This is a genomic window from uncultured Adlercreutzia sp. (genome assembly GCF_958431955.1).
Taxonomy (GTDB): Bacteria; Actinomycetota; Coriobacteriia; order Coriobacteriales; family Eggerthellaceae; genus Adlercreutzia.
This window is the reverse complement of the sequence record NZ_CAUASN010000001.1, coordinates 57,672-115,342: the sequence shown is the minus strand read 5'-3', so window position 1 is coordinate 115,342 and position 57,671 is coordinate 57,672. Positions and strand designations below refer to the sequence as shown.

Annotated in this window: 39 protein-coding genes and 2 tRNA genes (2 of these 41 cut by a window edge); 12 read left to right on the top strand and 29 right to left on the bottom strand. The window is 65.5% G+C overall.

What is annotated here, in order from left to right:
* The 3 genes from Q5064_RS00435 to Q5064_RS00425 form a co-directional block, all read left to right on the top strand.
* A protein-coding gene (locus tag Q5064_RS00435) for a methionine ABC transporter permease (RefSeq protein ID WP_302961306.1) crosses the window boundary here: on the top strand, window positions 1-162 show its end. Its footprint begins 498 nt before the window's first position; 162 of the gene's 660 nt are visible here — the last part of the coding sequence; its start codon lies beyond the left edge, outside the window; it ends in the stop codon at window positions 160-162.
* Between the two features lie 112 nt (window positions 163-274).
* On the top strand, window positions 275-1,150 hold the full coding sequence (locus tag Q5064_RS00430) for a MetQ/NlpA family ABC transporter substrate-binding protein (protein ID WP_302961304.1): 876 nt from the start codon (window positions 275-277) through the stop codon (window positions 1,148-1,150).
* 198 nt (window positions 1,151-1,348) lie between these two features.
* Window positions 1,349-2,935: a LuxR C-terminal-related transcriptional regulator gene (locus Q5064_RS00425; protein ID WP_302961302.1), complete on the top strand. Its 1,587-nt coding sequence runs from the start codon at window positions 1,349-1,351 to the stop codon at window positions 2,933-2,935.
* Here the strand turns inward: Q5064_RS00425 and Q5064_RS00420 are convergent.
* Window positions 2,898-4,208 carry a hypothetical protein gene (locus Q5064_RS00420; protein WP_302961300.1) on the bottom strand — a complete coding sequence of 437 codons (1,311 nt, stop codon included), beginning with the start codon at window positions 4,206-4,208 and terminating at the stop codon, window positions 2,898-2,900. The genes Q5064_RS00425 and Q5064_RS00420 overlap by 38 nt on opposite strands.
* A gap of 307 nt (window positions 4,209-4,515) precedes the next feature.
* Here Q5064_RS00420 and Q5064_RS00415 point away from each other — a divergent pair, with 307 nt between their 5' ends.
* On the top strand, window positions 4,516-4,923 hold the full coding sequence (locus tag Q5064_RS00415) for a helix-turn-helix domain-containing protein (RefSeq protein WP_302961299.1): 408 nt from the start codon (window positions 4,516-4,518) through the stop codon (window positions 4,921-4,923).
* Here Q5064_RS00415 and Q5064_RS00410 read toward each other — a convergent pair.
* From Q5064_RS00410 to Q5064_RS00385, 6 genes are all read right to left on the bottom strand, one after another.
* Entirely contained in the window at window positions 4,920-5,447 is a 528-nt protein-coding gene (locus Q5064_RS00410) for a phosphatase PAP2 family protein (RefSeq protein WP_302961297.1), read from the bottom strand. The two genes, Q5064_RS00415 and Q5064_RS00410, sit on opposite strands and share 4 nt — an antisense overlap.
* 12 nt (window positions 5,448-5,459) lie before the next feature.
* Complete coding sequence (locus Q5064_RS00405; RefSeq protein WP_302961296.1) at window positions 5,460-6,686, bottom strand: hypothetical protein; 1,227 nt, start codon at window positions 6,684-6,686, stop codon at window positions 5,460-5,462.
* 39 nt (window positions 6,687-6,725) lie between these two features.
* A complete protein-coding gene (locus tag Q5064_RS00400; RefSeq protein WP_302961295.1) occupies window positions 6,726-8,330 on the bottom strand; it encodes an MBOAT family protein in 1,605 nt (534 codons plus the stop codon).
* Window positions 8,331-8,360: 30 nt separating this feature from the next.
* Window positions 8,361-8,606: an acyl carrier protein gene (locus Q5064_RS00395; RefSeq protein ID WP_302961293.1), complete on the bottom strand. Its 246-nt coding sequence runs from the start codon at window positions 8,604-8,606 to the stop codon at window positions 8,361-8,363.
* 85 nt (window positions 8,607-8,691) lie between these two features.
* Complete coding sequence (locus Q5064_RS00390) at window positions 8,692-9,870, bottom strand: alanine racemase (protein ID WP_302961291.1); 1,179 nt, start codon at window positions 9,868-9,870, stop codon at window positions 8,692-8,694.
* Window positions 9,867-11,483: an amino acid adenylation domain-containing protein gene (locus Q5064_RS00385; protein WP_302961290.1), complete on the bottom strand. Its 1,617-nt coding sequence runs from the start codon at window positions 11,481-11,483 to the stop codon at window positions 9,867-9,869. Before Q5064_RS00385 ends, Q5064_RS00390 begins: the two co-directional genes overlap by 4 nt.
* A gap of 294 nt (window positions 11,484-11,777) precedes the next feature.
* On the opposite strand from Q5064_RS00385, the gene Q5064_RS00380 reads away from it, so the two are divergent.
* From Q5064_RS00380 to Q5064_RS00365, 4 genes are all read left to right on the top strand, one after another.
* Window positions 11,778-12,683: an acetamidase/formamidase family protein gene (locus tag Q5064_RS00380; RefSeq protein WP_302961288.1), complete on the top strand. Its 906-nt coding sequence runs from the start codon at window positions 11,778-11,780 to the stop codon at window positions 12,681-12,683.
* Between the two features lie 268 nt (window positions 12,684-12,951).
* Window positions 12,952-14,355: an APC family permease gene (locus Q5064_RS00375; RefSeq protein ID WP_302961286.1), complete on the top strand. Its 1,404-nt coding sequence runs from the start codon at window positions 12,952-12,954 to the stop codon at window positions 14,353-14,355.
* 356 nt (window positions 14,356-14,711) lie between these two features.
* The gene (gene proC, locus Q5064_RS00370; protein ID WP_302961285.1) at window positions 14,712-15,536 is read left to right on the top strand and encodes a pyrroline-5-carboxylate reductase; all 825 of its coding nucleotides are present in this window, start codon (window positions 14,712-14,714) and stop codon (window positions 15,534-15,536) included.
* A 174-nt stretch (window positions 15,537-15,710) separates the two neighbouring features.
* A complete protein-coding gene (locus Q5064_RS00365; RefSeq protein WP_302961283.1) occupies window positions 15,711-16,628 on the top strand; it encodes a hypothetical protein in 918 nt (305 codons plus the stop codon).
* Between the two features lie 134 nt (window positions 16,629-16,762).
* On the opposite strand, the gene Q5064_RS00360 is transcribed toward Q5064_RS00365, so the two are convergent.
* Together Q5064_RS00360 and Q5064_RS00355 are read right to left on the bottom strand one after the other, a co-directional pair.
* Window positions 16,763-18,196 (bottom strand): aldehyde dehydrogenase, encoded by a 1,434-nt coding sequence (locus Q5064_RS00360; RefSeq protein ID WP_302961281.1) that lies wholly within the window; start codon window positions 18,194-18,196, stop codon window positions 16,763-16,765.
* A 182-nt stretch (window positions 18,197-18,378) separates the two neighbouring features.
* Entirely contained in the window at window positions 18,379-19,554 is a 1,176-nt protein-coding gene (locus tag Q5064_RS00355) for an FIST signal transduction protein (protein ID WP_302961279.1), read from the bottom strand.
* 366 nt (window positions 19,555-19,920) lie between these two features.
* Between Q5064_RS00355 and yfcE the strand changes: the two genes are divergently transcribed.
* Window positions 19,921-20,463, top strand: coding sequence for a phosphodiesterase (yfcE, locus tag Q5064_RS00350; protein ID WP_302961278.1), 543 nt, complete (start codon window positions 19,921-19,923; stop codon window positions 20,461-20,463).
* 85 nt (window positions 20,464-20,548) lie between these two features.
* Here the strand turns inward: yfcE and Q5064_RS00345 are convergent.
* A tRNA-Phe gene (locus Q5064_RS00345) sits at window positions 20,549-20,624 on the bottom strand.
* A gap of 213 nt (window positions 20,625-20,837) precedes the next feature.
* Between Q5064_RS00345 and Q5064_RS00340 the strand changes: the two genes are divergently transcribed.
* Window positions 20,838-23,945 (top strand): YDG domain-containing protein, encoded by a 3,108-nt coding sequence (locus Q5064_RS00340; protein ID WP_302961277.1) that lies wholly within the window; start codon window positions 20,838-20,840, stop codon window positions 23,943-23,945.
* Window positions 23,946-24,113: 168 nt separating this feature from the next.
* Here the strand turns inward: Q5064_RS00340 and Q5064_RS00335 are convergent, their stop codons facing one another.
* The 17 genes from Q5064_RS00335 to Q5064_RS00255 all read right to left on the bottom strand — a co-directional run bounded on the left by Q5064_RS00335 (window position 24,114) and on the right by Q5064_RS00255 (window position 54,319).
* On the bottom strand, window positions 24,114-24,695 hold the full coding sequence (locus Q5064_RS00335; RefSeq protein ID WP_302961276.1) for an A24 family peptidase: 582 nt from the start codon (window positions 24,693-24,695) through the stop codon (window positions 24,114-24,116).
* 9 nt (window positions 24,696-24,704) lie between these two features.
* The gene (locus Q5064_RS00330; RefSeq protein WP_302961274.1) at window positions 24,705-26,036 is read right to left on the bottom strand and encodes a coproporphyrinogen III oxidase family protein; all 1,332 of its coding nucleotides are present in this window, start codon (window positions 26,034-26,036) and stop codon (window positions 24,705-24,707) included.
* 3 nt (window positions 26,037-26,039) lie between these two features.
* Window positions 26,040-27,329: a phosphoribosylamine--glycine ligase gene (gene purD, locus Q5064_RS00325; RefSeq protein ID WP_302961273.1), complete on the bottom strand. Its 1,290-nt coding sequence runs from the start codon at window positions 27,327-27,329 to the stop codon at window positions 26,040-26,042.
* A 12-nt stretch (window positions 27,330-27,341) separates the two neighbouring features.
* Window positions 27,342-28,652, bottom strand: coding sequence for an adenylosuccinate synthase (locus tag Q5064_RS00320; protein ID WP_302961271.1), 1,311 nt, complete (start codon window positions 28,650-28,652; stop codon window positions 27,342-27,344).
* 150 nt (window positions 28,653-28,802) lie between these two features.
* The gene (locus tag Q5064_RS00315; RefSeq protein WP_302961270.1) at window positions 28,803-33,305 is read right to left on the bottom strand and encodes a C-type lectin domain-containing protein; all 4,503 of its coding nucleotides are present in this window, start codon (window positions 33,303-33,305) and stop codon (window positions 28,803-28,805) included.
* A gap of 493 nt (window positions 33,306-33,798) precedes the next feature.
* Window positions 33,799-39,246 (bottom strand): isopeptide-forming domain-containing fimbrial protein, encoded by a 5,448-nt coding sequence (locus tag Q5064_RS00310; protein WP_302961518.1) that lies wholly within the window; start codon window positions 39,244-39,246, stop codon window positions 33,799-33,801.
* Window positions 39,247-39,599: 353 nt separating this feature from the next.
* The gene (locus tag Q5064_RS00305) at window positions 39,600-41,780 is read right to left on the bottom strand and encodes an ATP-binding protein (protein WP_302961268.1); all 2,181 of its coding nucleotides are present in this window, start codon (window positions 41,778-41,780) and stop codon (window positions 39,600-39,602) included.
* Window positions 41,777-43,054 (bottom strand): DNA repair exonuclease, encoded by a 1,278-nt coding sequence (locus Q5064_RS00300; protein ID WP_302961265.1) that lies wholly within the window; start codon window positions 43,052-43,054, stop codon window positions 41,777-41,779. The genes Q5064_RS00305 and Q5064_RS00300 overlap by 4 nt, the downstream gene beginning before the upstream one ends.
* 3 nt (window positions 43,055-43,057) lie before the next feature.
* The gene (dnaB, locus tag Q5064_RS00295; protein WP_302961263.1) at window positions 43,058-44,470 is read right to left on the bottom strand and encodes a replicative DNA helicase; all 1,413 of its coding nucleotides are present in this window, start codon (window positions 44,468-44,470) and stop codon (window positions 43,058-43,060) included.
* Window positions 44,471-44,658: 188 nt separating this feature from the next.
* Window positions 44,659-45,252, bottom strand: a complete 594-nt coding sequence (gene rplI / locus Q5064_RS00290) for a 50S ribosomal protein L9 (RefSeq protein WP_302961261.1) — start codon at window positions 45,250-45,252, stop codon at window positions 44,659-44,661.
* A 15-nt stretch (window positions 45,253-45,267) separates the two neighbouring features.
* Entirely contained in the window at window positions 45,268-45,528 is a 261-nt protein-coding gene (gene rpsR, locus Q5064_RS00285; RefSeq protein WP_016310128.1) for a 30S ribosomal protein S18, read from the bottom strand.
* A gap of 20 nt (window positions 45,529-45,548) precedes the next feature.
* Window positions 45,549-46,046, bottom strand: a complete 498-nt coding sequence (locus tag Q5064_RS00280; protein ID WP_302961259.1) for a single-stranded DNA-binding protein — start codon at window positions 46,044-46,046, stop codon at window positions 45,549-45,551.
* Window positions 46,047-46,094: 48 nt separating this feature from the next.
* Window positions 46,095-46,388 (bottom strand): 30S ribosomal protein S6, encoded by a 294-nt coding sequence (rpsF, locus tag Q5064_RS00275; RefSeq protein WP_302961257.1) that lies wholly within the window; start codon window positions 46,386-46,388, stop codon window positions 46,095-46,097.
* A 357-nt stretch (window positions 46,389-46,745) separates the two neighbouring features.
* A tRNA-Arg gene (locus tag Q5064_RS00270) sits at window positions 46,746-46,821 on the bottom strand.
* 37 nt (window positions 46,822-46,858) lie between these two features.
* On the bottom strand, window positions 46,859-50,035 hold the full coding sequence (locus Q5064_RS00265; protein WP_302961255.1) for an aminopeptidase: 3,177 nt from the start codon (window positions 50,033-50,035) through the stop codon (window positions 46,859-46,861).
* 57 nt (window positions 50,036-50,092) lie between these two features.
* Window positions 50,093-51,346 carry a hypothetical protein gene (locus Q5064_RS00260; RefSeq protein ID WP_302961253.1) on the bottom strand — a complete coding sequence of 418 codons (1,254 nt, stop codon included), beginning with the start codon at window positions 51,344-51,346 and terminating at the stop codon, window positions 50,093-50,095.
* Window positions 51,347-51,361: 15 nt separating this feature from the next.
* A complete protein-coding gene (locus Q5064_RS00255) occupies window positions 51,362-54,319 on the bottom strand; it encodes a helicase C-terminal domain-containing protein (protein ID WP_302961517.1) in 2,958 nt (985 codons plus the stop codon).
* A 141-nt stretch (window positions 54,320-54,460) separates the two neighbouring features.
* Here Q5064_RS00255 and Q5064_RS00250 point away from each other — a divergent pair, with 141 nt between their 5' ends.
* Window positions 54,461-55,099: a hypothetical protein gene (locus tag Q5064_RS00250; RefSeq protein WP_302961251.1), complete on the top strand. Its 639-nt coding sequence runs from the start codon at window positions 54,461-54,463 to the stop codon at window positions 55,097-55,099.
* 68 nt (window positions 55,100-55,167) lie between these two features.
* Here Q5064_RS00250 and Q5064_RS00245 read toward each other — a convergent pair whose 3' ends face one another.
* Window positions 55,168-56,115: a D-alanine--D-alanine ligase gene (locus Q5064_RS00245; RefSeq protein WP_302961250.1), complete on the bottom strand. Its 948-nt coding sequence runs from the start codon at window positions 56,113-56,115 to the stop codon at window positions 55,168-55,170.
* 71 nt (window positions 56,116-56,186) lie between these two features.
* Between Q5064_RS00245 and rlmN the strand changes: the two genes are divergently transcribed.
* Window positions 56,187-57,242: a 23S rRNA (adenine(2503)-C(2))-methyltransferase RlmN gene (gene rlmN / locus Q5064_RS00240; protein ID WP_302961247.1), complete on the top strand. Its 1,056-nt coding sequence runs from the start codon at window positions 56,187-56,189 to the stop codon at window positions 57,240-57,242.
* A 120-nt stretch (window positions 57,243-57,362) separates the two neighbouring features.
* Here rlmN and Q5064_RS00235 read toward each other — a convergent pair whose 3' ends face one another.
* On the bottom strand, window positions 57,363-57,671 hold the end of the coding sequence (locus Q5064_RS00235) for a ParB/RepB/Spo0J family partition protein (RefSeq protein WP_302961245.1). It continues 594 nt past the right edge of the window; only the last 309 of its 903 coding nucleotides appear in the window; the start codon falls outside the window, past its right edge; it ends in the stop codon at window positions 57,363-57,365.

The following is a 57,671-nucleotide window of genomic DNA, read 5'->3' as shown; positions in this document are numbered from 1 at the left end:
GTGGGCGGCGGAGGGCTGGGCGCCATCGCCATCAACTACGGCTACTACCGCTACCAGTTCGATGTCATGCTCGTCACGGTCATTCTGCTCGTCATCATCGTGCAGATCTTCCAGGAAGGCGGCCTGGCCCTCGTCCGCAAGCTGGACAAGCGCCTGCGCTAGCCCGCGCCGCTGCACGGCAACCTATACCCTACTCAGGCAATATCGCGGCCCGACCGCCGCGTGCGCATACCCTCATGATGCTTATCAGTGATTTGGAAAGGGAGGAAACATCATGAAGAAGGCAATCACCCGTAAGGCGTTTCTGAAGAAGGCGGCCGCCGTCGTGGCCTGCGGCGCGCTGTCGAGCTGCCTCATCGCCGGCTGCTCGTCGGGCTCCGACAACGCCAGCGCCGATGCCGGTGCGACCGGCACCGAGGGCGACACCGTCATCACCGTAGGTGCGAGCCCCACGCCCCACGCCGAGATCCTGAACGCCGTGAAGGACGAGCTCGCCCAGGCCGGCTACACCCTGGAGATCAAGGAGTACAACGACTACATCCTGCCCAACACCGCCCTTCAGGACGGCGAACTGGACGCCAACTACTTCCAGCACATCACCTACCTGAACGACTTCAACGAGGAGAACGGCACCGATCTGGTGGCCGTGGCTGACATCCACTTCGAGCCCTTCGGCCTGTACTCCGAGAAGGTGACTAACGTGGCCGACCTGCCCGACGGCGCCACGGTAGCCGTGCCCAACGACACCACCAACGAGGCCCGTGCGCTGCTGCTGCTCGAGCAGGAGGGCCTCATCAAGCTGAAGGACGGCGCGGGCATCTCTGCGACGACGCTCGACATCGAGGAGAACCCGAAGAACCTGCAGATCCAGGAAGTGGAGGCCGCCCAGGTGCCGCGCACCCTGGCCGAGGTTGACCTGGCCGCCATCAACGGCAACTACGCCCTGAACGCCGGGCTGGACGTGGCCGACGCCATCGCCACCGAGTCCTCCGCAGGCGAGGCCGCCCAGGCCTACGCCAACGTGCTCGCCGTGAAGGCCGGCAACGAGAACTCCCCGAAGACCGAGGCCCTGAAGGACGCCCTGCTCTCCCCCACCGTGGCCCAGTTCATCGCCGACAACTACGGCGGCGCGGTGGTGGCCGTGTTCTAGGCTCCCGCTAAAACGGCCCCAAGCACCAAGCGACCCGGCGCCAGAGGCATTGGCGCCGGGTTCCGCAGTGCTCCTTTATCATGACGAAAACGCCTGGTAACGACCACACCCATCAAGGGTGTTTTTGTCGGGAAATCCCCTATACTTGACCCGCAAGCTTCACTATTACCAGTTCAGGAAGGCCGGGAAGGGGTGCCCATGGATCGAATCGCATCGCCGCGCCCGAGCACTCCGGCTCTCTCCGGCGGCTGCCTGCTCCTCATGTTCGCCGGCGTGTGGTCCTGCGACGGGGCCACCCTCCAGCTCGTCTCGCTTCCGGGCGGCTACCTCTCCATCCGCTTCTTCTCGCTTCTCACCTACAGCCTCGCGCTCGCCTTCGCCTGGCGCTGGGGTCGCGGCCCTCACGGGCTCACCCTCGGCACGCCGCGCCGCCGACGCCTGCTCAACCGCTTCATCATCGTCGGGTGCCTGCTGTTCGCCCTCGGTCTGGCCGGTATGGCAGTCGGCGCGGGGCACACCGAGGCCGGGGCCGTCGTCTGCGCCTTCCTCATGAAGTGCATCGGACCCCTTCTCAGTGTGGCGCTCCTCCTGCTGTTCGCCCGGCTCGACGGCGCCACTTCCCTACGGGCCGGTACCATCGGCATGGCCGGGGCCTTCGCCCTGAACGCAGTGCTCGACGGGCTCGCCGAGGCCAGCGGCGCAGGTGCGGCCCTCCTGCTCGGCGGCGGCAGCCTGTGCCTTGCCTGCGCCAGCGCGGGCATCGCCGAGCTCATCCGCCGTCGTCCCAACTTTCCCGAGGCCTCTGAGTCCGGCACCGCATTGGCAGCGGCGCCCTTGCCCCGCAAGGCGCTGGGGCGCATTGCCATCGGCATTACCGTTACCGCGCTGCTGCTCGGTTTTCTGCGCGGAGGCGGGGCGCCCGACGACTCGGTGAGCCTCGGTGCGGCCCTCATCGTCCTCGTTGCGGTCGGTGTAGTGGTGGGCATGCGGCTCCCCCTCGCCGTCGGCGACCTGTACCGCGGCGCCATTGTCTGCGTGGCAGCGGGCTTCCTTCTTCGCCCCCTGCTCTGGCTTGCCTCCCCCGTCCTCGCGCCGGCGCTCGCCGGCATCGGGTGTGCCCTGTTCGAGGCCCTCATCTGGGTCATGTCGGCCGAAGCGGTACGCGAGCAGCCGCGCCCCCTGCGCGTCGCCGCCCTCATGAGGCTCCTCGCCGTCATCGGCCATCTCGCGGGGGCTGTCCTCGTGGCCGTCACCGCGGGAGGCGCGGAGGCAAACCCCCACGCAATGCAGGCCGCCTCTCTCGCCATGGTGTTCGTCTACCTGGTCATGGTACTCTTCTTCTCCCAGGACACGCCTCCCTTCGCCGCAGGCCGCGCGGATGCGGCGGCTCAAGCGGGCCCCCTCGCATCGGAGGCGACCACGGCCCTCATCGCGCCCGGGGACGCCTCACCTCTCGCGCAGACTGCCGCGCAGGCATCGGCAGCCCCCGCAGAAACCCCCGAGGGGGCACCTGACGATTCCCCAGCAGAGCCGCCGAGCCTCGAGGGTGAGCGGTACTGGACGGTCCCCTGCTCCGTGCTCGCCGACACCTGGAAGCTCACGCCCCGCGAGAGCGAGGTGCTCGAGCAGCTCGCCCAAGGCCGCGATCTGGCCTTCATGGAAGAGAAGTTCGTCCTCTCACGCAACACCGTGAAGATGCACGTGCGCAACGTGTACGCGAAGCTCGGCGTCCACGGCAAGCAGGAGGTTATCGACCTCGTCGAGGCAACGCGCCGCGGGCTGTGAGGGCAAGGGCACCCGCCCCGGCAGCCGCCGCGAGCAGCCCCGCGAAGGCGCCGGCCCCGTCGCCGGTCTGGGGAAGGGCGGCCGCTTTCTCGCGGGCCGGGGCGAGCGGAGACAGCTCGTCCTCGATGACGACCGTCGGGGTGTCGTCCCCGCCCGCGTCGGGCCGGGCCGCCTCCTCATTGCCGGCGGACGGCCCCTCGTCGGCTCCGCCCGCAGCCGGGCCCCCAGAAGCGCCTCCTTCCTGGGATGCGTCGCCGGAGGGGGAACCCGCCCCCTCCTCTGCACCAGAGCCGGAGCCGGAGCCAGTGCCGCCCTCAACGCCCGAATCGCCGGCATCGCCCGCGCCGGCATCGCCCGCGCCGCCCTCGGCGCCGACATCGCCCTCTGTGCCCGCACCGGGCTGGTCGGCCCCAGGCGCGTCTTCCACCGGCGCATCGTCGGGAAGGGTCGTAGCCGTATCCACCGTATAGAAGAGGTTGATCTCGTTGGCAGCCGCCAGAGGCTCCACCGCGATGGAATCCTTGTCCGCATCAAGGTACACCAGCCCGTCCAAATCCACCGCGCACTGCTCGCTCGCGATCTGGGCTCCCAGCGGCAGGCTCTGCACCTGGTACGAGCCCATCTTCCAGAAGGAGACCGGCACCCCGGCCACGTCGCCGATAATCGGAACGTCCTTCGCCAGCGGCGCGGCGCTCGCCTCTCCCACGAGGTAGTAGTTGACAACACTCGGGCTCTTCGAGCGCATATAGTGCAGCTGGGCGTGGTTCTCCTCGGGGTTCTCGCTCAACGTGATGTAGCGCGGCCAGCCGTCGAAGAAAAAGAAGTCGTCGCGCATCTCCACGTAGTTCCACAGATCGACGGTCTCGCCCGCCTTCAGCCCGTCGACCACCTTCGTCTCCATCAGGCGCAGGCCGCCCGGCTCATCGAAGGACGGGTCGTCGTAGAAGACGATCTCGTACACGGAAAGCGTCAGCGAGGTGGCCTCGCCGGCCTTCGCGCCCTCAGGCGCCGGCCCTTCCTCGACGGAGACCGGCGGCACCTCCCCGGCGGCCGGGCCCGGCGACGCAGGAGCCGCCGGCTCGTCCCCTGCGGAAGTCGCCGGCTCGTCCCCTGCGGAAGTCGCCGGCTGCTCGAGGGCCGTCCGTTCGTCTTCCACGACCGAGGCCCAGGCCAGGGAAGTGGGCATGCCCCCGCTGAGAGCCAGCGCCGCCGCCAGGGCCACAGCTCCCCCGCGGAGCATCTGCGAAGCGAAGCCCGATACGTGCTTTCTCATCTATCCTCATTTCCGGGAACAGGCCCACTCGAGCGCCCCATCCCCTCATCAAAATCCCTCACTCAGTAATTCCAGCAAAGTACTAGACTTTTTTGCGGGACACGTTGTACCAAATATTTCCGCCCGCCGTCGCGGCGGCAACGAGGAAGCCTCCCGCAACGGCCATTCCCCATGCTGCGCCCACGCCCGCTCCACGGTTTCGCTATACAGGAGTTTCCCGCTCATCATCTGCAAATCCGCTTTCGGGAAGAGGGGCTTCCATAATGGTCTGGCGACCGTCGCACGGCAAACTGGAGAAAGGAACTTTATGGATTACGCAGACCTCATCACGCAGAGAATCGAATTCGCCCGGCAGGAGCGGGGCATGAGCATCGCCGAGCTGGCGCGGCGATGCGGCATCGACGGCAAGCGCCTGTGGTACGTGCTGCGCCGGGGCCGTACCATGCGCACCGACGAGTTCATGCAATTGTGCCTCGTGTTGGGCCTCGGGCCGCAGTGCTTCCTCACCCGCGCCCAGGCGGCCGGGCTGCGCGAGAGGCAGCGGCGGGTGGCTGAGGAGTTCGGCACGGGCACGCAGGCGCCCTTGGAGACGGCCGTTGGAAAGGAACGGGGAAAGGTCCGCGCCGCTGCAGTCCAGGAGGCGGCGATCGAAGGACGCGAAGAGAGGGCAGCTGTCACGGCGGCCCGTCCGGCCGTACCGCCGAGCACCCGCTAGATCAGCGGAATAGCCAGGGCGCAGGTTGCCACGCCCGCCGCGATGCCGGCGGCCGCGCCGGCCACCACATCGCGGGGGAAGTGCACGCCGCCGAGTACCCGGCACCAGGCCAGGGCGCAGGCGCAGGCGATAAGCCCGCAAGCCACGGGCACGCTCGCCACAAGCCAGCTGACGGCGATGGCGAAGGCCGAGAAGGCGTGGCGCGAGGGAAACGAGCAGCCGGCTCCCTCGCGGGCGATGAGCGGGTCGGTGCCGAACACCTCGTAGGGCCGCGGCTCGTTCATGCCCTTGCGGGCGGCGCTCACCAGCACGAAGGCGGCCGCGGGGACGAGGGCCACGGGCAGGACGCGCCACGGGTCGCCCAGGGCCACAAGGACGAGGAGCAACGCGAAGGCGACGTAGAACAGCACGGTGAGCACGCGGTTCGCGCCCACGAGCGCCGCAGCCGCAACGGGGCTCTGGCGCAGCGCGGCCATGCGCGACGCGTAGCGCTCGGCGGCACCGGGTTTCAGCGGGGAGGACACGGCGGGCCGGCCTTAGGACGGGTAGTACAGGGGCGGCAGCTCGGCCAGGGTGATGGCGTCGCCCGGCTTGCCAACCGGCGCGATGGCCGTGCCCTTCTCCACCATGCGGTCGTGGTGGCGCACCGCGCGGCCCCAGTCCTCGGCGTAGGCCGCGTCCCCGCGGTGGTCGGGCGCGCCGTAGCGATCATGCAGGATGTCGGCCAGCGCGCGGGACACCTTCACCGCGCCGCGGAAGTTCAGGTGGTCGCCGGCATCGCGCGTGTCGGTATCCCAGTCGATGGCCACGGCGTCCTCGCCCGTGTTCAGGTCGATGAAGTCGATGCCGAGCTCGTCGGCGGCCGCCTGGGCCCCGTTGTGCCGCGACGTGTACCAGCACTTGGTGCTCGGCGTGGCCACGATGACAAGCTCGCTGCCCGCCTCGCGGCACATGTCCCGCATCTCCGCGAGCACCGATTTGGTCAGCTCGGGCACCTCGGCCACGGCATCGGTCGGCTCCATGTAGGCGCTCGCGTCGGCGGGGTTCTGCGCCCACTTCATGCGGAAGCCCTTCATGTCGTCCACATGATCGTTCTCCGTCTCGCCGACGAAGTCGCGCAGTGTGAGCGCCTTCCAGCGGTCGTGGCGCTCGAAGATGGGGAACATGTCCTTAATGGTGCTCTTCAGCAGCTTGTTCTCGTCGAAGGACCTGAACAGGGAGTTGCCCTCGATCATCACCACGCGCGGCTTCTGCACCGACAGCGCCCGCTCGAGCAGGGTGCGGCTGTAGGTGAGGTTCTGGCCGCCGATGGCGCAGGTGTAGGTGGCCGCGCCCGCGTCCTTCCAAATCTCCACGGGAGAGATGGCGCTGTAGGTCTCCGAGTCGCCGATGAACAGGGCATCGAGGCTGTCCCGCGCCTCGCCGAGAAAGCCGTTGGCCGCCACATGGGCCGCCTTCACACCGCCGATGTTGCCGTTGCTCTTGGGCTCGAAGATACGCGAGGCGCCGTACAGCAGGAGCAGCCCCACCAGCACGAACGCCACGCCCGCAGCGAGGCTCTTGCCCAGCGAACGCCAGCGGGCCGCGCCATGCAGGGCCGCCGGCTCGGCGGAGAGGGGCTCGGCCCCGTCGGTGGGCGCGGCGGCGGTATCGGGGGCGATTCCCTCGGCGCGGGCCGCGGCGGCGTCGGCCGCAGGCGCCGTGGACTCCTCCACCGCGCTTACGGCCGTCTCGGTCTTCTCTGTGTGCTTCTCTTCGTTCAACGAAAGCTTCCTTTGTGCGTATCGGGTGCGTTTCACCAGCTAGAACTGGGCGTACATCGGGTCAACCGGCGCATAGGCCGTGCCGTAGGCCCCGAAGATGATCACGGCGAAGAACAGCGCGTACCACAACGCCCAGCGCGCGGGCAGCGGCCAGGCCGCCACGCGCTCGGTGATGGACACGTCGCGCTCGCGGATGAGGCCCACCACCAGCATGAGGACAACGAATGCTAGCACAATGGCCAGGTCGTGGCCGTCCAAACCGATGCCGCTGACACCAACTCCAAAAACCGACCCGTCTACGAGCGACGCCGGGTTGAAGTCGCATACCATGGCGCCGAACATGGCGAGGCCCGCATCGAGACCCTCGGCCCGGAAGAACAGCTCGCCCACCACGATGACCACGAGCGTGCGCGCGATCTGGAAGGCGCGGTAGCCCGCCGAGTCGCGGCTGATGCCCGCGCGCTCGGCCAGGCGGACGGCGGTGGGCTCGATGAGGCTTCCCGCCACGATGAGCACGAAGTAGTACAGGCCGAAGAAGATGTACTGGCTGCCGGCGCCGTGCCACAGGCCGTTGCCGAACCACACGCAGAACAGCGCGGCCGACGAGGCCAGAAGCGGCCCGTAGCGGTTGCCGAAGCACTTGCGCGCCTTGCTCGTGAGCTTCTTCAGCGGCTTGGAAAGCGACACCGGGTAGTAGATGTAGTCGCGCAGCCACGTTCCCAGCGTGATGTGCCAGCGCTGCCAGAACCCGGCTGCCGTGCGCGAGAAGAAGGGCTGGCGGAAGTTCTCCGGCAGCGACACCCCGAAGATGCGGCCCATGCCGAGGGCCACGTCCATGGTGCCCGAGAAGTCGCAGTACAGCTGCACGGTGTAGAGCACCGCGCCCAGGGCGATGATGCCCCCGTCGTAGGCGGTGTAGTCGGAAAACACCGGCTTCACGAAGGCGTTCAGGCGGTCGGCCACGATCATCTTCTTCCCCAGGCCCCACAGCATGCGCAGCGTGCCCGCGTACAGGTTCGCGCGAGTGACCGGGGCGCCGGCCATGAGCTGGTCGGCCGTCTGCCCGTAGCGGCAGATGGGGCCTTCCATGATCTGCGGGAAGAAGCCGAGGAACAGCGCCACGCGGCCGAGGTTCCTGTCGGCTTGCACCGTGCCGCGGTACACGTCGATCAGGTAGGAACCGGCCATGAGCGTGTAGAACGAGATGCCGATGGGAGCGGCCCACACGGGCAGTTCGGTGTTCAGCACGATGCCGAACACCCCCAAGGCCCCGTCGATCACCGAGGCGAAGAAGTGCAGGTACTTGAAGGCGGCCAGCAGCCCGAAGTTCACGAGCAGGCCCGCGGCCATCACGAGCTTCATCTTGCGGGCGTAGGCGGCGCGAATCTCGCGCTTGCCCGACTTCGCCGCCTTCACGGCCGCCTGGCGCCGATCGATAAGCGCGCCCAAGCCGAGGCCGGAGGCGTAGATGGAGAGTGTGGACGCCACAAGCGCCAGTATCAGCTCGCGGGAGAGCCAGAAGAAGAACACGTAGCTGGCGACCAGCAGCACCGCCCAGCGCGCGCGGCGCGGCGTGACGGCGTACAGCACCACCACGACGGGCAGGAAGGCCGCCAGGAATATAAAGGAGAAGTATGAGGTCATAGGTCTAGTGCGTCGTTCCCGTCTTGAAGGCTAGTCGAGCTGGTCCTCGACGAGGCGCTGCACCATGGCCGTCAGGCCGTCCACGGAGTTGAAGTTCTCCACCACCACCTCCACGGCGGGAATGGTGATGTCGAAGGCATCCTCGAGCTCGGCCACCAGGGCCACGATGGTGAGGGAGTCCAGCACGCGGTCGTCCACCAGGGTGGTGCAGCCCTCCACATCGGCGCCAGGCGCCAGCTCGTCCAAGATCTCCAGAATCGTCTCGCGTTCCTCCATGGTTGCTCGTCCTTTCTCGAAGCAGTTCGTCGGTCGTATCGTCGGCGCCGGGCTGCGGGGCGGCAGGGCCCGGCGCGGGGTACCCTTAGGTCAGCGGGGTGTTCAGCGGGTCGGTGCGCAAGGCCTCGCGCGCCAGGCGCACCGAGCCGTCGGCGCAGGCGAAGGCCACGGCGGGCAGATCGCGCGACAGCAGCAGCGCCACGCCCTCGGTCATGCAGTAGGCGCCGGCCTTCTCGAAGGCGAGGAGGGTTCCCGGCGCAAGGCCCGCCACCGGCATCGCCTTCATGAGGATGTCGTTGGTGGTGCACAGCGATCCGCAGATCGTCCAGTCCTCCACAGGCTCGTCGGGCGCGGCCAGCTGGCGGGCGGGCCACGCCTTCATGCCCAGGCCGCCGCCGTAGTAGGTGATGTGGTGGATGCCGCCGTCCACGATGGCGTAGTTCACGCCGAGGTTGCGCTTGGCATCCACCACGCGGGTGAGGTAAGTACCGCACCAGGCCACCAGACCGCGGCCGATCTCCAACGTGACGGGCCCCTCAAACGCCATGGCGTCCAGGCGCGCCGCCAGACCTTCCAAGTGCTCGCGCATCGCCGCGGGATCCTCCTCGGCGAAGTAGTCGGCGGGCAGCCCGGGGCCGTACTCGAACTCCCGGCAGGCGAAGCCGTAGTCGGCGGCGAGAGCCTCCATGAGCGCATCGGCGCGGGCGAGCTCGCGCTCAACCCGGCGCAGCGAGGTCTTCTGGGTGCCGGAGAACTGCTGGATGCCCCAGATGTCCACCGCCGGGTCGCTCCCGTGCTCGGCGATGATGGCGCGGATGTCGGCCTCGTCCATGCCGAATTGGCTGCCGCAGGTCAGGCGCAGCAGCAGCGGGAGGGGACGCGCGTACTCGCGGGCCAGCTCCAGCAGCATGTCGAACTGGCGGCGCGACTCCACCGTGTAGCGGTGCACCTCGGCGCCCGCGTCCAGAAGCCCGCGGATGAGCGCCTCGTCCTTGGCCACGCCCGACAGCACGATCTCTCCGGCCGGCACGCCGACGTTCTGGCAGATGCGCAGCTCGCCGGGCGAGCACACCTCGAAGCGGTGCACGTAGGGGCTGATGAGGGGGATGGCGAGCGGGTTCGCCTTCACGGCGAAGCACAGCGTCGCGCGCGGGCCGAGCACGTCCTCCAGAAGCGCCACGCGCTCGCGCAGGGGCTCCTCGTCGAACACGTACAGCGGCGTGCCGAACTCGTCGGCGGCGGCTATGAGGCGGGAATCGTTCATCGTTCTCCTTCGCTCGCGGCGGGGCTTGCGCCCTCGGCCTGGTCGGCACGGGCGCCTCGGGCGCTCCGCATACGGGCGCGGCGAGCGCGGGCGGCCGCGCGGCTCTGCTCCAGCAGGGCGGCGCGATCCACCTTCCCGTTCTTGGTGAGCGGCATCTCCTCCACGGCGGCAATCTGGGAGGGAACCATGAAGGGCGGCAGCTTCTCGTGCACCTCCGCGCGCACGGCCGCCACGTCGGCATCGCCCTCGTAGAAGGCGACGAGCCGTTTGCGCTCCTTGTCGTAGGCGCAGCGGCAGCGGCGCACGCCCGCCACGCGCTCGATGGCCAGGTCCACTTCCTCCAGCTCGACGCGGTGGCCCTGGTGCTTGATCTGGTTGTCCACGCGCCCGCGGTAGAACAGCTCGCCGGACTCGTTGTAGGCGGCCAAATCGCCCGTGCGGTACACGCGGTCGGGGAAGCGGTCGTGCAGCGGGTTCTGGGTGAAGGACGCCGCCGTGCGCTCGGGATCGCCCACGTAGCCCAGGGCCAGCGACACGCCGCGCACCAAAAGCTCGCCCACCTCCCCCGGCTCGCTCACCTCGCGGCCGTCGGCGCCCACCACGAGCACCTCGCGGTTGGGGAAGGCGACTCCCAGCGGGATGCCCTCGGCGTAGTCGCGCCCGCGCTCTATCTCATGGTACAGGCAGTTGCAGGTGACCTCGGTGGGCCCGTACAGGTTCACGAAGCGCGCCTCGGGCAGATGCTCCATCCAGGTGCGCAGATGCTCCACGGGCATCACCTCGCCGCTGAACAGCACGCGGCGCACCGACGCGAGCGTCTTGCCCTCCAGGCCGTGCAGGCTCGTGATGAGGCAGAGCGCTGCCACGGCCCAGGTCATCACCGTCACCTGCTTCTCTTCCAAATAATCCACGAGGGCCGCGGGCTGGGAGAACAAAGGACGCGGCACCACGACGAGGGCGCAGCCGGCCGCGAGCGCGCCGTAGATGTCCTTCACCGACACGTCGAAGTCGAAGGGTGCCTGGTTGGCCACGCGGTCGTCCTCGCGAAAGCCGAAGAGCGTGACGAAATCGCCGATGAAGTCGATGATGGCCCGATGGCTCACGGCCACGCCCTTCGGCGTTCCCGTGGAACCCGAGGTGAACAGCACGTAGGCCGGGTCGGAGTCGGTCACGCCGCGACGGGCTGCCGCGAGAGCCTCCGCATCGGCCTTACCCGCGAGCACCTCGTCGGCCGCCAGAAGCTCGCCGCCCTCGGGCAGCGCCGCCGCGGCGGCGGCCATGCGGTCGGCGTCGGCCACCACGAGGGGGTTGCCCAGGGCGCCGGCAATGCGCGCGAGGCGGTCGGCGGGCACCTGCGGATCCACCGGCACGTAGAAGCCGCCGGCATACAGGGCCCCCAGCATGATGCTCAGCGCGTCCGCGCCCTTCTCCATGTACACCACCACGGCCCGATGCGTGGCGTTGCGGGCCGCGAGCGCCGTGCCGGCTCCCTGGGCGCGCTCGCGCAGCGCGGCGTAGGTGCACGATCCGTGCTCGTCGATGACGGCGACGCGGTCGGGATGCCGGTCGGCATCATTTTCCAAGTATGAGAGTACGCTTCTTCGCAGCGGCATGCCGTATTCCTTCCCTTAGGGCAGCTTTTCCATTCTAGTAAACGTCCTGGGAAAGTGGTCAAGATTCATAAGGGAAAACCTTAACATTTTGCCAACGGTACGCCGATTGGATGGTTTCGCGCCCCCAAGCGCACCTCCCCTGCGCCGCAGCCCGCGCGTTCGGGGCCTCTTTCTTGCACTAGCGCAAAAAACTATGGCCGCGCAATCTGTAGGAAACCTGAGAGGGAGTATCATGGTTCCATCTATTTCGCGGCGCAGTTTTTGGGCCGTGTCCGACGTGCTTAGGGGGCACTCATGCAGATTATCGAAGAGAGGGTGTACGCGTTCTCGAAGGACAACCCGCCGTGCTATACCGCGCATCCGGGCGAGGTACTCGTGTTCAAGAGCCTCGATTGCTTCTCGGGCCGCCTCACCGACGAGTCGGTCACCATGCGCGACATGGACTTCTCCTACAACATCACCAACCCGGCCGCGGGCCCCGTGTACGTGGAAGGCGCCGAGGTGGGCGACGTGCTCGTGGTGGACATCTACGACATCCAGGTGGCCGACGAGGGTACCATCGCCACCGACGACCATTGCGGGCCGCTGTTCGAGGGCACCGACTACCGCACGAAGAAGATCCGCATTAAGGACGGCATGGCCGACTTCAACGGCGTGCGCTTCCCCATCAACCCTATGATCGGCGTCATCGGCACCGCCCCGGCCGAGGGCGCGCCGGCCGACGGCTTCGTGGGCAACTACGGTGGCAACATGGACAACAAGCTCATCACCAAAGGCACCCGCCTCTACTTCCCCGTACGCGTTCCCGGCGCCCTGCTGCAGATGGGCGACGTGCACGCCACCATGGGCGACGCGGAGCTGTGCGGCACCGGCATCGAGATTGCCGCCGAGATCACCGTGCGCGTGGGCGTGCTGAAGAACTTCGAGCTGCACTGGCCCGTGCTGGAGACCTTCGGCCCGGCGGGCAAGTGGTACGTGAACGCCAGCGCCCAGGAGTACAACGAGGCGCTCGTGTGCGCATCGAAGGAGATGCAGCGCCTGCTCATGCGCATTACCGGCTGGGACGCCGTGGACACCTACATGTACATGTCGGTGCAGTCCGACGTGGAGATCAGCCAGGGATGCAAGCCCTGCGAGGTGCAGCTGTCCCTGCGCATCGGCACCCCCAAGCTGCCCCAGTTCCCGCCGCTGGTGGGCTAGGAGCTCGGGGCCTGACGGCGCGGTGCTGGCGGGGAGCCGCCGGCGCCGGGTGCCGACGACGTGCGGCATGCTGGGGAGCATCCGCGCGTCGCGAGGGAGACGCCCGCCGTCCCACGAGGCGCGGCGTATTCGCTCAACCCTCGCCGAGAACGCACGGGCCTTGAGGCCTGCGGGGCGCACCGCCCCGCGCAGCCCGCTTCGCCCATGCGCTTTTGGCGAGATTTGAGATAGAGGGAAAGGAAAGGGAACGGAAAGGAAGGAGACAGGAATGTCAAAACCCGTTCAAGAGCCGACGATCGGTCTCGGTGAGGACATCGAGGCCTTCGGCTACAAGCAGGAGCTGAAGCGCGGCCTTCGGCTTCACGACGTCATCTTGTATGGCGTGCTGTTCATGGTGCTCATTGCACCGCAGTCCATCTGGGGCTCGCTGCAGGTGGAATCCGGCGGCCTCACCCCGCTCGTGTACATCATCGGCTTCGTGGCCATCAGCTTCACCGCTCTGAGCTACGCCGCCATGTCCAACAAGTTCCCCATCGCGGGCTCGGTGTATTCCTACGTGCAGCGCGCCATCAACCCGCACGTGGGCTTCATGTCCGGCTGGCTCATCCTGCTGGACTACATCCTGGTGCCCTCGCTGCTGCTGGTCATGGTGGCCAACTGGGGAACGACGCTCGTGCCCGGTTCTCCCTGGTGGCTCTGGGTGCTTGTGTTCATCGCCTTCAACACCTTCGTGAACGTGCGCGGCATCACCATGTCCAAGGGCGTTGACTGGGTCATCTTCGCCGTGGAGATCATCGCCCTCATCGTGTTCATCGCCGTGGGCTGCATGTACGTCTCCGGTGGCGGCGGCTACGGCGAGTTCTCCACCGAGCCGTTCTACAAGCCCGGCGAGGTCGACCTCCACTTCGTGGCCACCGCCGTGTCCCTCGCCTGCCTGTCCTTCCTCGGCTTCGACGGCATGTCCACCCTCGCCGAGGAGACCTACCAGCCCGAGAAGAACATCGGCAAGGGCATCCTCATCGCCCTGTGCATTATGATCGTGGTGTTCGTGGTTCAGACCTACGTGGCGGCCCTCATCCTGCCCGACTGGGCGAACACCGACCCCGACATGGGCTTCTTCGACGCCTGCTACACCGCCGGCGGCCTGCTCCTGCAGAACTTCATGCTCGTCATCAACATCGTCGCCATCGGCATTGCCAACATCATGAACGCCCAGATCGCCTCCTCGCGCCTGCTGTTCTCCATGGGCCGCGACGGCGTGCTCCCCCGCGTGCTCGGCAAGGTGCATCCCAAGTACCAGACCCCCTGGGTGGCGGCCATCTTCCTCGGCGGCTTCTCGCTGATCCTCACCCTGACCGCCGGCCAGTTCGGCGGCATGACCGTGCTCGCCCCCATGGTGAACTTCGGCGCCCTCGCCTCGTTCATCGTGCTGAACTTCGGCGTGTTCTGGTACTTCTGGTGCAAGGAGAAGCAGCGTGGCGGGAAGGCCGTCCTGCGCTACCTCATCTGCCCCTGGATCGGCATTCTCATTCTGATCTACGTGTTCACCGGCTTCGACGCGCTCACCTACGGCGTGGGTGTCAGCTGGTTTATCGTGGGTCTCATTATCGCCGCCGTCATCTCCAAGGGCTTCAAGGAAGTGCCCGAGGCCTTCAAGCACCTCGAGGTGTAGGGTAGCGACAGGCGCACGTCGCGCGACCTTACGATGCGCCACCCGCGCAGAGCCGCGCCATGCAGCCCAGGCAAGGTCGCGACAGACCTTGCACGACGCGCAGGCCTGACACGCCACCCGCGCATGGGCCGCGGCGCGCGATCTGCGCCGCATATGACGCCCGCGAAGCGCCCCCGGTTCGGCCGGGGGCGCTTCTTGTATACTGTGCTCGTGCAAAGATGCCCTTTTTGTCCATGTTGATACAGGGTGTTTGACCTGGTAATTTGTTGAAAAATTCCAGGTCAAATGCGTGGTCAAAACAAGGCTGTTCGCTTGAGCGACCACGCGAGATTGGGCCAACAGAAAGGAAGGCACCTGTGAGAATCGGGTTTATCGGGCTGGGTAACATGGCGAGCGCCATCATCGGCGGCATGCTGCGGAAGGGCGTGAGTCTGGACGGCCAGGCGCCCCTGAGCGCCGGCGACATCATCGGCTCGGCCAAGACCGAGGCCACGCGCCGGGCGCGGGCCGAGGAGTTCGGCATTGCCGTAACCGCCGACAACCGCGAGGTGGCAGCAGGCGCCGACGTACTGGTGCTGGCCGTGAAGCCGCAGTTCTTCGGCGAGGTCATCGATGAGATTCGTGACGCGGTGCGCCCCGACGCCCTGGTCATCTCCATCGCCGCCGGCCTCACTTTGGAGCGCATCGCCGCGCTGTTCGCGCGCGACGTGAGCACCATGCACCTCATCCGCTGCATGCCGAACACCCCGGCCCTCGTAAACGCCGGATGCACCGCCGCGTGCCCCGGCCCCGGAGCTACCGAAGCCGACGAGGCCGCCTGCCTCGCGCTCATGGAGAGCTTCGGCCGCGCCATCGTCATCCCCGAGCGCCTGATGGATGCCGCGAGCGCGGTGGCGGGCAGCTCGCCGGCCTTTGTGTTCATGTTCATCGAGGCTTTGGCCGACGGCGCCGTGGAAGCGGGCATGCCCCGCGCCCAAGCCTACGAGTTCGCGGCGGCGGCCGTGGCCGGATCGGCGCAGCTCGTGCTGGAAACGGGCCGCCACCCGGGAGACTTGAAGGACATGGTGTGCTCGCCGGGCGGCACCACCATCGAGGGCGTGCGCGCCCTGGAGCAGCGCGCCTTCCGGGCAGCGGCCATGGAGGCCGTCGGCGCCTGCGTCACGAAGGCGAAGGAGCTGTAGCCCGTCCCGGCATGCGGCGTGAGGACCTGGCGGCTCGAACGCCAGATCCTCACGCAAAGGGTACGCCCCGGAAGCGCTTTCAGCCCCGAGCCGCCTACGGTTCGGCTACCGTTTTCCAATCTGCGCGTCGAGCGGACTATGATTGAGCCCGCATCCCCTCTGAAAGGCGGAACTATGAACATGACGAAAACGTTGCGCGTCGCGGCCATGGCGATGCTGGCCTTCGGGCTCATGGCGTGCTCGGCCTGCTCCCTCCAGGGCGGCTCCAACGAGGCTGCCCCCGCAACGCGCAGCGACGACGCTGCAGCGCAGCCGAACGCCGGCGGCGAGCCGGCGGCCGGCGAGGTGACCAGTACGGCCATGGTGGCCTACGCCAACGGCGACGAGCTGCTCTTCGTCGACCAGGAGACCCAGACCCCCTACATTCCCACCAACATCGACGACGCGGCCATCATCTACAACGGCCAGGAAGTCGACGAGGACGACCTGGTGGCGGGCAACATCGTGCAGGTGACGGGCAACGGCATCATGCTGGAGAGCTATCCCGGCCAGTACCCCGGCATCACGAAGGTGGAAGTGGTCGAGCAGGGAAGCCCCGCCGATGCCGAGCAGTACGCCGACATTGTGGACACCGTGTTCGCTGCGCCCGATCAGAGCCAGGTGCCCGTCGGCAACCTCGACTACAAGACGACTGACGCCCAGGTGAGCGTCATGCTGAACCCCTACAGCTACGAATGGGCCTTCGACCAGCCCGACGGAACCCCCGATCGCGTGGCCCAGGACGGGGACATCCTGAACGCCGATGGGACTGTGCTCGACGGCGCGCCCGACGCCCGCATCAGCGGCGCCGTGGACGCTTTCGCGGCCTTCTCGGTGAACCCCACCTCGGTGGAGATCGAGCGCATCCCGCTGGCCGCCGGCTCTACCGCCGACGCGGCGAAGGTCGATCCCACCGCCGATGACACCAACGTTCCCTGCACGCTCGGGGAAGACGGGGCAGCGGCGTTCACTATCGAGCCGGGCGACCTCTACCGAATCGACGCCACCTTCCCCCAGGGCGAAGCCGACTACGCCTTCTTCACCGTGAGCTGAGGGCCCCCGCAGCAAGCTTCACATCCCTCACGGCAGCTGCCAGCCGAGGGCTCCTCAACAGCAAAGCGGGCCGGGATCTCTCCCGGCCCGCTTTCTTGACCGCCCTTACAGGCGGCGCTCTGATTCCGAAGCTCCTACAGGATGTTCTTCAGCACGATGGACTTGGTGTGGGTCATCTCGTCGAAGGTGCTCATGACGCCCTCGGTGCCGATGCCGGAGTACTTGTAGCCGCCGAAGGGCTGCTCGAAGGAGCGGTAGAAGCTCGCGCCGTTGATGACCACGCCGCCGGCCTCAAGCTCGCAGGCGAACTTCGCGCAGGTCTTCTGGTCGGCCGAGAAGATGCAGCTGGACAGACCGAACTTCGAGGCGTTCGCGATCTCGATGGCCTCGTCGGCGGTCTTGAAGGTGATGATGGGCACCACCGGGCCGAAGATCTCCATGTCGATGGCCACGTCCGCCGTCTTCGGCACGTCCACGATGACCGTCGGCTCGATGAAGGCGCCGTCGCGGCCGCCGCCGAGGACGATCTTGCCGCCCTGCTGCACGGTAAGCTGGATCTGCTCCTCCACGGTCTTGGCAGCCTTCTCGGAGATGAGGCAGCCGATCTGGGTGTCCTCCTCCGACGGCATACCCTGCTTCAGGGCGCCGATCTTCTCCACGACCTTCTTCGTGAATTCCTCGGCCACGTCCTCGTGCACGAGGAAGCGTTTGGAAGCGCAGCACACCTGGCCGGTGTTGTACATACGGCCCCAGATGACCTCGCTAGCGGCCAGCTCGATGTCGGCATCGGGCATCACGACGAAGGCGTCGTTGCCGCCGAGCTCCAGCGCGGTGTGGGTGAGGGTCTTGGCGCATACCTCGGCGGTCTCGATGCCCACCTCGGTGGAGCCGGTGAGCGTCACGAGGTCCACGTCGGGGTTCGCGCACAGCTCGTGGCCCACCACCGAGCCGCGGCCGGTGACGATCTGGGCGGCACCGGGGGTAACGCCGGCCTCGCCGAGCAGGGCGGTCAGCATGCACAGGGTCAGCGGGTTATCGGTAGAGGGCTTCACGATGACGGAGTTGCCGGCCAGAAGCGCCGGGGCCACCTTCTGGTCGAACAGGTCGCAGGGGAAGTTGAAGGGGATGACCGCGGCCACCACGCCGAGAGGCTCGCGGCGGGTGATGAGCACCGTGGTGTCCTGACCCTGCTCGCAGCCGGCGGTGATGACCTCGTCGTAGAGGTGCTTCGCGCGCTCGGAGAACGCCTTGAAGGCGATCGGAATGTTGCCGATCTCGGCGCGGGCCTCGGTGATGGGCTTGCCGGTCTCGTCGGACAGGGTGCGGGCGAGCTTCTCCTTGTCGCGCTCCACCAGGTCGAGGAAGGCCATCATGATCTCGGCGCGCTTCCACACCGGCACGGCGTTCCACTCGGGCTGGGCGGCGCGGGCGAACTTCACGGCCTCGGCCACGTCCTCGGCGGTGGCGGCGGGAACCGTGTCCACCACCACGCCCGTCGCCGGGTTGACAACGTCGATGGAAGCGCCGTCGGAGGAATCGGCCGCTTTGCCGTTAATGAACATCTTCATAGAAATAAACTCCTTTGTTCGATGCTTGTCCGGGAAGGTCCGCGGGCATTTAGCTCGGGCAGGCTTCGCTTGGTGAGACAGTCCACTGGACTGTCTCAGTCGCTGCAGAAAGCCCAGCGCCAAACACCCGCGCGCCTCCCCTTCTCTTCCTTATAAGAAGCGAGGATCCAAGAGCAGGGTCACTACTTGCTGAAACCGGTGAAGCTCAGCATGAGGCCGCCGCAGGTGTTGTTGTTGTCGCTCTCGAAGCCGTACTCGCCGAAGGTGAACTCCATGAGGTAGGGAATGTCGCCGGCCACCTCGGCCACGGCGGCAGCCACTTCCCCGATGCGGGCGTCGATGCCGGCGCGGCGGCCGCCGCAATGCACCAGGTGGAAGGCTGCGGGCTCGCCGGGCATGCGGTCCATGAGCTCGCGCAGCGTGTCGGGCACCGACTGGATGAGCTCGTCGACCGTGGCCTCCATGCGGATGACGCAGGTCTTCTCGGCCAGGTTGTTGCCCACGTTGATGGAGAAGTCGTCGTTGCCGTTCATGGGATGGCGGATGGCAATGAGGTCGCCCAGGCGATCCTTCACGCCCAGCGGCGAGAGCACCGTGTAGGCGAGCAGGTTGCCACCGGCGATGTCGTCATCGGTGCAACCGGTCCACTCCTGGAACTTCTTGGCCGCCGGCACGCCGTCGATCTCAACGAGGGTGCGGTTGCCGTCGATCTTGGTGATGATGCCGAAATCCTCGGTCTCGCGATAGGCGCCGGTGAACACGTTGGTCATGGCCGGGCCGCCCCAGAAGAACGCGGCCACGCAGCCGTCGGCGAAGGACTCGCCGGTGGTGTAGAGCTTCCACTCGCCCGCGATGGAGTTGTCGGCAGCCGAACCGCCGAAGAACGGGATGCGACCCACGACGGAGGCGATGCCCTTCAGATAGAACTCCTCCTCAGCGGGGGACGCGGCCATATAGAAGTAGTCGGGGGCATCGGTGCGGCCCGCGGCCTCCATGGCCGCCGTGGCCAGCGCGGCACCCGCCACCACAGGGTCGTCGTTCTCGGAGCGGTCGGCCGCGGCCACCCCCACCGTCATGGCGTCGTCGGACAGGGCGAGCACACCCACAAACGGCTCGTCGCCACCCACGTATCCGGCGCCCGGAACCACCACGCCGGTGAACGAGGTGTTGCCCAGCACAGGCACTTCGGGAAGCGCCTCCCCTACGCCGGCCACCACTTCGTCAACATCGTAAGCGCAGCTGCAGTACACCATGGCCACCTGAGTGGCATCGAGGCCGGCAGCCGCCTGGGCCGCGGCCTCCTTGCCCGCAGCGCGGGCGTCGGCGGCAGTGCTGGAACCTACGTTAGCTTTGAACATGGTCTCCTCCTAATTTCAAATGAGGCGTCATTGCCTCTGGGGGTCATAGTAACGCTAATCGGTACCGTAAAGTTAACCGATTGCTACCTTTTTTCGAGATTTCCATACCTCTTACCCGATTAGTTAAAGATAAGTTGTTGACTAATCTTTTTCCTTCATATATAGACGCTGCGTCAACAACCTGGAGCCCCTTCTCACCGCGTCGAAGGCAGGCGCGACGGCATCCGCCTGCCAGCCAGCAGCGGGGGCAGCCTCCGCCAAATCCAGCGCGCAGCGGCGGCCTTCCGCGCCCCCATCAAGGTGCGCGCCATCGCGTTGCCAACACCCCTGCTATACTGGCACGACCCCACGCGAAGGAGGAACCCCGTGCGCTATCTCATCGCCTCAGACATCCACGGCTCGCTGCCGGCGGCCGAAGCGCTCATCGCCCGCTTCCACGAGGAGGACGCCGACCGCATCCTGCTACTCGGCGATTTGCTCTACCACGGACCGCGCAACCCCCTGCCCGAGGGCTACGCGCCTGCCGAGGTGGCGAAATTGCTGAACGAGTATGCCGACCGCATTACCGCCGTGCGCGGAAACTGCGATGCGGAAGTGGATCAGATGGTGCTGGATTTCCCCTGCCTTGGTGACTACGCGCTCGTGGTGGACGAGGGCACCACCCTCTTCCTCACCCACGGACACCTCGATGTTCGCCGGGCCATCGAGGGCCTCGCCCGCGGCTCGTTCGTCTTCAGCGGGCATACCCACGTGAAGGGCATCGGAAGCGCGTTCGCCCCGGCCGCCCTGGGAGACGATGCACCAAGCCACATCACCTTCGCCAACCCCGGCAGCGCCGGCCACCCCAAGGACGGATCAGCCAGCTACTCCCTCTACGAACACGGCACGGTAGAGCTGAGGAAGCTGTAGGGCGGGCAGTCTCGCCTTCGCAGGGCTCGCGCCTCGAAGCCCCCGGATATGAAAAGAGCCCCATTGCTGGGGCTCTTCTTGATTATGGTGGTCGGAGGGGGACTTGAACCCTCGACACACGGATTTTCAGTCCGTTGCTCTACCAACTGAGCTACCCGACCAGGGGCGCGGAAAGCAATCGCTTTCGACGCGAGCATATATTCTAGCGGGAGCCCATGCCCATTGCAAGAAGTTTTTTCGAGAATCGCGGAACGAGACGCCGGAGCGGTGCGGAACGAAACGCGCCTTTGAAAGGGGTGTCCGTTGGCTAACGGTAACCGCAGCGTTATAATGCCTACACGCAAAACACCCTGTCAACGGAAAGAAGACGCACCATGAAGTCCCTTTCGCTTGGAATGCACCTTACCGGGCGTGTAGCAGCTGCAAGCCTGGCCGCGATCATCGCCACGGCGGGCCTTGCGGGAGCAGCCTCCCCGGCCGCTGCGTGGGCAGACAGCACGACCCTCCATGAGGCCGCAAGCGCCCTCGCCGATGACGGCGACGACGCCGTCCTCACCATCGTCGCCGGCCGCGCCGTGCGCGACGGCAACGTGTACCGCTTCCCCGATCTGAAGATCACGGCGAATACCGACAAGAACATCCGCAGCATCACCGTGCAGTTCACCACCGCCATCACCTCGGGCGACGACGTGCAGTTCGATACCGTGGACGGCTTCGTCGTGACGGGCAAGACCGCCAACCGCTCGGTGAATGCCTCCAACGCCGCCGAGGAAGACGGAGGCTGGCCGGCCGAGAAGTGGGAGGAGTACCTGCAGCAACACATGCGCGTCACCCTGGCCGGCGGCAGCGGCACCAAGGGCCTGCGCATGATCGCGAGCCTCACCCCCGTTACCGACATCTACGACTACAACTCCGAGAACGGGCACTACTACCGCTACGTGAACAAGCCCTCCACCTGGACCGAGGCCCGCGATGCGGCAGCGGCCGCCGAGCCCTACATGGGCATGAAGGGCTACCTCGTCACCGTCACGAGCGCCAAGGAGTCCAGCTTCATCACCACGCTCATCGACACGAACATGTGGATGGGCGGAACGGCCGAGCCCACCCTCGGCGCCGTGGCGAACACGGGGTTCACTTGGCAGAATCCGGCTACCGGATGGCCCTATAGCTTCTACTGGGTCACCGGCCCCGAGGCCACCATGGGGCCGGGCGGCACTCCTATGGAGATCTGCCGCATGACGGCGGCGGGCGCGGCGCAGACAGTCAAGGATCCTGTCACCGGCGGCAACGCGTACTTCAGCTTCGCCTCGGGCGAGCCGAACAACGCTAAGAACATCGGGTCGTACGACAACGCCGGCGCCCAGCCCTCGGGCGAGTACTGCCTGCATATGTACAGCCAGAAGAACTCCGCCGGCGTCGCCACCGCAGCGGGAAACATCGGGAAGTGGAACGACTACCCCAACTACCCCAACAACGGCGCGCACCAGAAATGCTGCTACGTTATTGAATACGGCGGCCTTGAGGATGATATGGAGGATCCGGACAACCCCGGCAACGACGGCGACGCCGATGTCGACGTGAACGTGGACGTGTACGTGAAGGTCGACATCAACGTCGACCCCGAGGAGCGCACCATCACCACCGAGGCCGACAGCATCAATCTGGGCCAGACGCTCAAGGTGAGCGAGAACATCAACGGCGGCGTGCTCGATCCCACGTCCGACCAGGTAACGCGCACCTACACCCTGATCGATGCCAACGGCAACGACATCCTCGACGAGAACGGCCGGCCCATCACCGTGCCCGAGAGCGAGGTGCCCTACCGCGCCGGGCGCTACAAGGTGACCTCCACCAAGCCCAACGCCGACGACGGCACCGAGTTCGTCGCCGGCACCGCCACCTTCACGGTGCGCCCCGCCACGGTGGATCCCACCCGCGAGACCACCGCCGACGGCACCACCCAGCCGAAGGTGTACGAGAAGGTGTACGACGGCACCTCTGACTTCAGCCTCGGGAACGTGGCGCTGCCCGGCGTGCTGCCCGCCCACGCCTCCGACGTGAAGATCGCCGCCGACTCCGCGGCCTACGTCACCTCTGAAGTGGGCGATACCAAGGTCGTGCTGCAGGGCGCGCGCCTGGAGACGGCCGACGGCAACGCCACCTCCAACTACACCCTGGCCGGCGTGAAGGAGGACGGCTCCCTCGAGCTTGCGGCCCGCATCGTTCCCCGCGAGCTGGTGGTAAGCGCATCGGCCACGGTGCGCTGGGGCCTCGAGGGCAAGCCGCTCAACGACGAGGCGGGCGCTCCCATCGCCTTTGCAAGCGACGAGGACGTGCACGACAGCGCCACGTCGCCCTGGGCCGCCAACATGCTCGCACCCCGCGACGCCCAGCGCGTCGAAAGCGGCATCGCCTCCATCCTGGGCGAGGCCACGCTCACCTGCACGCGCGATAGCGACGGGGCCGCGCTCGATGCGCAGAATCCCCAGGCCGGCACCTACACCGTGGCCGTCCACTTCTCCGAGGTGAACCCCCTCGGCGCCGCAGCCAAGGCCGCCCGCGCCCTGGCCGCGCAGGCCGGCGGCGCCTCCTTCGACGCGCCCATCACGAACGTGAAGGACCTGGGAGGCGGCCGCTACGACATCGGCAACTACCTTCTCACCCTGAAGCCGACGAAGGTGGTCGTGACCGCCGATCCGGCCGGCGACGGCGCGCTCGGCGAGATCGGCGACCTCATCGAGGGAGGCACCATCGAGGAGGAGGTCACCCCCGGCAGGCCCCCCATTTCCAAGGACGACCTCGACGACATCGTGAAGGATCAGATCGGCGGCAAGGTGCCCGACACCGATCCGATCATCACCATCATCAAGGACGGCGAGGAAGTGGACTCCATCGATCCCACCGTGCCGGGGCACTACGTGGTCATCGCCACCTACCCCGATCCCGATGGCGGCGAGGACAAGGTGGTGCGCTTCGAGTACGTCGTCTCCGAGCCGAAGCCTGACGACCCCGGCAAGCCCGAGGAGCCCGGCACTCCCGAAAACCCCGACGGCACCCAGCCGCCCGCCGGCGATGTGGTGGTCGACGAGACGGTGACGCGCCCTGTTGATCCGAACGGCAAGCCCATCACCAAGGACGACATCGACAAGGAGATCAAGACCGAGTGGCCCGACAAGGTGCCCGCCGACGTGAAGCCCGAGATCACCATCACCCTGAACGGCGAAGAGGTAGACTTCATCGATCCCACGCGTCCCGGCACCTACTACGTCACAGCCGTCTACCACGACCCCAACGGCGGCCCTGACAGAATCGTGCGCCTGACCTACGTGGTGGAAGGTGCCGACGAGGAGGGAACCTCCGTGACGACCAGCCGCCACCGCCTCGCCCAGACCGGCGACGAGGCACCCATCGGCGCGGCGCTGATCGGCCTCGCGGGCGGTGCGGCCGCCCTGGCCATCGCCCGTCGCCGCTGCCGCGACTAGAGACCGCACTCCGCGCGACAACGAGCGCCCCGCCTGCACTCACAGCAGGCGGGGCGCTTTCGTCTTTCCCCATTTACCGAGCCCGCTTACGCCGGGCGGCGCGCAGCAGAAGGAACCCTCGCCACGACCCCGCGCCGCCCGGCCGCAGATCCAACTGCCCGGGAACTCTTACGCCACGAAGGCGAACAGCGTGCCGAAGGCGATGAAGGGGGCGAAGGGCATCGCCTCCTTGAAGGCCGCCGTGCCTCCCTGCTCCTCACAGCGCTTGCCGATGCGCCGCCACGCCGCGCGCGCCAGGGCGTACAGCACGCTCGCCAGACAGGCGGCGAGCAGGCAGATGAGCCCGCGCTCGGCGCCGAGGAACAGACCCAGGGCCGCCATGAGCTTGATGTCGCCGCCGCCGAACGACTCCTTGTGGGTGATGGCCTCGTACAGCGCCGTGAGCACGAGCAGACCGCCGCCCAGGATGACGGCACCGATAATGCCGCCGGCAAACGAGGCGCCGACGATCTCCAGCCCCGGGGGCACCGTCACCGTGGGAGCCGGCGCCAGGAACTCCGCCCGGAAGCCGAGTCCCATATGGCGCCCCGCAAAGCCGAGCACCACGCGCCACAGCAGCCACAGCGCCGCCAAGCCGCCCGACAGCACGTTCGGCACGCGCCGCTCGCGCACATCCACCACCGCGATGGCGGCGAGGAAGGCGAGCACGAGGCCGTAGGCGGCAAGGGTGACGATGGAGATATAGGTCATGGGAGAAGCCTACTTGCACCCGTCGCCGAAGATGAGCTCGCGCTCCTCGCCCGTGAGCGCGGCGCGGGCCTGGTCGCGCAGGTTGTTCACGCCGATGAAGAACTGGCGCATCATGACCACCACCAGGTAGCGGCCCTTCGGCGTGAGCGTCAGCTCGTCCGCGTTGTCGGTGGCGAAGGCGCCGCACGCGCGCATGAAGGCCATCTCGGCCGGCAGCCCGCGATCGACGGTCATGCCGAAGTCGCGCTCGAACTGGCGCTTGTCGAGACGCAGGCCGAACAGCTGCATCATGAAGCGGTAGCGCATGCGATCGCGCAGGCTGAAGGTGGTCTTGCCCATCATGGACATACGGCCGCTCTCGATGGCCTCGTTGTACTCGCGCACCGAGAAGGTGTTCACGTACAGGTTCTCGCCCAAATAGGTGATGCCGCCCGAGCCGATGGCCGGGTACTCCTCGTAGTCGACCACGTACTCGTCGATCATAGCGTCCTCGCCGGCAGCGCCCGTGCCGCGGCGGTTGAACGTCCACGCGCTGCCGAGCTCGAACAGACCCGGGCAGCCGCCGGGCAAATCTCCCAGCAGCAAATCGCAGATGATCTCGTAGAAGCGCTGCTCGCGGTTGTAGTCCACCTTGCCCACCGTGGCCGCGAGCGACCGTTCCACCGAAGGGGAGGCCATGAGCGGGTAGAAGGTGGTCTGGCTCGCGCCGGACTTCACCACCATCTCGATGTCGCGGATGAGCGAGTCCTCCGTCTGGGCCGGGAAGTTGAAGATCATGTCAGCGTTCATGGACACGAAGTACGGGCTGGCCTCGCCGATGCGCTCCAGGATCTCCTGGCCGCAGCCGTACTTGTCGTAGCGGTCCATCTGGCGCAGCAGGTCGTCGTCGAAGGACTGCACGCCCACCGACAGGCGCTGCACGCGGCCTTTCAGCTTCTCCAGATAGGAGGGAATGAGGTGGTTCGGGTTCGTCTCGCTCGACACTTCCTTGATGGAGAACAGATCGCGGGCCAAGTCGATGGTCTCGCACAGCTCGTCGATCATGATGGTGGGGGTGCCCCCGCCGATGTAGACCGAGTCGAAATCGTAGCCGAGCTCCTTCAGCATGCGCATCTCTTTGCGCATGTTCTCGAAGTAGGGCAGGGCACGGTCCTCGCGGAAGGGGAAGCGGTTGAACGAGCAGTACGGGCAGAGCCGCTCGCAGAACGGCACATGCATGTACAGCATGTAGGGCTGGCCCGGCACCGGCGCGGGCATGCGCTCCTCGGTGCAGGGGGAAAGCTTCAGGTAGTTGGCCGTGCAGGCGGCCACCACCTTCGACAGCAGGCGCTCGGAAATCATGGGCTACTCCCAGGCCGAACGGCCCTGCAGGGCCTTCTTGCCGATGTCGTGGCGAAGCTGCTTGCCCTCGAAGTTGATGAGGTCGCAGGCCTCGTAGGCGCGCTCGCGGGCCTCTTCGAAGGTGTCGCCGGTGGCCACCACGTTCAGCACGCGGCCGCCGTTGGTGAGCAGCTCGCCGTCGAAGTTGCGCCTCGTGCCGGCGTGGAACACCGTCACGCCGGGCAGCTCCTCGGCCTCCTCGATACCGAGGATGACCTTCCCCTTCTCGTAGGAGCCGGGGTAACCCTCGCTCGCGAGCACCACCGACACGGCCCAGTCGTCCGACCACGCCAGCTCGATATCGTCGGCGCGGCCCTCGGCCACGGCCAGCATCACGTCCACCAGGTCGCTCTCCAAGCGGGGGAGCACCACCTGGGTCTCGGGGTCGCCGAAGCGCACGTTGAACTCGACGATCTTCGGGCCGTCGGGGGTCAGCATGAAGCCGCCGTACAGCGTGCCGCGGTAGTCGGTCGCGAAAGGAGCGCGGGCCGTGGCAGCGGCGGCATCCTCCATGATGGACACCATGGCGGCCATTTCCTCGTCGGTGACGATGGGCACCGGCGAGTACACGCCCATGCCGCCCGTGTTCGGACCGAGGTCGCCGTCGTAGGCGCGCTTGTGGTCCTGGGCCGGGGCCATGGGGAACGACTTGCCGTCGGTGACGAAGCAGAGCAGCGAGCACTCCGGCCCGGTCATGCACTCCTCGATGACCACTGTGGAACCCGCCTCGCCGAAAGCGCCCTCGAAGCAGGCGCGCACCGCGGCCTCGGCGTCTTCCAGCGTCTCGGCCACCACCACGCCCTTGCCGGCGGCCAGGCCGTCGGCCTTGATAACGATGGGAGCGCCCTGCTCGCGCACGTAGGCGAGGGCCGCCTCCTCATCGCTGAAGCGCCCGTAGGCGGCGGTGGGAATGCCGTTGGCCTCCATGAACTCCTTGGAGTAGGCCTTCGACCCTTCCAGCTGGGCGCCGTCGGCATTGGGGCCGAACACCGGCACGCCGTCGGCACGCAGCACGTCGGCCACGCCATCGACGAGCGGAGCCTCGGGACCGATGACCACCAGGCCGATCTTCCGCTCATGGACGAAGGAGAGCAGAGCCTCGGAGTCGGCCACGTCGATGTCCACGTTCTCGGCGATCTCGGCGGTGCCGCCGTTGCCCGGCGCCACGTAGAGCACATCAGTCTTCGGAGACTTGCGCAGGGCCCACGCGATGGCGTGCTCGCGGCCGCCCGAACCCAATACCAGAATGTTCATACCGGTCCTCTCCTACCAATTTCGCATAATAGTCTGATCGCGGTCGGGACCCACGGAAATGATGCTCATGGGCACGCCGCACACCTCTTCCAAATACTCGATGTAGGCGCGGGTGTTCTCGGGAAGTTCCTCGTAGGTGCGGCACCCGGTGATGTCCTCGTCCTTCCAGCCCGGAAGCTCCACGTAAACGGGCTTCGCGTGGTGAAGCACCGACTGCTGCATGGGGAAGTAGTCGTAGCGCTCGCCGTTGCACTCGTAGGCCACGCACACCTTGATGGTGTCGAAGGCCGACAGCACGTCGAGTTTCGTGAGGGCCACGTCCGTCAGCCCGTTCACCTCGGCGGCATAGCGCCCGATCACGGCATCGAACCAGCCGCAGCGGCGCTTGCGGCCCGTGGTGACGCCGAACTCGTGGCCCGCCGCGCAGAGCAGCTCGCCGTCCTCGGCATCCTGCCCCTCACCGCCGTTCTCGGGGAACTTCAGCTCCGTGGGGAAGGGGCCCTCGCCCACGCGGGTCACGTAGGCCTTGCTGATACCGAGCACCCGATCGATGGCGGCCGGCCCCACGCCCGTGCCCGTGGCCGCGCCGCCGGCGCAGCAGGAGGACGAGGTGACGAAGGGGTAGGTGCCGTGGTCGATGTCGAGCAGCGTGCCCTGGGCGCCCTCGAAGAGGATGGACTTGCCCTCGGCGAGCGCCGCGTTCAGCATATGGGCCGACTCGCACACATAGGGGGCGAGAATCTGGGCATAGGGCAAATACTCGTCGCAGATCTCCTCCACGGTGTAGGTGTGCAGGCCGTAGATCTTCTCCAGGATGGGGTTCTTCTGGGCGAGCACCGCTTCCAGCTTCAGGCGGAAGATCTTCTCGTCGAGCAGATCCTGCATGCGGATGCCCTTGCGGCCCATCTTGTCCTGGTAACACGGGCCGATGCCGCGCTTGGTGGTGCCGATCTTCTTCTCGCCGAGGCTCTTCTCGTCGGCGCCGTCGAGATCCTTGTGGTACGGCATGATGAGGTGCGCGTCGTTGGAGATGCGCAGGTTCTTGCAGGATACGCCCTCGGCCTCCAGCATGGCCATTTCCTTCACGAGCACACCGGGGTCTACCACCACGCCGTTACCGATGACCGGCACCGCGTTCTCGTACATGACACCGGAGGGCATGAGGTGCAGCGCCAGCTTCTTGTCGCCGTGGATGACCGTGTGGCCGGCGTTGTTGCCGCCTTGGAACCGCACGACGTAGTCGTAGTCGCTGGCGATAAGATCGGTGATCTTCCCCTTGCCTTCGTCGCCCCACTGGGCGCCGACGAGCACTGTGCTGGGCATGCTGCGTCCTTTCGTCGAGAGCCTTCTGCTCGAAGAGGTAAGTATAGTACAGGGAGCGCAAAAAGACCCGCGGGTTCGGTACCTGCGGGCCTTTTCTACGGGGCGAAGATCAGGGAACGGCCTCCCCGAGCACGCGGAGCGGCGAAAGCGCTACTCCTTGCGGCGCTTGCGGGTGGCGAACAGCGCCAGCGCAAGGGCGGCCGCGCCCACGAGCGCGACGGAGGCGCCCAGGGCGATCGTCGTATCGCCGGTCTGGGCGAGGCGGGTCAGGCGCGTGGCTTTCTGCGCGTCGCCACTTGCCGCGGCGCCGCCCTGGCCATCGGAGCCCGTACCGCCAGCATTGGCACTGCCGCCATCGCCGTTCCCGTCGCTGTTGCCGGATCCGGAGCCTCCATCGCCCGAGTTGCCGCCGCCCGGGTTGTTGCCCGAGGGGTCGTTGCCGTCGGGATTTTCCTGATCGGGCACGGCCTCGAGCACCACCTGCACCGAGTGGTTGGTGGACAGGCGGTCGAAGGTCACGGAGTCGGCGCCGAGGAGGTCGGGGCGCTCCACGCCGTCGACGATCACCTTCACCACGCGATAGCCCGCATCGGCCGACCAGCTGACCGTGTAGCTGTCGCCGGCGGTCACCTCGGCCGAGGGCGTCACCGTGCCCGCGCCGCCGGTGATGCCGGTGGACACGACCCAGTAGCGGCCGTCGTTGGCGTTGGTGGGCTTGTCCTTCTGGGTGGGGAGCACATCATCGCCGGGCAGCGGCTTGCGCTCCACCACGAGCTCCACCGTGTTGTCCTCGCCGGGCTTCAGCTTGTCGGGGGGAATCACCACGTAGCCCTTCTCGATGTCCTCGGGGGTGAGCGTGATCTCCTCGCCGTTCACCACGATCTTCGTGGGCTCGCTGCCCTCGGGCACATCGTCCCACTTCACCACGGTCTCCTTGTCCGGATCGGGCTGGCCGCCCCACTCCGGCTCGGCATCGGGGTCGGCGGGGTCTTTGGTGCCGATGGTGATGGTGCCCGAACCGCCGTCGACCGTGGGCGTCACCGTGGTGGCGTCGTCCTTGGCCTTCTTCGCAGTGTCGTCGTCAACGGGCGGCTCGCTCTCGGCGGCGAAGTACACCTCCACCTTGTGGTCGCCGGCGATGCCGGAGATGTCGTAGCGCGCCGTCTGCTCGGTCATGGCGCGGGCCACCTTCACCTCGGGAGGGAAGGTGGGCGACGCCGCGCGGGCCAGGGCGAAGGCCATGGGCACCACATCGTCCACCACCGCCTCGGCGACCTCCTCCTCGAGACGGGTGGAGGGATCGGTCTCGTCGTAGACCACCGCGCCGTCCACCACCACGCGGGCGATGCGGCTGCCGGCATCGGGCGTACCGAGGATGCCCGTGTACTGCTGGCCCTTGAACAAGGTCTTATTCTCGGACACCTTGCCACGGCCGCCGCCGATGCTGAAGCCGGTCACGTTGATGTGGAAGAGGGCGGGACGCATGGTGATCACCACGTCCTGATCGGCCTTGATATCGGACAGCTCCAGCGTGTCGTCCCGGGTGCCGGCGCGCTCGTCGCCGTTCACCGTGACGCTCGCCACCTCGTAGACGGCGTAGTTGGGGTCGGTAGGATCGGTCGTCGTCTGCACGATGGGCTCCCAGGCCACCTCGTAGCTGCCGCCCGGGGCCACGGTAGCGCCGCCGGTAATGGAGCCGGGACCGCCTTCGATCTTCGTGTTCACCAGGTAGTCGAGCTGGGACACCTCGGACTCGTGGCCGATGGCCTTGTAGCGCACGTCCACCACATGGTTGGCGGACACGGAGGCGAAGTCGAAGCTGCCCTTGGCAATCTCCTCGGCGGTGAGGTGCTGCTTGCCGTCGATGACCACCTCGGTCACCTCGTAGCCCTCCTCGGGCTGCCACCACACGTTCACGTTGCCGCCCACGTCCACCGTGCGCGTCGGCGAAGCGGAGAGGCCCTCCGAGCCGCCGTAGCGGTTCACAGTCACGGTGTACCAGCCCGGGGTGACGGTGGAGCCGGCCGAGGGCATCTTCACCACGGTGACCACCACCTCGTGGTTCGCCGAGATGTCCGAGAAATCGATGGTGGAGTTCTGGGCATCGTAGGGCTTGCCGTCCACCTCCACAAGGGACACGTAGCGGTCCTTGCCCGCCGACCAGGTCACCTGGTAGCTGCCGCCCTTCTTCACGCTGGCCGACGGGGTGAGGGTGGTGGTGGCATCCACCGAGCCGCGCAGGCGCGTGGTAACGGTGTAGTACGCGGCCTCGGATGAGTCAGGCGCAGCAGGCGCGTCGGGCGCGGGCGGCTCCACCACATAGTGGATGACCACCTCGGTATCGGGGCCGCCATCGGGATCGGGGTACGTCACCGTGATCACGTACTCGCCCGGCTCCGTGGGGTCGATCTCATCGACCACGGTCTTGCCCTCGGTGATGGTGATGGTGGGCTTCACGTCGGGCACGGCGGGCTTGGACGGGTCCTTGCCGCCGGGGCTCACCTCTCCCCCCACGATGTCCAGGATGTCGTCTTCGGTCACCGGCCCGCTGCCCGGGTCGGCGGGATCGGTCGTCACCGTGGTCTCGATGACCGTCGGGGCCGGCTTCGGGCTCACCTTCAGGGTGCTCTCGCCGATGGTAAAGCGGTAGTTGCCAACGAGGTAGGAGTTGGTATCGGGGTCGTAGGCGACGCCCTCGCCCTTCAGCGCGGCGTTCACAAGGTAGGTGCCTATCTGGGGCTTCGCCTCGTTGAGAGCCAGGCCTCCCTTGGTGGCCACGGAGTAGTCGATGGTCACGCCGGCCAGCACCTCGGCCAGGGCGTCATCGGGCGCGAGCATGTTGCCGTTCCAATCCGTGATCCAGGAGGTCTTCTCGCCCGTCGTGGGGTTGGTGTTCTCGGTCTCGGCGGGGTTGCCCGTGGCCTCGTCGAAGTCGGCCAGGTCGTTGGTGGGGTTCGTCTGGCCGGTAATGGGCTTATTCACCTGCCACTGGGTGACCGGCGAGCCGTTGGAGCCGAGCAGCGACGGCGTGAGCACCACCTCGCGGGGCAGGATGGTGCCCCGCACGGTGAGGGTCTTCTGGCCCTCGTTATCGGGGTCGGCCTTCATGCCGGCCAAGGTGTAGCTAGCCGCATCGGCACCCTCGATGCGCACGTTGTGGAGCACGAGATCCTGATCGCCCACCTCCGAGGTGGCGAACGTGGCGTAGTCGTAGACGAGCTTCGCGTCGGGGAAGCCGGGCAGTAGCAAATCCTCGAGACCGATGATCTGGGTGGTGAAGTTCGTGGTGCCGTCGTAGACCTTGGTGTAGTGACGGTCCACCGCCGGCTGGCTCGGCTGCGAGGGGTCGTCCGGGGTCGGCGTCTCGGCCTCGGTGGTGACATCCAGCACCGCCGGCAGAATCTTGAACTGGGCGGAACCGGGCTTGTAGTCCTCGGCTTCCACGGAATCGCCGGCATCGCGGTACACGGCGCTCGACTCCACCTTGTAGGTTCCCACGGTGGTGGGCGGCTCGTCGAGCTTCGTCCAGATTCCGTCCTCCTCCTTCTTGTAGAAGGTGCGGACGACCTCGGAGGGAACCTGCTCGCCGGAGGCGTCGGTCTTCATGATGTCACCGCCGTTGGCGTTCTCGGAGATCTTCAGGGGCTGGCCGAGGCGCACGTTATCGGCCGAGGTGGTAATGGTCTTGCCCAGGGGGTCGATGTCGATTTCCACCTTCACGAACACATCGGCGTTGCCCGACCCGTCGGACGTGGACTCATCCTCCCCGTCTTCGGGGTCTCCCGGCATGCCACCGTACTCGATAACGTAGTAGTTCACAGAAGTACTCGTTTGACTGAAGTCGTTCCATGCCCCGCCGGTGGAGGCGTAGAAGTGCATGCACTGCTCGCCGCTCGAGTTGTTCGGCTCGCCGGTACCCCAGTTCGTGAACATGGTGCCACCGTCAGGATCGGGTGCGGCGACCTGGGCTTTATAGGCGCCGTAAGAGGCGAGCTTTCCCGCTTCCGGGCCATCGACCCAATAATAATAGGCCTGGCTGCTCGTATACGTAGTAGCGGGAGTCGTGATGTTGTGAGCCTTATAGAAGTCCGCGTAGTTGTTCTTCACGGGCCCCGTGTACGCGTCCAGGCAGGTGAGCGACGTCCAGCAGTTCTGGCCGATCATCGAGTACACGTAGTCGTGCTCTTCCTGGCTGGTAACCGTCACGAGATAGCCCTGCATGCCCATGTACTTGTTCTCGGGCTTCCGAGACTCGGCATAGGCGGTTGGCCATGACACCGAGGTGTGCTGCACGGTTTTGTAGTAATGGCCGTTCAGGGAGTTATAGTCGTAGAGCTCAGTGACGGGATTGTAGTTCGCGATCATGCGGAGGCTCGTGGTCTTGTCGGCGTTCGACAAGGTGATGGACATGTTCTCGCGCAGGAACTTCTGCCATTCGGCCGCCGTGGCGCCGGAGCTCTTGTTGATGGAGCGGTTGCCCGCCTTCGTCGGCTGGAACAGCACGAAGCCGTTGGCGGTGTCGTCCTTGATGTTGATGGAATCGGCGTTCGTAATGGGGGACGTGAACTGCACCGTGATGCTCTTGATGAGTCGCTCGCTCGTGCTCTCCACGGTGAGGTAGGGGAACCGCCAGGAGCCGTCGTCCTGCTTCACGGCGGCTCCGGCCTTGATAGTGAGGGTTGCCTCGGTTACATCCGCTTCAGCGGCGGGGGAAGCACCCCCCCCCCGCAGCCTCTTCGCCGTAGGCCTGGAGGGCCGGCGCGGGGAGCATGAGACCGATGGCCAGCACGGCGGCCGTAGCGCACCGAAGAAGAGTTGCCTTCGGGGAAGGACGGGTGTTCAAGTGCATTTCAGTCATGAATATCGCCTCGTTAATCCTGTAATCTTATGAGCAGATATACCGAATAGGTGAGTGATTCTTCTTTATAGCACCACGCCAACAATCTGACAACCGAAAAGTTTCTTTTCGGCAACTTCCCAGGGGTTTGGCAGGGCAATGGGCGGGAAAAGGGTCGGACGCGCATCGGCGACCGGGCGCCAACGATGCCGGCCGACAGGCGGGCCTGCAGAAAGGCCCGCGCAGCTCGAAGCTGACGCGGGCCCTTCGGAATGGTTGAGGGGACGTGGGAAAATCTGATGCGCTTCCCTAGCTGTCCTGCTCCTCTCGGCGGCGGGTTGCGGCCACCACGACGAGGAGCGACACCATGGCGGCAAACGCCATGGCGACGGTCATGGCGAACACCGTATCACCCGTCTGGGCGAGGCGGGTGCCGAACGCATCGGTTCCCCATCCCTCCGACTCCTTCACGCCGCCCTCGGCCGTCACGTTCGCCGAGGGATATACCGGCTCGCCGCTCGAGATGCCCGGGTGCGCGCCCTCGAAGGCATCCCAGCCCTCGTCGGGGACGAACTTCGTACCCGGCTCGGGCAGCGTCGTGCCCGCATCGAAGCGATTGGGGTCGCTCTGGCTCGGCAGGGTGCCGAAGGCCATGGCCACGTTGCCCACATCGGCGCCGACGGCCTCCTGGGTGACGGTCGCCTCAAAGACGAGCTGCACCGCAGTGCCGCCCGCCACGTCGCCCACGTTCACGGCCAAGCGCCTCGTCTCGGCATCGTAGGCATCCTTCACGGGGACAGTCTTGCCGTCGGCGAGCTTCAGCTCGACCTTGGCAGCATCCACCTCGATGCCGCGCGGCACGGTATCCGAGATGACCGCGTCGTACCAGGCCGAGCCCGGCGTCGCGTTGGAAAGAGTCACCGTGTAGCGGATGCGGTCACCCACGAAGGTGTCGCCGCCGCTCGTCGTGAGATTCTGGGCCTCCTTCTTCACCGTGATGGCCCCTTCCTCGGGGTCGATGACGTCCTTCACGGGAATGATATGCTCGTCGGCCAGCGTGCGAGTGCCCGGCTGGGACAGATACGCAGCGAGGCCGCCGGCCGGCACGAACGTGGTGGCCACCTCCGGGTCGTTGTCGTCGTCGGCGTAGTAGGTGGGCATCGTGCCGTGCCCCCAGCCGTTGTCGACGATGGTCTTGCCCGCCGCGCGCGGCCCCACCACCGCCTCGAAGGCGAGCACGACGGACTTGCCGCCGGGAAGCTCGCCGGCGTTCACGGCCATAGTGCGCGTGCCCTCGTCGTAGGAGGCATCGGAAACCGGGTAGGTGACCGCCGCCCCGTCGGCGGCAGGCGCGGCGGCCAGTGCGATGGGGGCCGCGGAAGCCAGCGGCAGCGCGTCGCGAGCGGCGGCGAAGGGCTGCGCGGGCTGGGGGACGGTCACGGTGATGGATCCGGGAACGAGGGTCAGCCCGTCGGGCACCTGATTGCGCAGAGCCGACAGCATGAGCGAGGTGTGCTCCTGGGTATTGGTGAACGTGAGCGTGTAGCGAATATGGTCGCCCACCATGGTATCGGCGATGTTGCGCGTGAGGTTCTCGCCGACGAGGTCGATGGCCAGGGAGTCCTCCACCGGGTCGCCCGGCAGCACGCCCTTGTCGGGATCGTTGGGAGCCGCCGGCTTGTCTTGGTTGGAGGGCTGGGGCTTCTCCTCGGGATAATCGTTCCAGTCGAAGTCCTCCCACGGGTCATCGGGATTCTGCGGGTTCTCGGGCACGAAGGGGTCACCCGGGTTGGGCTTCGGCTTCGGAGCGGGGTCGGTTCCCGGGTTGTCCGGGTCGCTGCCGCCAGGGCCGTCGGGATTGTCGGGGTCGTCGGGGTTATCCGGGTTGTCGGGATCGTCCGGGCTGGGCGTCGGATGCTCCTTCTCCCATTTCTCGCTGGGGGTGTCGCCGAAGGCGAAGGCGACGTTGGCAATGCTTCCGCCCGCCGCCTCGGGAGTCACCGTGCAGCGGAAGGTGAGCGTCGCTTGCTCGCCGCCGTACAAATCGCCGATGTATAGGGCGATGGTACGCGTCTTCTCCACGTACACCTCGTCGGACACGGCAATGGAGGCGCCCGTGCCGTCGACGAGCTTGAAGCTGCCCGGCACCGGCGCGAGGCCCACCGGTAACGTGTCGCGGATCACCGCATCGTACCAGGCGCTGTCGGCGCCCTTGTTGGCCACAACGACGGTGTAGGCGATCTCGTCGCCCACTGTGGCGCGCTTCGCCTCGGGATGGGTCAGGTTCTCGGCGGTCTTCTCCACCGTGATGTCCGCCGACGACGAGGGGTCGTCCGGGTCGGGAACCACCACCGGATCCTTCGGGATAATAGGCAGCGGCGTGACGGTACCCGGGTCGTCGGGCTGCTTCTTGTCGTCATCGGGGTCGCCGTCGGGATCGGGGTCCTCGGTCTTCGGGTCGTCGCCCACCACGACGATGTTCTCCCCCGGCAGAGGCGTGGGGTCGACTTCCGGCTTCTGGCCGGGCACGATGGAATCCTCGGGCGTGCCGTAGCCGCCATCGCCGTCGGGCTCGTTCTTGATGTCGGCAGGGTCATCGGGGGAAGTGGGACGGCCTGCCGTACCGGGCTTCAACGTAGCCGTGAAGCGCAGCGTCGTGGACTGGCCTCCGTACACCGACCCCACCATCTTGGAAATCTGCTGGCCGCTCTCGGTGTACTGGCCCTGCGGCAGGCTCGTCCAGTCGAGGGCATCCCAGTCGAAGCCCTGGTAGAAGGCGGTCGTGCCGAGCGTGGTATCGCGGTCGGGTGTCTCGTAGTTGCTCGCCAGGCGCACGCTGTCGCGGTCGAGCTCGAGGCGGCTGTCTATCGTGTCGAGCAGCGTGGCCGCCTGCCATGCCGAACCCTCGGTCAGGTTCAAGCCGCTGACCAGGTACTCTATCTCGTCACCCGGTCGGGCGGGCTGTCCGGGGTGCGTGAGGTTGTTCGAGATCATGCGAATCTGCACCTGGGGCACGAGCGTGGCATCGGGCAGCACGTTCACCGTGAGGATGTACTTGATGCCGGTATACAGGGCGTTCGCTTTCTGCTCCAGCGTGATAACCGAGCTGCCGCAGCTGTTCACCTGGATCTGCAGCTTGCCGTCATCGGTGAGCGACGGCGCATCCTCTTCGTCGTCCCACACGATGTCGGCGACGGCGCCGTTGGACACATTGTAGGTGGTGGGCGCCGAGGAGTTCGACGACACGGCCATGGAGAAGAAATCGGCGATCTCAGCATCCTTCTTGTGGAAGTCGCTGTAGTTGGCCGTGATGGTCTTGCGGATGATGGTCATCTTCCCCGTGGGGTTGTCCGGGTCGGGGTCGATGGGATCGTCGGGCTCGATCTTCACCGGGCCGTCGGGCTCAACCTCGCCCTTCGGCGGCACAGGCACGATGAACGCCTCGTCCTCCTGGGCGTTGTCGGGGTTTTCCTCGACGCCCTGGATATAGTTCTTATCGGCGATGTACTCGATGTTCACCATATGCTCGGCGCCGTCGGCCCCTTCGAGCAGCTTCAGAAGGGCGTCCTTGTTGGTCGGATCGAGATAATAGGTCACCCGAGTCGCGTGGCGCCCGTCGATGTCCTCCCACGCAATGGAGGAGTAGGCGGACTTCCCTATGACCTCCTCCGTCATTGCGATAGGCTCGCCCACGTTCTCTCCGTCGATCTTCACCTGGAAACTACCCGTCGGAGCAGCGCATGTCAAAGCCGTGCTATTCGCAGAGCGCACGTAGAAGGAGAGCTTCAAGCGGTTCCCGGCCTCGCCAGCATCCACCTGATCTTGGGTAATCTGCTTCCAATCGCCCGTTTTCTCGTCGAGATAGCCCCACTCTACACTGTTGATATGAAGAATAGCGGGCACCGGCGTGATTTCGCAGATACCCTCGGTCGAATGTCCCCAGTAGCTCGTCAGCTTCTCATCGTTGCCGAACTGGGTAGACTCCATGCGGAAGGCCATGCGGCCCGTGTCGGTGGGCATCTCGGTGCCGGTGGTGAACTCCTCGAGCGGGTTGCCCTCGTCGTCGATACGCTGGTACTTGAATGTGACGTACGTATCATCGTTGAGAGTGCGCGTCTCGGTACTCGTGGTAATGCTCACGGGATTCTGGGCCAACGACCACTTCTCAATGGGCTTGCCGTCGTAGGGCTTCGTCAGGCCGCCGGGGAAGTACTCTTCCTGCATCTCAAAGGGAATCCATCGCTTGGCCGTGGAGCCGCCGCCTTGGGTTTCGAGGGGCTCCACCTCGACGACCTTGTTGTCGGCGTCTTTGTAGTGAAGGATGATCTTCACATCCTTCTTTGCATCAGCATTGGAGAGCCAGAGATACAAATTGCCTTTGTCCAGTTCTGTGGGCGCGCCGTACTCGATGGGCTTGCCGTCTACTTGCAGCTCCCAGTACTCGATGGGGGCGTCGATGGCACCCAAGTCGTCCGAAAGGTCGATGGTAATGGGCGCGACCTCATTCTTAAACTCGTCGTCGCTATACGCCTTATTGTCGGTGCTCTCGAATTTTGCCGACTGCGCACCCGAGAGCCGCACCGAACCGCCGCTGATGATCACGCGGCCTCCGGAACCGCCAATATCCTTCTTGTTCTGCGCGGTGCCAGAGGCATCTTTCCCGACAAATGAATAGGGGAGCAGCGTGCCGCCCGTCACCCGAATAGTGCAGTTGTTGGCCGTCGTTCCGCAGGCGCCACCGAAGGCATTGCCGTGAGCATAGCCCTGGGACACGATGCGACCGCCGTTGATGGTGATATTTCCGCAAACCAATGCCGTTTGCATGCTCGATGCGCCTGTCTGCTGAGACGCAGGGAGATAGTTGAGGCTGGTGGCGAGGTTGGACCAGCCAGCGCCCACACCGGCACCGTGATACGAGCCAGCCGCCACAATGTTTCCCCCGTTGAAAACCATGTCGGTCGCGCCGCCGCCATGGCTACCACCAATAGCAGCGCCGCCGGAGCGATGATCGTCCTTCGAGGCGGCGTTGGTCACACCGATGGCGGTTCCGGTTCCTCCGTTTTGGTCGCTTCCTCCCCAGGCGTAGGCGAAGATGTTGCCTCCGTCGAAGATCATAAGGCCGGCCATCTCGAGGGGACCGGCACCGATAGCGGCAGAGTGGTAGCCTCCCTTCACGGTAAGCGTTCCGGGATTGTCGCTGGCAAGGGCGCTCAGCGGATCGCCAGCCTTCACTTCGGTACCGTCATCGAGCACCGCATCTTCGGCTACCACGCCAGCGTATACTTCCACATGGTGGTCGCCTTCCCAGTTCGGACGGCCGTCATCGATGTAGAGGGTGGAACCGGCTCCGCAGTGGATACCTGCAGCGCTTTTGGATTTCTTAGAAGTGACCGTTCCGGTCGCTTGCAGAAGATTGGTCGAGCCGTCGGCAATGGTGAGCCTCAGTTCGGAACCCGTGGCCATGAGGTTGATGGGCGAGTCTAGTTCCTGGCTCGTAATGGTAACGCCATCGAGAACGATATTGGCCTTTGCCCCCGCCTCGATGCGCACCGTTCCGTTCGAGAGAGTGCCCTTCAAAGTAAGAAGAGTGTCCGTCTTTACCACCACGGTGGTTCCGCTGACGGTATAGTCGGTACCCGCCACGCCGCCGGAAATCGTCATGCCCCCCACCACGGTGTCCGCAGCGAGAGGATTCGGCGCTGCCGCAGGAGAAGCCTGGGGCTCCGGCTCCTCCGACTGAAGAGCTACGGCATCCATCCCCTCCAAAATGCCGCCGGCGCCTTGGGTCAGGGCCTCAACGGCTCGGGAAGACCCCCCCCCGTTGGGTTCATCCGCATAGGCAGCCAGACTGGCGGCGGGAATCATCAAGCCTGCCGCCAGAACTGCCGCCAGCGCAGTGCGGGCGAGCGAGGAGAGTGTCGATGGTGCGTCATTACGTGTGCGAATCATATCAACCGCCTCTTTGCCTCAACGTCAGATACGTCTTTGTCGATCAGGTGATAATCTCGCTTTTGTACCACGCCGTCAACGGTTTGGTAACCGAATGGCCGCTTTTTCCTTTTTGATCGGCTATTTGATAGGGCAAGGCAAGGGCAAACGAGATGCCGGCCTCACAGATCGATGATCGTGGCGGGGCTGCCGGCCTGCTTCGCCGCCTTCTTCAGAACGCGCACGACCTCGGTGTGACAGGTGAACAGAACGACCTGCCGCGTCTCGGCGAGCTCCACCAGGGCCCGGGCCGCGCCGCCGCGGCGCTGCTCGTCGAAGTTCACGAGGATGTCGTCCGCCAGGATGGGAATGGCGCGGCCGACGTTGTCGGCGCTTGTCAGCAACGCGATGCGGAGGGCCAAGTACAGCTGCTGGCAGGTGCCGAGGGAGAGATGCACGGGCAGGCGGGTGCGCATGAAGGCATCGGAGACCTCGAGCGTCCCCTCCGAGGTGAGGGCCACCTGGGTCCACCGGCCCTCGGTCATGAGGGAGAGCAGGCGGCTCGCCTTGGCATATACCTCGGGCTGGCGCTTCGACTCCCACGAGGCCACGGCGGTCTCGAGCATGTGCTTGGCCAGCAGCAGCCGGGCGAAATCGGTTCGCGCCTCGTCGAGCCGCGTGGAAACTTGCTGCACCTCTATCTTGAGCCGGTCGAACTCCGCCGCCCCCTCGGCTTGGGCCAACGTGCTCGCCAGCTCTCCGGCACGGCGGTTCATCGACTCGAAGGCCTCCAAGAGCCCCGCCCGCTGGCGCAGGCGTCGGTCGAGCTCGGCATCGATATCTTCCAGCGCCGCCCCCTCGGGCAGCCCGGCGCGCGCGAGGGCGGCGGCCCGATCCTCGGCGATGGCGCGCAGGCGGTCGGCGGCCTGGGTCGCGCGCAGGGCCGACGCATGCTGGCGCTGCTGGCTGAGCGCGATATCCGACCGGGCATCGCGGGCCTCGTCGAGCAGCACGCGGGCCTGGCGCAGCGTCTCGGCGGGAGCGAGGCCCAGCGATGCCAGCTCGTCGGCAAGCCGCTTTGCGAACTTTTCCTCCTCGGCCTGACACGCCTCCAGCTTCTTCTTGTCCTGCACCATCACCCAATGGGCGTCCGCGAAGCGCTCCTTGCGAGCGACGTTCTGCTTGTCGGGCCGGAACAGCAGGGCGAAACCGCCGGCCACCATGAGGAAGGCGAACACTGTGAGAAGGGAGCCGATGGCCATGTAGCTGAGGGAGCCCGCGTCTCGGCCCTCGATGAACAGCGGCACCCCGAGGAGGAAGAGCACGGCAGGAATGACCACGCAGAAGGCCACCTGGAGCCGGCGCTTCGAGCGCATTTCCTGACGCTCGTCCACCTCGTTCTCCGTCTCGAGGAGCGCCTCGTGCACGGCCGCCGACGAGGTGTAGTTGGCCCGCGCCACCTCAGTGGCGTGGGAAAGCCGCGCCTCTTGGGCCGCGAGGGCATCGAGGCGGTCCCGCAGCGCCCTGTCCTCGTTGCCCGTCAGAGCGGCGAGGCGAGTCCCCACCGTCGCGGAGCGCTCGGCCTGCTCGCGCTCGGCCGCCTGCTGGGCCTCGCGCAAACGTCCGATCTCCCGATCGAGCGTGACGCGCTCGGCATCGAGCGATTCCACCGTCGCCCGGGCCGACGAGAGCGCCTCGATAAGCCCGTTGCTCTCCTCCACGCGCTCGCCCATGGCGGCGCGCTCCGGTTCCAACTCGTGCAGCTCCCTGTCCTGCGCCCGCCAACGGTCGGCCTCGTCGGAGGCCTCCTGCTGCCGGTCGCGCAGCTCGGCGCGGCGGGCGATGAGCCGGGGGATGGACTGCTCGGCCGCGACCGCGCGTGAAGTGAACGCCGCGAGACGCTCGTTCACATGGGCGAGGGCATGGGCCGGCGAGGAGCCGGTGCCCGCGCCGGCGGTCAGCAGCTTCGCCGTGGTGTCGGTAGTGTTGCGCAAACTGCGGAGCTCGTCGCTGTTCAGCGAGAACATGGTGCGGAACGTGTCTTTGTCGATGTCCTCCACGAGGGCCGCATCGCCCTGCAGCCCGTCGACGTTGCGCTCCCGAGAGAGGGCACGGCCGTCGGAGAAGAGCAGGCTCCCGCAGCGCTCGGCGCCGGTGGGCTTGTAGGTGTTGCGGTTGCCGCGGGCCTCCTCCCAGCCGAAGAGGACGCCTCCGACGAAGGCGGCCAGCGTGGTCTTCCCGGCCTCGTTGCCGCCGAACACGATATTCAGATGCTCGTCGAAGGGCCCCACCGTGCGATCGTGGATGTTTCCGAATCGCTCGATGCGCAAATAGCGGAGGAAGGGCGCAGCACGGTCGCTCATTCGTCTCCCCCCTGCACGAGAAGATCGAGCACGAGCGCCGACGCCTCCTCGGAAAGCCTCCGGGCCTTCTTCTCGGATAAGGCCGCCGTCAGGGGAATGTTCCGCGAGAGGAACTCTCCTTGGAGGTAGTCGATCTGCCCCTGCGGGTCGGCGGTCATGGCGTCGGCGGTGCGGAGGAACAGCGCGGGGAACATGCCTTCGGCGCGTAGGGCCTCCTCGTCGAGCGGCGCGCGGGTGGCGTCGACGAGCGCGTCGCAGAAGAACTCCGTGTACGCGTCGTTGATAGATGCGCGCACCTCGTCGAGCACGCCGGGGCGACCCAGCACCTCGTGAAGGTCGGAGGACCCGGTGAGGATGATGCGCGAGACCATCATCTCGCAGGAGGCGGCGCCGTTCGCCGCGAACTGCTCGCGCATGACCTTGTCCACGAGCGCGGGGATGTTGGGGCAATCGGACACGTCGACCTCGATGCGCTCCCACACCACCGAGGCCGTAGGGAGAAACGTCAGCTGCGGAACCCTTCCCTTCTCCAAGGTCACCGCGTACACCCCGCGCGATCCCGTCTCGCGCACGTCGCGGCCCTGGATGCAGCCGGAGAACACGATGCGCGGGTCGGCCTCGTCGTGCACGTAGCGCCGGTGGATGTGGCCGAGCGCCCAATAGTCCATGCCGGCCCGGGCCAGCGCGGACGGGTCGGTGGGGGCCTTCACCGGGTCGAGCATGAGCCCCGTGTGCAGGACGCCCACGGCAAAGGGGGCCTCGGCGGCCCGCGGGCCGAGGGCCTCCTCGGCGGCGGCGCGGGTGATGCCCGCGGAGATGTCCTCATCCTGCGACCACACCTTGTTGGGATAGCCGCGCCCGCAGATGAGGGCGGCGGGGCGACCGTCCTTCTCGAACAGGGCGAAATCGGGACGGTCGGCGGCGAGCATCGTGGCCGAGGGCGGCAGCGCGAAGAAATCTTTCTGCCACAGGCTCAGCGGATCGTGGTTGCCCGTGCACAGATACGAGGGGATGCCCGCCGCGTCGAGGCGCTGCAGCCCATCGAAGAAGCGCAGGTAGTCGCGGTAGGAGGCGCGCACGGAATCGAATATGTCGCCGGCAACCACCACGAAGTCGACCTGCCGCGAGACCGCCGCGTCCACCACGCGGTCCCAGGCCGCGGGAATAGCGTCGGACAGGCGGCGCGCCCACTCCTCGGAAAGCGCCCGCAGGCCCCGGAAGGGCGCGCCGATATGCAGGTCGGCGGCGTGGATGAATGTCAGCGTCTCGGCCACGGGCTAGAATGATGCGACCCGCGAGTCGTCGATGAAGTCCATGAACTTCGTGAACTCGGGATTGAAGGCCAGGTCGATGTCGCGGGTGGCGCCGTTGCGGTGCTTCGCCACGATGAGCTTCGCGGTGCCCAGGTCGGGGCGGCTCTCGCTCTCGGCCTCGATCTCGTTCATCGACCGGTCGATGAACATGACGATATCGGCGTCCTGCTCGATGGATCCGGAGTCGCGCAGGTCGGACAGCATGGGCCGCTTGTCCTTACCGCGCTGCTCCACGGCGCGCGAGAGCTGCGAGAGGGCGATGACCGGCATGTTCATCTCCTTCGCGAGAATCTTCAGGCCACGGGAGATCTCTCCCACCTGGTCGTTGGTGCTCTTGTTCTTCGTGCCCGGGCTGGGCTGCATGAGCTGCAGGTAGTCGACGACGATGAGCCCCTTCTGCCCCTCCTTGATGCCATGCAGCTCGCGGCGCGCCTTGGCACGAGCCTCCAGAATGGTCAGACCCGGGGCGTCGTCGATGAAGAAGTCGAGCTGGGAGAGCTGTCCCGAGTACTCGGCCAAGGCCCCCCAATCCCCCTCCGAGACGAATCCGCTTCGGAGCTTCGAGAGGGACACGCGGGCCTCGGAGCAGAGGATGCGCTCCACCAGCTGCTCGGCGCCCATCTCCAGCGAGAAAAAGGTGACGGCGACGCCGGCCTTGGCGGCGTTCGTGGCCAGGTTGAGGGCGAAGGAGGTCTTGCCCACGCCGGGACGGGCGGCAAGAATGACGAGATCGCCCCCGCGGAAGCCGTGGATCAGATCGTCCACGTCCTTGAAGCCCGTCGGAACGCCCACCATGTGGTCCTTCTGATTGGCGAGGAAGGTGATTCTCTCGTAGGCCTCGGCCACCAGCTCGTCCATCTTGCGGAAGGTGGAGCTCACGCGCTTCTCGGTCACGTTGAGGAGCATGCGCTCGGCCTCTTCCACCACCTCGTTCACATCGTCGGGCGCGTCGTAGGCCAGCGCGTTGATCTGAGCCGAGGCATACACGAGGTCGCGGAGGATGGCCTGGCGCTTCACGATGTCCACGTGGCGCTCCCAGCTGGTGAGCGAGAACGTGTTGTCGGCGAGCTCGGCCAGGTAGGCGCGCCCGCCCACCGCATCAAGCTGGCCCTGGGCCTTGAGGGTGTCGGCCAGGGAGATGGGGTCGACGGGGATGCGGCGGCTGACAAGGCCCTGGATGGCCTCGAAGATGACGCGGTGCGCGGGGCGGAAGAAGTTCTCCGGCCGCATGCGCATGACCGCCTCCTCCGTCACATCCGGATTCAGCAGGCACGCTGCGAGTACCGACTGCTCAGCCTCGATGTTCTGGGGAAGCTGCGCTCGGGGCGTGGCAGTTGCCGGCGGGCGGGCATCCTGGTCTTGCGGGGTGAATGGCATGGGGCAGTCCCTCCTCTTCGCGTCTCCTACATTGTAGCGTTACTCGCCATGGGGAACAGCCGGCGAAGTGTTTCACGGGAAACAAATCGGGCTTCGGGATTCCCCGGCCGCGAGGGCGCGGCGCTTCTCCTCCCATAATAGAAAACGGCCCCCGCAAGCGAGGGCCGTTAAAGGTACAGGAGCGAGAATTACTCCTCGATCTCAGTCACCTCGGCCTCAACCGTGCCGTCCTCGGCGATCTGGCCGTCGACCTCGACGGTCTCATCGGCCGGGGTCTCGGCGGCCTCGAGCGCCTCGTCGAAGGCCTCGACAGCCTCGGCGGACTGCTCGTCCATGCCCTCGCCGGCGACGATCACGGTCACGATGCCCTTGATGTCGCGGTACAGGCCCACGGGCACCTCGTAGGTACCCACCATCTTGATCGGCTTGCCCAGCTCGACGCGGCGCTTGTCGATCTCGATGTCGAGCTGCTCGGCGATTGCGTCGGCCACCACGGGGGCGGTGACGGAACCGAAGAGCACGCCCTCCTCGCCCACCTGGGCGATAACGCGCACCGTGGCGTCGTTGAGCTTCGCCGCCAGGGCGTTGGCATCGGCAATGCGGGTCTCCTCGCGCTTGGCGATGTTCTTCTTGCGCTCCTCCAGCTGCTTCAGGTTGCCCGGGGTGGCCTTCACGGCGTAGCCCTGGGTGAGCAGGAAGTTGTTGGCGTAGCCGCGGGCAACGTCGATGACGTCGCCCTCGCCGCCCTTGCCATGGAGCTCCTTCAGGAGAATTACCTTCATAGTTCCCTCCTTCGCCTAGCGGTTGCGGCGATCGCCACGACCGCTCACGGCGGGCACAGCATAGGGCATGAGAGCCATGACGCGGGCGCGCTTGACGGCCTCCGCGATGTCGCGCTGGTGCTGAGTGCAGGCACCGGTCACGCGACGGGGCTTGATCTTGCCACGATCGGTAACATACTTGCGCAGCATTTGAGTGTCTTTGTAATCGACATACTCCACGTCGTCCTTGCAGAATTGGCAATACTTACGACGAGGCTGCTTAGCGTAATCGGCCATGTTAACCTCTTTCGTTTCGCTTAAAACGGAATGTCATCGTCATACACTGAGGAAGAGGCGTCCACCACAGGCGCCGCGGGGGGCGCAGCCGGTGCGGGCGCGGGCGCGCTGTAGGCAGGGGCCGGGGCGCTGTAGCCCTGGTTTCCGCCGTAGGCATCGCCGCCGTAGGACTGAGCGCCGCCGTTGGCGTTGCGGCTCGACATGAACTCGAGCTCGTCAACGATGACCTCCAGCTTGCTTCGCTTCTGACCGTCGCGCTCCCACTGGCTCCAGCGCAGCTTGCCCTCGATGGACACCTTGGTGCCCTTGGACAGGTAGCGCGACAGGCTGTCGGCGCGGGCTCCGAACATCGTGCAGTCCACGAAGTTCGGGTAATCCTCCCACTCGCCGGTGGTCGGGTTCTTGCGGCGATCGTTCACCGCCACGCCGAAGCTCAGGACGGCCATGCCGGACTGGGTGTTGCGCAGTTCGGGGTCGCGGGTCAGATTGCCGCTGATGATCACACGGTTGATGCTCATTCTCTACCTCTTCCCATTGTGAGCGGCGAAATGCCGCCCGGTTTCCAACTAGTCGCGATCGGTGCGGGCCACGACCATGTGACGCACAACGGCATCGTTGATGCGCAGCACGCGATCGAGCTCGGCGATGCTCTGCGGGTCAGTGTGGAAGTCGATGAGAGTGTAGTCGCCATCGGACAGACCGTTGATCTCATAAGCGAGTTTGCGCTTGCCCCAGTTGTCGACGTTGTCCACAACGCCGTTACCCTCGGCGATCGTCGCCTCGATGCGCTTCATCACGCCGGCGCGAGTCTCCTCGTCGATCGTGGGGGGCACAATAAACAGCAGTTCATAAGCCTTCATCCAGCTCACCTCCTTTGGACTGTACGGCTCCGGGCTGGTGAAGGCACACGCCGGAGCAGGAATAGCCCACATAGTCTACCAGAACGGCTCGAAGACACCCGACGCCGTTCCCATCCCTCACGGTAACCACACATCGCCTGATTCACAGCGCCATTGTAGCGCCCGCAAACCGCACTTATGTCGCGGCGCATTCCCATCTGCGTCCCGCTGGGACTCCCACAGACGCCGCGCCGCCTTCCCGCCCGGGACCCGGCGGGGTCGCGCCCTTGTCCCGGGAATTGCCCCGTCGCGCGCAAAAGGCCCCGTCAACGAGCAGACCGCCGCTTGCGAAGGCAAACGGCGGCCTGCGAGTGCTCATGGCGCCCCCGAGAGGACTCGAACCTCCGACGCACGGTTTAGGAAACCGACGCTCTATCCGCTGAGCTACGGGGGCGTAAGGAGGGGTCATCATACCACGACCCCGGAGTTAGCTATATGTTCTTCAGCAGCTCCATGACGAAATCGCTGTTCAGAGCCAGCTGGTCGGCATCGATGTTCTCCAGCACGTCGTCGGCCTGGCCGAAGAACGCCGGCTTGCGGCCGTCCATGCCGGCGAGGTGCATGGCCTGCTGGCCGTGCTTCATCGCATAGGCCGACGCGCTGTCGCGCCATTCCATCGTGGCGTCGGGAACCGAGAGGCCCACGGCCTGGCCGGCCTTCCTCACGAGGCGCTTCATACGGCTCGAAGCCTTCTTCGGAAGGTAAGTGCCCTCCTTGTCGATGAGGGTCAGCTCGCCGGCGCCGAGCGCCTCGAGCTCGATGATGATCGAGCCCTTCAAATCGGCCTCATGGGCGCTCATGAAGGCGCGCATGCCCCCGTTGGCCGCCAGCTCGGATCCGAGGGCGACGAACCATACCTCCATATCGATGCGCTTGGCATGGAACTGCGCGATGGCCTCGTGCTCGGGCGTCTCCTCGAAGACGAAGTCGGCCGGCAGCCCGTCGGCGAAACTCGAAACCGTCTCGCGGCGAGGCGCCTCTTCCTGCTCGCCTTCGTCGATGATCTCGTCCTCAGGCTCGGAGGAACGGGAGAAGGCGCCGCCCTCGAAATGGCGGCCGTGGCGGCCGCGAGGCGCGGGCTGGGCGCCGAAGCCGGGGGCGAAGGCCGTCGTCTCACCCGACAGGACCTCCAAGCCGGACTCCTCGAAGTCGTCGGCGTAGTCATCGTCGTAGCCGTCGTATCCGTCCTCCTGGCCGTCGTACTCGTCGTAGCCGTCCTCGCGGAAGCTCTCCCAGCCGCCGCGGGCTGCGCCGGCCTCGCGGGCATCGAAGCCCTCCTCCACATCGAGCCATTCCTGGGGGGTCGTCCCCTCCTCCGGGCCCTTATGGCGAAGCTTCCCGAAGAGCCGGCCGAAGCGGCTCTTGGGCATTTCCACATACCCCGGGCCGGCCATGGCGCCGGTTTCGGTAACCTGCTCCACATAGGCCGAGTCGTCCACATCCTCGATGTAGAGCTCCTCCTCGGATGCCTGCTGGAACATCTCGTCGCCGATGGGGGCCGCCGCGCCCGTGGCACCGATGGACGAGAAGGAGCCAGCGACGTTGATGCTGCCGGACAGGCCGGGCTCGCTCTGGACGGGAACGCCGCTCAGGGAGGGAAGCGCGCTGCGGAGAGCCGAAGCGCTTTCCTGAGCCGCGGCGGCCGGAGCGGCCACCGAGGGCACGATAGCCGACAGGTCGCGCACGCGCCCGTCATGGACGGGGCGCTCCTCGGCCAGAGGCGCGGCCTGCATGTGATCGTCCATCGAGATGCGCGGCAGCTCCTGGGAGATGCCGATGTTGGGAAGCGAGATGGCACGGCGCTTGCGGCCGCCAGGAGCAGCCGGTTCGGGCGTGGGCTCGGCGGGAATCTCCCCCACCGAGGGGATGACCAGGCGACGGTGGGGTGCCTCGTCCGCGGCGGCTGGGGTCGGCACGCCGGCCAGGGAAGGAGCCTCGACCGGAGGTGCGGCCACAGTGGCGCCGGTCAGGGGACGCTGCCCCTCGCGGAGCACCACATCGGGATCGTCCGAGGCGACCACGGACGGCACCGACGCGAGGTTCGGCACGGGAGCACCGTCCAACGGCGAGGGCACGTCGGCCGGAGAGGGGACAAGAGGCTCGGCGGGCCTTTCCTCCTCAGGCTGCGGCGCGGAGGTCTCTTCCTGCGCCGGCTCTTCGGCGGCGGGCGCCGCGTGGGCGGGCTTCGAGGGAGTCTCGGGCGCCGGAACAGCGGCAGCATGGGCCGGCTCCGGGCGCGCGGGAACGGCCTCAGCGAGATCTTCGTCAGAGACGGGCAGGTCGGCGATCACGCCGGTGGGCGTGGCGCCGGCTGCGGCCGAAGCGGCCTGGACCGAGGCGCGCATGCCGCGCATGCGGGCGCTCAGCTCCTCGGCGGCAGCGCGCTGGGACTCCTCGCGGGCGCCGATTTCCTCCTCGGCGTGCTCGAGGGCGACGGCATAGCGGGAACGCTGGACGGGCTTCTCCACCTTGGGCTTCTTCGCCTGCTCCTGCCCACGCTTGAACCAGTCGGGAACCTCGGGCTCGGCGGAGGGAACGGCGGCAGCCATCGGAGGCGCCAGAACCGGCTCGGCCGCCGGAGCCTCTTCGGCGGAAACATCGGCGGAGGGGGTGGCGGGTACCTGATCGGCCGTCTCTTCGCCGGCACTGCTGGAATCCTCTTCCTGCGCCGGGGCGGTCTCGGAGACGGGCTTGCCCGACAGCGCCGCCACCGCGGCCTTCGCGGCTGCGAGTCGCTCGGCGGCCGACTCCATGGAAGAACCCAGCTCGTCGGTATTCGACGGCGCGTCGTAGACCAGCTCAGCCCCCTCGGGCACGAGCCCGGCCGACTGGGCAGCAGCCTCTCCGTGGATCAGGGCCTCGTCCTCGTCGGGGAGGTCGCGGGCGGCGGCCACCCGGGCGGCCACATCCATGAGCACGGCGACGCCAGAGGCGTTGCAGTTCGATCCCTCGTTGTAGTTGCTCAACTTCTCCAGAGCGAACGACGCGGCGGGGAGCACCGCAACCAGCATAAGCACCGCAAGGAAGACATTGAAGGCGATAAGCGCGCCCTCGCCGGGGGCGAGGATCATGCGCACGAGCAGCACGATGGGCATGAGCGCCATGGCGGCGAACTCCAGCCAGTAAACGAGGGGGAGAACCCCTATGACGCCGGAGGTGAGGTCGCGCCGAATCTTGCCGCTGTCGTAATGGGCGACGATGATGACCTTGCGGCGGCGGGACGACTGCTTCGCCGACTTCATGGGAACGTAGCGCGCCACAACGTTCTGACTCACGCCGCGGTTCAGCAGGCGGGAGAGAACCGGCTTGTCCAGGATCTCCGCGGCGAGCAGGATGGCGCAAGCGAAGCCGATGACGACGGAGGCGACGGAAACCACGGGGAAGATCGTCGCGACCAGGGTCATGACAACGGCGATGCCGCTCACCAGGGCCCGCGGCAACGTGCTATCGGGATTGCACTGGAAATCCTCCAGAGCGGTGGGCAATCCTGTTTCAGCCGAGAGCGTCTCGCTGATGTAAAGGGCTGCGCGCTGCTCCTCCTCGGTTCCCGCCGGACGCGGGCCGATCTCCTGAGACAGGTATGCAACACTTTCTTTTAGGTCGGCCATGGACATTGCCTTTCCTCGTTCAAAGAGGTCTGATGACACAATTATTACTAGTATACGCTATTGCGCGCTCTTGCCCAAATAATCACGAAGAAACGTATCAGCATTGCCGGCTTTCAGGCGCTCGGCCTCGTAGGAGGCGACAAAGGACTCGATGGAATCGTAGAAACGGCTCGCCACGAGCTCGTCGGGGTCGTCCCCGAGGGCCTGAGCGAGGGAGGCGGCCTCCTCCTCCAGCTGGTTGTAGCGGCTGTTCTCCGCCTCCAGGGCCTCTTTGTCGCGGGACAGGTAGGCCTCGTCGGCGGCAAGGGCGGCCTGCTGGGCCTCGATGCGCTTGGAGACGTAGTCGGAGACCGCCGCTAAATCGAGGCCCGGGTAATCTCCCTGGGCGTGGTCGAAGGCCTCCTGAGCTTGGAAGAGCTGGGAGAGCGCCTCATTAGTCTTCTCTCTTGAGGCATTCACACTCTCCTCGGACATGGACGAGAGCAGCGCGGTCGCCTCGCGGGCGGCGGCGTCGGCGTCGATGACGGCCTTCCACCCCTCGCGGGCCTCGATGAAGGCCTCAGTTGCCATAAGGGACTGTTCGATGATGGCCACACCGTCGTCGAGCATGCTCAACCGCGCCCGGGCGGCGGTCACCGCCTGGCTCGCGGCCTCCTTGGCGTCGTTGTCGGCGAGGGTCGGCTGCAGCGCCTCAATGGCCTCCATCGATGCCTCAAGTTGGGCGCGGGCTGGCGCGATATCGGCAACCACCTGGCGATACCCTTCGGAGAGTTCCTCGAAGGAGGGAGCCTTCTGGCCGATAGCCGACGGGGAGAGGCGGTTCTTGTCGTACTGCTCCATGACCAGCGTATCGAAGGGGATGAGCGTCTCGTCGCAGTTGGTGATGACGCTGATGTTCTCATCGAGCGATCCCCTCAGGCCGTTTTGCTGGGTGCGCATGGAGAGAAGCGTCTGCCCGATGGTGAGGGCGAGGGCCAGCAGCACGCACACGATGACCACCACGGGTATGATGCGGAACGCGCGGCGGTCGACTTCGGCTGCCGCCGTGGCAGCCAAGGATGAGCCGGCACGAGTCGGGCGCACCCCCTCGGGGATGATGATCGACTGGTCCTTCGCGGGGGTGGCGTGGGGCTTGCGCGTGCGCCCCATGGTGAACAGCGGCACCTTCCCCGCGCCGCTCTCGCGCCGGTCCCGCTCCTCAGCATCGCGGGCCTCGCGGGCGGCGTCGAGCACGCTGAAGGATATCTCGTTGGAAGAGCCGTGGGTGTGGCTCTTGATATGGAGCGCGTGCTGGGCCTTCTTCTTCGCCATGGGAACTTCGACCTGCTACTGTCCGTCGCGCTCGATGGCTGCCACGACCTCGTCGGCCGTGCAGAAGCGGATGTTCTGGCTGGGGAGCGAGCGCAGGAAGGTCTTGCCGTAGCCCTTGGTCACCAGCCGCTTGTCCGCCAGGATGAGGATGCCGCGGTCGGTGGCCTTCCGGATGAGCCGTCCCGCGGCCTGCTTGGTCTCGAGCACCGCGGCGGGCAGCACATAGCGGCGCCAGGCCGCGTCGTCGCGGGCGGCCCGCTCGCAGGAGAGCGGGTCGGTCGGCTTGGAGAAGGGCAGCTTGGGGATGACAACGCCCTTCAAGGTGGCGCCGGGCGCATCGAAGCCCTCCCAGAAGCTCTTGAGGGCGAAGAGCGACAGGTGCTCGTCGGCGAGGAAATCGTCACGCAGGCCCTTGACCGAGACGCCCCATTTCTGGCACACCAGGCGCAGGTCGTCCTCCTTCAAGGCCGGCTGCACCTCCTCGAAGCACTTCTCCATCTCGCGGCGGTTCGTGAACAACGTGAGCATGGAACCATGCTGGGCGCGGTGAGCCCCTACGAGAAGCTGCTGGAGTGCGGCCAGGTACGCCGGGTCGTTCGGCTCGGGCATATCGTTGACGACGTAGATGGTCATCTGGTTGTCGAAGTCATAGCTTGAGGAGAGAAGAAGCTCGTCAGCCTGGGAATGCTCGCTCGTGTTCAGTCCCATGGCCTGGGCGAAACTCGTAAACTTCCCATCGACGGTCAGGGTCGCCGAGGCGAACACCACCGAGTTCGTGTTCGCAAACCAGTTCCAATCGAGCTCCTGGCCGACATTGAGAAGAAGCGCCTCCAACTTGTTCTGCGGCTTATCGTTCTTGCGGTTCAGATTTGCCGCGTAAACATACTGCTCGGGACACTTCACGCAGATGACCTCCACCGCCTGAAGAATCTCCTTGAGCTCCATGGCGATAGCGGCGATCTCCCGCTGAATGACGGCGACTCCCTCGATGTCATCCAAATAGCCGACAAGCTCCTGACAGGCAGTGACGAGTTTTTCCGCATCGTCGGCCATAGATTGGGCCGCTCGGGCGACCCTTTGGAACACCGATGAAGCGCGAATCTCGTCGTTGAGCCACAGATCGACGTTCTCATATCCCTTGGAACGACGATTCCCCTCGAAATAGAGCAATTCGGGAAGACTCGCGCAGAATACCCGCGCCGAATCAGCGAATTTCGCTCCCGCGGAGCGCGCCTTGGCCGTCAAACCGTAGAAAAGTGTTGTGGAAGATTCGCTGCCCGTCACCACGACGCTGCGCTCGGCACGAATGAAAACGTTCCGGCGAGCCTCCTCGGACGAGACGCGGCGGGCAAGGGAAAGGACGTCTTCCTCGGCCAGCTCCAATGAGAATGCACGGCGAGCCTCCTGCTCGGCGCCGTGGGCCTCGTCAACCACCCAGTAGCGAATAGGGGGAAGAAGCCCCCCATCCGCGGCGAGGTCGCAAAACAACAGGCTGTGGTTGGTCACCACGATATTCGACGCCTCGGCCTTGCGACGAGCGCCATGCACGAAACAAGATGTACCGAAGAAGGGACATTTACGACGTAGGCAGTCGTGGCTCGTCGTCGTGATAGCCCAGCGCGGCAGCACGCGAAAATCGATCTTGAGGTTGTCCATATCGTCATACGCTGTTTGGTTGACGAATGACAAAAGCGCTGCCAAAGCAGGGGCCTGGTGTTTCTCGTCCTTGCCGACTGTGCGCATACGCGGGCCATCTACAACCACCCGCTCGATTTTATGCAAACACGGGTAGTGGGAAAACCCTTTCAGCGCGGCATAGGTGAACGTACCGCCGAGGGCTTGCTCGAGAGCGGGCAGCTCGTGATACACCAACTGATCGAGCAGGGCGTTGGTTTTCGTAGCCACGCCGATGTTGATCTTGTTGTCCCGCGCCGTAATGACCGCAGGCAGCAGATAGGCCATCGACTTCCCCACCCCGGTGCCGGCCTCCACCATAAGATTGCGCGAGCGGGCGAAGGCGTTGCGCACCGCCTCAGACATCGCGACCTGCTCCTCGCGCTGCTCGTAATCGGGGTACATCGAACCTACGGCCCCGTCAGATGTGAACGCCTGGGCGATGACCTCGCTGGTAGGGAAGACCAAAGGCTGAGGATCTTCCGCATCGTTGACAAGGGGCTTCAAGTTGATTCGCCCAACCCGGTCGCGGCGAAGAGAGCGCAACGAAAAGGGAAGGGGCTTCTCAGCCTCGGGAGTGTGAAGCTGGGCGAAGTACTGGAACACGACGACCGTGGGCCATTGCTCGGGGGTCGCCATGCCAGCAATCTCGCGAAGGAGCTGCGGGGGCATGGCGTTCACGGCCGCGAGCAAGATACGCAGCAGCGCGCACGTGGCAGCCACATCGTCATCGGCACGGTGGGTCGAGCGCACTTGCCCGAACGCCTTTACCAGGTCTATAAGGCGATGGGACTTCATACGCGGCAGGGCAATACGAGAAAGATCGAGGGAATCGACCCAGGTATTCTCCAAAAGCGGATACCCTGCTGGATGCTTTGTCGTGAAGCTGCGATCGAAGTCGGCATTGTGCGCCACTACCACCGCATCTCCCACAAATGCCGCCAGCTCGGCCAAGGCCTCCGCGGGGCTCGGGGCGTCGGCCACGTCATCGTCGTGAATGTTCGTGAGATGGGCCACATCCTCCGGAATAGGCTTGCCGGGATTCACGAAGGTGGTGAACCATTCGACGATTTCCCCGTGTTCCATACGGGCGGCGGCGATTTGCGTCAATTCATCATGGTTGAGCGAGAAACCTGTGGTCTCGGTGTCCAGCACAACGACATTCTCGTCAAACGGACCATACTCCCCCTCGCGAGCGAGCAGGGGAAGACTCTCATACAGAGCGATGACATCCTCGGGAGTACCCTCGGTGATGAAATCCCGCAGCTGGCTTTCGAGGGGATTGATTTCTCGAATCATAATTGTGCCTATCTTCGCGGCGCGCCCTTGGTGCCGAAAAAAAGGAACCTCGTCCAAACGAGTGTTCCAAGAGACGCAGGCGTCGGTTATGGTGTGCTCAACAACTCACGGTATTGTATCAGCCCGATCAGAAAGAACGCCATGGAACGCTATTTTGGTACATATCAAACATTTCGAACGGCATCGCGTCAAGACGCGGCGGCCCTTCTCGGCTCCGACAACCTGGTAGGCGATGAATACACCATCGACTGCACGTTAGAGGGGGGCTCTCACAAAGCCTGGATGGTCAATCGATTCGGGAATCGCATCGGCTATTTCGACCCTGAATTCTCTCGCGAGCTCAGCCTGAAAAAGGCCCAGAATATGACTCTGGTGGCTATTCTCTCGTTCGTAGCCTTCTCCGAGCAACCGGAGCCAGGTGAGTACTGGGGCCAGGCCGCTGTTATCGGCTACACTCCGCAGGAAAAAGCCGCGTTCGATCCCTTCGTGCACGGTATTGCGAACCTTATGGGCAAGGGAATCCGCCCCCAGGTGAATTTTGAAGGGCGCGCTGTCGATCAGATCATCGGCAGCCAGGGCCAGTGGCTTCCGAGTAACCGCGAACCGATGCCCGAAAAACAGAAGGGCATGGCTATCCTCAAGCGAAAGCGCTCCTTCACTGACGGCCTTGTGGAGCAGGGACGCAAGGGGAATAAAGGATGCTATCTTCTCAGTTGGGCGTTTCTGCTCGCCCTTGTCGCTCTTGTCATATTCGGCTTGAAGTCATGCGGTGTCTTCTAGCAGCCGACCGTATACATAAAGAGGCCCGAGGTTTATCGCTCCTCGGGCCTTTTCCGTTCTTCTGCAAGTTAGCGGGCGGCAAGCGCGCTTTCGATCAACCGAGTGCATAACTCGGGGAATTCTATCCCCGCCGCGCGGCCAGCGTCGGGAAGCAGCGAGGTAGCAGTCATACCGGGAATCGTATTGGTCTCGAGAATCCACGGCGTCCCCTCAGCGTTTAAGATGAAGTCGGAGCGGGAAACGCCCGTGCATTCGAGCGCCTTGTGCGCCTTCTCGGCGAGCTCTTTCACATAAGCCGTCGTCTCCTCATCAAGACGAGCGGGGCAGATGTGCTGCGAACCGCCGGGGGCGTACTTTGAATCGAAATCGTAGAACTCGCCGCGGGGAACAATCTCGATGACGGGAAGAGCCTGGGCATCTTCGTTTCCGAGCACTGCGACGGTAACCTCAGTGCCCTCGATGAATTTTTCAACGACAACAAGGTCATCGATCTCATGCACCGCGTCGATGGCGGTGGCGATTTCCTCCGGGCCCTCGACGATATAGATACCGAGCGCGCTTCCCTCAGTTGCCGGCTTCACCACGCATTGCCCGTTCATGCTCTCAGCAATGGCCACAGCATCAAATGTCGCTCCACGCTCAAGATATTCGAAAGGAGCTGTGGGAATGCCCGCTTGCAGATAGAACAGCTTCGATTTCGCCTTGTTCATAGCTGTCGCACTCGACCAAACACCAGGCCCTGTATAGGGGAGACCTATTGTTTCCAAGAAACCCTGCAGGCGACCGTCCTCGCCGCCTTTACCGTGGAGGCAGAGAAAGGCGACATCGTAGTCTCCATCGATGAGTTTCTTCAGATCGTCCTTCAAAGCAGGATCAAAGTTCTCAACGGTAAAACCAGCGGATCGAAGCGCCTCTCCAGCGCCCTCTCCCGAAGCGAGGGAAATCTCACGCTCACCGCTTGTTCCGCCAGCCAGCAGCGCCACGCGGATCGTAGAAGGATCAATGGTCTGAGCCATGCGCGCACCTTTCAGGACGAAGAATATCTGAGGGAAAGTATATCAGAGGGTCGATTGTCTATAATAGGCCCATGAATAACGAACTGATAAAACTCTCTGTCGAAGATCTTACCACGCTCATGGAAGCCTGGGGGTTCCCGAAGTTTCGAGCGAAACAGGTCTACGAGTGGATCCACAAGCACCACTGTTCCGTCATCGAGGATATGTCGAATGTCCCGCGAGCAGTGAGGGACAAGCTTGCGCAAACCTTCCCCTCTCAGGAGATCTCCCTCTTTGAGCGGCAAGACTCGACCGACGGGACGCGCAAGTATGTTCTCCGTCTCAGTGACGGACTTCTGGTAGAGACAGTAGGGATGCCGACGTATCAGGAGGATGGCAGCTTAGATCGCCTCACCGTTTGCGTATCATCTCAGGTAGGCTGTCCCATGGCATGCACGTTCTGCGCCACAGGACGGGAGGGCCTCGCCCGCAATCTCACAGCCTCTGAGATCGTCCAGCAGGTGGTCTTGGTCCAGAGAGACTTCGGCTCTCGGGTGAGCAATGTCGTGGTCATGGGGCAGGGCGAGCCTTTCCTCAACTACGACGAAGTGATTGACGCCTTGAAACTCATGAACGGATCCGACGACCTTAATATAGGTGCACGTCACATCACGCTTTCGACATGTGGACTCGTGGAAGGCATCAATCGGCTTGCCCGGGAGCACGAGCAGTTCACCTTGGCTATTTCCCTACACTCAGCGCGCCAAGAGATAAGAGACCGGCTCATGCCACGCGTTTCTCAGCAACCTCTCTCCCTTCTGAAAGAAAGTTTAGAAGACTACATCGAGAGGATCCACCGGCGGGTCAGTTTCGAATACCTTCTCATACGAAACGTGAACGATTCCGAAGATGACCTTCGCGCACTCATCCAGTTCTGCTCCGGCCTCCTCTGCCACGTCAACCTTCTTCCTATGAATGCGGTCGAAGGAGCCCCTTACCAACCTTCGGAGGTCCGAACTGTGAAGCATTGGATCGACGAGCTTGAGCGTCATTCCATCGAAGTGAGTATGCGAAAATCTCGTGGCAGCGATATTGCAGGAGCATGCGGCCAATTGAAGAATCAACTTGTTTCACGTGAAACAACCTAAGAGATAGTAAGAGGATTATGTAAAGCTGTTTTCCCACCCTACCTATCGTGCTTTTTAGTATAAAAAACGGGCTTGTTTCACGTGAAACAAGCCCGTTTACCTTCTTAGAAGAAAACTACTCTATTCAGTAGAACCCTCGTCGGCGCCCAAGATCTCATGGACGAGCCGCTGAAGATCGTCCTCATCTTTGAACTCAATCTCTATCTTGTTCTTCCCTTTGGAGGACTTCACTCGGACATTGGCCTTCAGGGTCTCCCGCAGCGTCTTCGCCACCGATTTGAAGACTGGAGGAGTGGGAGGCTTCTGGAAAGCGGCAGCGGTATCTTTGCGGCCGGCGAGAAGTCGGGCAAGACTCTCCGCCTCTCTCACGGTGAGGTTTCCCTCGACGATCTTGTCGGTGAGCTTCGCGCGGCCCTCCTGGGTCGGTAC

Excerpts from the sequence above, each read along its gene's own strand:
- Q5064_RS00430 (WP_302961304.1), top strand. The coding sequence starts at position 275 with ATGAAGAAGGCAATCACCCGTAAGGCGTTTCTGAAGAAGGCGGCCGCC.
- Q5064_RS00425 (WP_302961302.1), top strand. The coding sequence starts at position 1,349 with ATGGATCGAATCGCATCGCCGCGCCCGAGCACTCCGGCTCTCTCCGGC.
- Q5064_RS00420 (WP_302961300.1), bottom strand. The coding sequence starts at position 4,208 with ATGAGAAAGCACGTATCGGGCTTCGCTTCGCAGATGCTCCGCGGGGGA.
- Q5064_RS00415 (WP_302961299.1), top strand. The coding sequence starts at position 4,516 with ATGGATTACGCAGACCTCATCACGCAGAGAATCGAATTCGCCCGGCAG.
- Q5064_RS00400 (WP_302961295.1), bottom strand. The coding sequence starts at position 8,330 with ATGACCTCATACTTCTCCTTTATATTCCTGGCGGCCTTCCTGCCCGTC.
- Q5064_RS00395 (WP_302961293.1), bottom strand. The coding sequence starts at position 8,606 with ATGGAGGAACGCGAGACGATTCTGGAGATCTTGGACGAGCTGGCGCCT.
- Q5064_RS00390 (WP_302961291.1), bottom strand. The coding sequence starts at position 9,870 with ATGAACGATTCCCGCCTCATAGCCGCCGCCGACGAGTTCGGCACGCCG.
- Q5064_RS00385 (WP_302961290.1), bottom strand. The coding sequence starts at position 11,483 with ATGCCGCTGCGAAGAAGCGTACTCTCATACTTGGAAAATGATGCCGAC.
- Q5064_RS00380 (WP_302961288.1), top strand. The coding sequence starts at position 11,778 with ATGCAGATTATCGAAGAGAGGGTGTACGCGTTCTCGAAGGACAACCCG.
- Q5064_RS00375 (WP_302961286.1), top strand. The coding sequence starts at position 12,952 with ATGTCAAAACCCGTTCAAGAGCCGACGATCGGTCTCGGTGAGGACATC.
- Q5064_RS00365 (WP_302961283.1), top strand. The coding sequence starts at position 15,711 with ATGAACATGACGAAAACGTTGCGCGTCGCGGCCATGGCGATGCTGGCC.
- Q5064_RS00360 (WP_302961281.1), bottom strand. The coding sequence starts at position 18,196 with ATGAAGATGTTCATTAACGGCAAAGCGGCCGATTCCTCCGACGGCGCT.
- Q5064_RS00355 (WP_302961279.1), bottom strand. The coding sequence starts at position 19,554 with ATGTTCAAAGCTAACGTAGGTTCCAGCACTGCCGCCGACGCCCGCGCT.
- Q5064_RS00340 (WP_302961277.1), top strand. The coding sequence starts at position 20,838 with ATGAAGTCCCTTTCGCTTGGAATGCACCTTACCGGGCGTGTAGCAGCT.
- Q5064_RS00335 (WP_302961276.1), bottom strand. The coding sequence starts at position 24,695 with ATGACCTATATCTCCATCGTCACCCTTGCCGCCTACGGCCTCGTGCTC.
- Q5064_RS00330 (WP_302961274.1), bottom strand. The coding sequence starts at position 26,036 with ATGATTTCCGAGCGCCTGCTGTCGAAGGTGGTGGCCGCCTGCACGGCC.
- purD (WP_302961273.1), bottom strand. The coding sequence starts at position 27,329 with ATGAACATTCTGGTATTGGGTTCGGGCGGCCGCGAGCACGCCATCGCG.
- Q5064_RS00320 (WP_302961271.1), bottom strand. The coding sequence starts at position 28,652 with ATGCCCAGCACAGTGCTCGTCGGCGCCCAGTGGGGCGACGAAGGCAAG.
- Q5064_RS00310 (WP_302961518.1), bottom strand. The coding sequence starts at position 39,246 with ATGGATGCCGTAGCTCTTCAGTCGGAGGAGCCGGAGCCCCAGGCTTCT.
- Q5064_RS00305 (WP_302961268.1), bottom strand. The coding sequence starts at position 41,780 with ATGAGCGACCGTGCTGCGCCCTTCCTCCGCTATTTGCGCATCGAGCGA.
- dnaB (WP_302961263.1), bottom strand. The coding sequence starts at position 44,470 with ATGCCATTCACCCCGCAAGACCAGGATGCCCGCCCGCCGGCAACTGCC.
- rplI (WP_302961261.1), bottom strand. The coding sequence starts at position 45,252 with ATGAAGGTAATTCTCCTGAAGGAGCTCCATGGCAAGGGCGGCGAGGGC.
- rpsR (WP_016310128.1), bottom strand. The coding sequence starts at position 45,528 with ATGGCCGATTACGCTAAGCAGCCTCGTCGTAAGTATTGCCAATTCTGC.
- Q5064_RS00280 (WP_302961259.1), bottom strand. The coding sequence starts at position 46,046 with ATGAGCATCAACCGTGTGATCATCAGCGGCAATCTGACCCGCGACCCC.
- rpsF (WP_302961257.1), bottom strand. The coding sequence starts at position 46,388 with ATGAAGGCTTATGAACTGCTGTTTATTGTGCCCCCCACGATCGACGAG.
- Q5064_RS00265 (WP_302961255.1), bottom strand. The coding sequence starts at position 50,035 with ATGGCCGACCTAAAAGAAAGTGTTGCATACCTGTCTCAGGAGATCGGC.
- Q5064_RS00260 (WP_302961253.1), bottom strand. The coding sequence starts at position 51,346 with ATGGCGAAGAAGAAGGCCCAGCACGCGCTCCATATCAAGAGCCACACC.
- Q5064_RS00255 (WP_302961517.1), bottom strand. The coding sequence starts at position 54,319 with ATGATTCGAGAAATCAATCCCCTCGAAAGCCAGCTGCGGGATTTCATC.
- Q5064_RS00250 (WP_302961251.1), top strand. The coding sequence starts at position 54,461 with ATGGAACGCTATTTTGGTACATATCAAACATTTCGAACGGCATCGCGT.
- Q5064_RS00245 (WP_302961250.1), bottom strand. The coding sequence starts at position 56,115 with ATGGCTCAGACCATTGATCCTTCTACGATCCGCGTGGCGCTGCTGGCT.
- rlmN (WP_302961247.1), top strand. The coding sequence starts at position 56,187 with ATGAATAACGAACTGATAAAACTCTCTGTCGAAGATCTTACCACGCTC.